Source organism: Pseudomonas sp. R4-34-07, assembly GCF_003852375.1.
Lineage (GTDB): Bacteria > Pseudomonadota > Gammaproteobacteria > Pseudomonadales > Pseudomonadaceae > Aquipseudomonas.
This window is the reverse complement of sequence record NZ_CP027760.1, coordinates 516,483-574,153: the sequence shown is the minus strand read 5'-3', so window position 1 is coordinate 574,153 and position 57,671 is coordinate 516,483. Positions and strand designations below refer to the sequence as shown.

Annotated in this window: 35 protein-coding genes and 2 pseudogenes (2 of these 37 cut by a window edge); 14 read left to right on the top strand and 23 right to left on the bottom strand. The window is 61.2% G+C overall.

Translation table 11 applies throughout. The annotated features are described in order from the left end of the window. Positions 1 to 933, top strand: the 3' portion of a protein-coding gene (locus tag C4J85_RS02400; protein WP_124408914.1) for a metal ABC transporter ATPase. The gene continues 33 nt to the left of window position 1, outside the view; 933 of the gene's 966 nt are visible here — the last part of the coding sequence; the start codon falls outside the window, past its left edge; its stop codon occupies positions 931 to 933. 24 nt (positions 934 to 957) lie between these two features. On the opposite strand, the gene hldE is transcribed toward C4J85_RS02400, so the two are convergent. After that, the gene (gene hldE / locus C4J85_RS02395) at positions 958 to 2,382 is read right to left on the bottom strand and encodes a bifunctional D-glycero-beta-D-manno-heptose-7-phosphate kinase/D-glycero-beta-D-manno-heptose 1-phosphate adenylyltransferase HldE (RefSeq protein ID WP_124369361.1); all 1,425 of its coding nucleotides are present in this window, start codon (positions 2,380 to 2,382) and stop codon (positions 958 to 960) included. 192 nt (positions 2,383 to 2,574) lie between these two features. Beyond that, the gene (gene msbA / locus C4J85_RS02390) at positions 2,575 to 4,380 is read right to left on the bottom strand and encodes a lipid A export permease/ATP-binding protein MsbA (RefSeq protein WP_124408913.1); all 1,806 of its coding nucleotides are present in this window, start codon (positions 4,378 to 4,380) and stop codon (positions 2,575 to 2,577) included. A 158-nt stretch (positions 4,381 to 4,538) separates the two neighbouring features. Between msbA and C4J85_RS02385 the strand changes: the two genes are divergently transcribed. Next, positions 4,539 to 6,404, top strand: a complete 1,866-nt coding sequence (locus tag C4J85_RS02385) for a bifunctional O-antigen ligase/aminoglycoside phosphotransferase family protein (protein WP_124408912.1) — start codon at positions 4,539 to 4,541, stop codon at positions 6,402 to 6,404. Between the two features lie 109 nt (positions 6,405 to 6,513). Here C4J85_RS02385 and C4J85_RS02380 read toward each other — a convergent pair whose 3' ends face one another. The 6 genes from C4J85_RS02380 to C4J85_RS02355 all read right to left on the bottom strand — a co-directional run bounded on the left by C4J85_RS02380 (position 6,514) and on the right by C4J85_RS02355 (position 13,146). Next, positions 6,514 to 7,395, bottom strand: coding sequence for a glycosyltransferase (locus C4J85_RS02380; RefSeq protein ID WP_124365593.1), 882 nt, complete (start codon positions 7,393 to 7,395; stop codon positions 6,514 to 6,516). Then, a complete protein-coding gene (locus tag C4J85_RS02375; RefSeq protein WP_124408911.1) occupies positions 7,392 to 8,540 on the bottom strand; it encodes a glycosyltransferase family 4 protein in 1,149 nt (382 codons plus the stop codon). The genes C4J85_RS02380 and C4J85_RS02375 overlap by 4 nt, the downstream gene beginning before the upstream one ends. Before the next feature lie 86 nt (positions 8,541 to 8,626). Then, a complete protein-coding gene (locus C4J85_RS02370; RefSeq protein WP_124408910.1) occupies positions 8,627 to 10,033 on the bottom strand; it encodes a PIG-L deacetylase family protein in 1,407 nt (468 codons plus the stop codon). Further along, positions 10,030 to 10,926 carry a GNAT family N-acetyltransferase gene (locus tag C4J85_RS02365; protein ID WP_124365590.1) on the bottom strand — a complete coding sequence of 299 codons (897 nt, stop codon included), beginning with the start codon at positions 10,924 to 10,926 and terminating at the stop codon, positions 10,030 to 10,032. Before C4J85_RS02365 ends, C4J85_RS02370 begins: the two co-directional genes overlap by 4 nt. Beyond that, positions 10,927 to 12,684 (bottom strand): carbamoyltransferase, encoded by a 1,758-nt coding sequence (locus C4J85_RS02360; protein WP_124365589.1) that lies wholly within the window; start codon positions 12,682 to 12,684, stop codon positions 10,927 to 10,929. Positions 12,685 to 12,816: 132 nt separating this feature from the next. Further along, a complete protein-coding gene (locus tag C4J85_RS02355) occupies positions 12,817 to 13,146 on the bottom strand; it encodes a YceK/YidQ family lipoprotein (RefSeq protein ID WP_372240628.1) in 330 nt (109 codons plus the stop codon). A gap of 213 nt (positions 13,147 to 13,359) precedes the next feature. Between C4J85_RS02355 and C4J85_RS02350 the strand changes: the two genes are divergently transcribed. Then, positions 13,360 to 15,456 (top strand): TonB-dependent receptor, encoded by a 2,097-nt coding sequence (locus C4J85_RS02350; RefSeq protein ID WP_124408908.1) that lies wholly within the window; start codon positions 13,360 to 13,362, stop codon positions 15,454 to 15,456. 638 nt (positions 15,457 to 16,094) lie between these two features. On the opposite strand, the gene C4J85_RS02340 is transcribed toward C4J85_RS02350, so the two are convergent. Genes C4J85_RS02340 through glnE form a run of 8 tightly spaced genes read right to left on the bottom strand, consistent with a single transcriptional unit; the run spans position 16,095 to position 26,047 of the window. Beyond that, positions 16,095 to 17,546, bottom strand: coding sequence for a lipopolysaccharide kinase InaA family protein (locus C4J85_RS02340; protein WP_124408907.1), 1,452 nt, complete (start codon positions 17,544 to 17,546; stop codon positions 16,095 to 16,097). After that, on the bottom strand, positions 17,546 to 18,298 hold the full coding sequence (locus C4J85_RS02335) for a lipopolysaccharide kinase InaA family protein (protein WP_124402862.1): 753 nt from the start codon (positions 18,296 to 18,298) through the stop codon (positions 17,546 to 17,548). The genes C4J85_RS02340 and C4J85_RS02335 overlap by 1 nt, the downstream gene beginning before the upstream one ends. Beyond that, positions 18,295 to 19,029 carry a lipopolysaccharide kinase InaA family protein gene (locus tag C4J85_RS02330; RefSeq protein WP_124408906.1) on the bottom strand — a complete coding sequence of 245 codons (735 nt, stop codon included), beginning with the start codon at positions 19,027 to 19,029 and terminating at the stop codon, positions 18,295 to 18,297. The genes C4J85_RS02335 and C4J85_RS02330 overlap by 4 nt, the downstream gene beginning before the upstream one ends. After that, complete coding sequence (gene rfaP, locus C4J85_RS02325; RefSeq protein WP_124365583.1) at positions 19,029 to 19,835, bottom strand: lipopolysaccharide core heptose(I) kinase RfaP; 807 nt, start codon at positions 19,833 to 19,835, stop codon at positions 19,029 to 19,031. Before rfaP ends, C4J85_RS02330 begins: the two co-directional genes overlap by 1 nt. Further along, positions 19,832 to 20,956, bottom strand: coding sequence for a glycosyltransferase family 4 protein (locus tag C4J85_RS02320; RefSeq protein ID WP_124365582.1), 1,125 nt, complete (start codon positions 20,954 to 20,956; stop codon positions 19,832 to 19,834). Before C4J85_RS02320 ends, rfaP begins: the two co-directional genes overlap by 4 nt. Next, positions 20,956 to 22,017 carry a lipopolysaccharide heptosyltransferase I gene (gene waaC, locus C4J85_RS02315; RefSeq protein WP_124408905.1) on the bottom strand — a complete coding sequence of 354 codons (1,062 nt, stop codon included), beginning with the start codon at positions 22,015 to 22,017 and terminating at the stop codon, positions 20,956 to 20,958. Before waaC ends, C4J85_RS02320 begins: the two co-directional genes overlap by 1 nt. Position 22,018: 1 nt before the next feature. Beyond that, positions 22,019 to 23,053, bottom strand: a complete 1,035-nt coding sequence (gene waaF, locus C4J85_RS02310; RefSeq protein WP_124408904.1) for a lipopolysaccharide heptosyltransferase II — start codon at positions 23,051 to 23,053, stop codon at positions 22,019 to 22,021. Between the two features lie 54 nt (positions 23,054 to 23,107). After that, positions 23,108 to 26,047 (bottom strand): bifunctional [glutamate--ammonia ligase]-adenylyl-L-tyrosine phosphorylase/[glutamate--ammonia-ligase] adenylyltransferase, encoded by a 2,940-nt coding sequence (gene glnE, locus C4J85_RS02305; protein WP_124408903.1) that lies wholly within the window; start codon positions 26,045 to 26,047, stop codon positions 23,108 to 23,110. 383 nt (positions 26,048 to 26,430) lie between these two features. Between glnE and aceE the strand changes: the two genes are divergently transcribed. The 4 genes from aceE to msrA all read left to right on the top strand — a co-directional run bounded on the left by aceE (position 26,431) and on the right by msrA (position 34,445). Next, the gene (gene aceE / locus C4J85_RS02300) at positions 26,431 to 29,076 is read left to right on the top strand and encodes a pyruvate dehydrogenase (acetyl-transferring), homodimeric type (RefSeq protein ID WP_124365578.1); all 2,646 of its coding nucleotides are present in this window, start codon (positions 26,431 to 26,433) and stop codon (positions 29,074 to 29,076) included. A gap of 11 nt (positions 29,077 to 29,087) precedes the next feature. After that, complete coding sequence (aceF, locus tag C4J85_RS02295) at positions 29,088 to 30,728, top strand: dihydrolipoyllysine-residue acetyltransferase (protein WP_124365577.1); 1,641 nt, start codon at positions 29,088 to 29,090, stop codon at positions 30,726 to 30,728. Between the two features lie 303 nt (positions 30,729 to 31,031). After that, positions 31,032 to 33,725, top strand: a complete 2,694-nt coding sequence (locus tag C4J85_RS02290; RefSeq protein ID WP_124408902.1) for a bifunctional diguanylate cyclase/phosphodiesterase — start codon at positions 31,032 to 31,034, stop codon at positions 33,723 to 33,725. 72 nt (positions 33,726 to 33,797) lie between these two features. After that, positions 33,798 to 34,445 carry a peptide-methionine (S)-S-oxide reductase MsrA gene (gene msrA, locus C4J85_RS02285; RefSeq protein WP_124365575.1) on the top strand — a complete coding sequence of 216 codons (648 nt, stop codon included), beginning with the start codon at positions 33,798 to 33,800 and terminating at the stop codon, positions 34,443 to 34,445. 136 nt (positions 34,446 to 34,581) lie between these two features. Here the strand turns inward: msrA and C4J85_RS02280 are convergent, their stop codons facing one another. The 5 genes and pseudogenes from C4J85_RS02280 to putP all read right to left on the bottom strand — a co-directional run bounded on the left by C4J85_RS02280 (position 34,582) and on the right by putP (position 42,386). Further along, positions 34,582 to 35,418: a 23S rRNA (adenine(2030)-N(6))-methyltransferase RlmJ gene (locus C4J85_RS02280; RefSeq protein WP_124408901.1), complete on the bottom strand. Its 837-nt coding sequence runs from the start codon at positions 35,416 to 35,418 to the stop codon at positions 34,582 to 34,584. A gap of 33 nt (positions 35,419 to 35,451) precedes the next feature. Further along, the gene (locus tag C4J85_RS02275) at positions 35,452 to 36,207 is read right to left on the bottom strand and encodes a DUF4123 domain-containing protein (RefSeq protein WP_124408900.1); all 756 of its coding nucleotides are present in this window, start codon (positions 36,205 to 36,207) and stop codon (positions 35,452 to 35,454) included. A gap of 107 nt (positions 36,208 to 36,314) precedes the next feature. Beyond that, complete coding sequence (locus C4J85_RS02270) at positions 36,315 to 36,743, bottom strand: hypothetical protein (RefSeq protein ID WP_124408899.1); 429 nt, start codon at positions 36,741 to 36,743, stop codon at positions 36,315 to 36,317. Positions 36,744 to 38,688: 1,945 nt separating this feature from the next. Next, positions 38,689 to 40,695 (bottom strand): annotated as a pseudogene (locus C4J85_RS02265) (type VI secretion system tip protein VgrG); the annotation flags it as partial. A 206-nt stretch (positions 40,696 to 40,901) separates the two neighbouring features. Then, entirely contained in the window at positions 40,902 to 42,386 is a 1,485-nt protein-coding gene (gene putP / locus C4J85_RS02260; protein WP_124365571.1) for a sodium/proline symporter PutP, read from the bottom strand. 461 nt (positions 42,387 to 42,847) lie between these two features. On the opposite strand from putP, the gene putA reads away from it, so the two are divergent. Together putA and C4J85_RS02250 are read left to right on the top strand one after the other, a co-directional pair. Next, positions 42,848 to 46,801 (top strand): trifunctional transcriptional regulator/proline dehydrogenase/L-glutamate gamma-semialdehyde dehydrogenase, encoded by a 3,954-nt coding sequence (putA, locus tag C4J85_RS02255; RefSeq protein WP_124406111.1) that lies wholly within the window; start codon positions 42,848 to 42,850, stop codon positions 46,799 to 46,801. 273 nt (positions 46,802 to 47,074) lie between these two features. Continuing rightward, positions 47,075 to 48,877: an acyl-CoA dehydrogenase gene (locus C4J85_RS02250; protein ID WP_124408898.1), complete on the top strand. Its 1,803-nt coding sequence runs from the start codon at positions 47,075 to 47,077 to the stop codon at positions 48,875 to 48,877. Here C4J85_RS02250 and C4J85_RS02245 read toward each other — a convergent pair. Together C4J85_RS02245 and C4J85_RS02240 are read right to left on the bottom strand one after the other, a co-directional pair. Next, positions 48,874 to 49,164, bottom strand: a complete 291-nt coding sequence (locus C4J85_RS02245) for a cell division protein ZapA (RefSeq protein WP_057724383.1) — start codon at positions 49,162 to 49,164, stop codon at positions 48,874 to 48,876. The two genes, C4J85_RS02250 and C4J85_RS02245, sit on opposite strands and share 4 nt — an antisense overlap. Then, entirely contained in the window at positions 49,161 to 49,391 is a 231-nt protein-coding gene (locus C4J85_RS02240) for a hypothetical protein (RefSeq protein ID WP_124408897.1), read from the bottom strand. Before C4J85_RS02240 ends, C4J85_RS02245 begins: the two co-directional genes overlap by 4 nt. Positions 49,392 to 49,614: 223 nt before the next feature. On the opposite strand from C4J85_RS02240, the pseudogene C4J85_RS27880 reads away from it, so the two are divergent. The 5 genes and pseudogenes from C4J85_RS27880 to selO form a co-directional block, all read left to right on the top strand. Beyond that, positions 49,615 to 50,439: pseudogene (locus tag C4J85_RS27880) on the top strand (MCP four helix bundle domain-containing protein); the annotation flags it as partial. Then, a complete protein-coding gene (locus C4J85_RS27875; protein WP_371850830.1) occupies positions 50,422 to 51,294 on the top strand; it encodes a methyl-accepting chemotaxis protein in 873 nt (290 codons plus the stop codon). The pseudogene C4J85_RS27880 and the gene C4J85_RS27875, both read left to right, overlap by 18 nt. Before the next feature lie 226 nt (positions 51,295 to 51,520). Further along, a complete protein-coding gene (locus tag C4J85_RS02230; protein WP_124369340.1) occupies positions 51,521 to 53,263 on the top strand; it encodes a potassium/proton antiporter in 1,743 nt (580 codons plus the stop codon). 50 nt (positions 53,264 to 53,313) lie between these two features. Further along, positions 53,314 to 56,691, top strand: a complete 3,378-nt coding sequence (gene mscK / locus C4J85_RS02225; protein ID WP_124408895.1) for a mechanosensitive channel MscK — start codon at positions 53,314 to 53,316, stop codon at positions 56,689 to 56,691. 49 nt (positions 56,692 to 56,740) lie between these two features. Next, a protein-coding gene (selO, locus tag C4J85_RS02220) for a protein adenylyltransferase SelO (RefSeq protein WP_124406107.1) crosses the window boundary here: on the top strand, positions 56,741 to 57,671 show its 5' portion. The gene runs 533 nt beyond the window's last position; 931 of the gene's 1,464 nt are visible here — the first part of the coding sequence; the start codon lies at positions 56,741 to 56,743; its stop codon lies beyond the right edge, outside the window.

Below are 57,671 nucleotides of genomic sequence, written 5' to 3'. Positions count from 1 at the left end.
AACTTCAAGACACTGCCGCTGCACGTAGAAGCCACACCCGAAGGCCTGAGCTACCAGAGCGTCGGCATGCCGCTCAACTTCGCCCAGACCCTGCAACGGCGCAAGCCGGTCGAGGTGCCGGACGCCGAACGCTTCACTCTGGAGCTGGCGAACCTCGGCGTCTCGGTGCGCCTGACGCTGCACTGGCAAAACAAGGATTACTGGGTACTGGTGCGCCAGCGGCGCCAGGATCGCGGCGATGTGGTGCTCAAGCTGATATCCGGCTACGTCCCGGCCCATGAACTGAACCTGCCGCTGCATACCGCCATCCAGGAAATTGCCGAAGAGTGCTTGCTGGAAACTCCGGAAGGCTGGCTCGGCGGGCGCTTCAACGACACGTGGCTGCCGGCGCCCTACTCCGCCGCGCTGCATTACCGTGAAGCCCTGCCGTTTCGCCTGAGCCCGCTGTCCGGCGCCGCGCGCCCGGTGCGCTGTGCGACCACCCAGTTGATCGAGCGCCCACGGGCCTATGTGCACCTGCCGACGGCGTCACTGCAGCTGATTTACGATCTGCGCCTGGAAGTGCCGAAGGAGGCCAAGTCACTGAGCCTGTTTCATGTGGATGAGCGCCTGGAAGGTGATCAACTGGTGGCGCGCCTGGATCGACAACGTCCGGATCTGTACTTGATGCCGCTCAAAGACGGCGAGCCGCTGGCCGAGCTGTACACCGTCAAGAAAGATCAGCTATACCCGGCGAGCACGCGTGGTTTGTATCTGGCCGAAAGCTTCGCCCAGCAGGACGGCTGGCTGGTGCGTGATGAGCGGATTCGCTGGAAGGACTGGCTGCGCCAGCAAGGCCTGGCAGAGCCGGAAAAAGAGTCGAAGCTCAAGCGCTTGACCGGCAAGGCGCAGCAGATGCTGCGCAAGATCGTGCCGAAGAAAACCAGCCGCTAGGCGCGAGCCCAGCGGCCACAGGCTTTATTCGTTATTGCGGATTTTCTCGACGATCGCGGTGGTCGAGCTGTTTTCCACCAGCCCCAGCACTTTGACCGTGCCGCCGTAGGCACTGACGATGTCCGCACCCACTACCTGGTCGACGGAATAGTCACCGCCCTTGACCAGCACGTCCGGCTTGACCTGCGCCAACAAGTTTTCCGGGGTGCCTTCAGAAAAACTGATCACCCAGTCCACCGCACCCAAACCCGCCAGTACCGCCATGCGCCGGTCGACGCTATTGATCGGGCGCCCAGGGCCTTTCAAGCGACTGACGGACGCGTCATCGTTGACCGCGACGATCAGGCGATCGCCCTGGGCGCTCGCTTGCTCAAGATAAGTCACATGGCCGGCGTGCAGGATGTCGAAGCAACCGTTGGTGAAGACAATGCTTTCGTTGTGGGCGCGAGCGTCGTCAATCGCCAACAGCAATTGCTCGAGCCCCAGCACCCCGCGTTCCGAGCCTTCGGAGCGCTGGATGGCGCGACGCAACTCGGGTGCGCTGATGGCAGCGGTGCCCAGCTTGCCAACCACGATGCCCGCTGCCAGGTTGGCCAGGGCCACGGCGTGGGGCAGCTCCTCACCGGCGGCGATGGACGCGGCCAGGGTGGAAATCACCGTGTCACCGGCGCCGGTGACGTCGAACACTTCTCGCGCACGCGCCGGCAGGTGCATCGCCGGATGGCCTGGACGCAGCAGGGTCATGCCGTGCTCGCCACGGGTCACCAGCAGGGCGCCGAGCTCAAGATCGGCCATCAGCGCCGCGCCCTTGCTCACCAGCTCGTGCTCATCGGCGCAACCACCGACGACGGCTTCGAACTCGCTGAGGTTTGGCGTGATCAGGCTGGCGCCGCGATAAATCGAGAAGTCCTTGCCCTTGGGATCGGCCAGCACCGGAATGTTGCGGGCCTTGGCGGCCTGGATCAGCACCTGGTGGTTCTTCAAGGCGCCTTTGCCGTAGTCGGACAACACCAGCACCTTGATGCCTTCGAGCAACTCCTCTACCTGGCTATTGAGGGCCAGGGCGTCGGTGGCGAAGGGTTCTTCAAAATCGATGCGCAGCAATTGCTGGTGACGGCTCATGACTCGCAGCTTGACGATGGTCGGCTGATGAGCGATGCGCTGGAACAACGCGCGCACGCCCGCCCCGCGCAGGCTATTGGCCAGGCTGTCGGCCGCTTCGTCGTCACCGGTCACACCCACCAGGGAGGCCGGGGCGCCAAGCGCGGCAATATTGAGGGCAACGTTGGCAGCGCCACCCGGACGGTCTTCGATTTGCTCGACCTTGACGACCGGTACCGGCGCCTCAGGGGAAATCCGTGAGGTACCACCATGCCAGTAACGGTCGAGCATGACATCGCCGACCACCAAGACAGGGGCTTGATTGAATCGCGGCATGGACAACTTCATGGAGCAACCCACATACAAAATGAACAGGGGCGCGATATTAGCACAGGGTTTGCGCTGGCTTGCGCCCAGCGCAGGGCAAATGTAGGAGGGGGCTTGCCCCCGATGACGGTGGGTCAGCTGGCATATGTGCAGGCTGACACTTCGCTATCGGGGGCAAGCCCCCTCCCACAGTAGATGTGTGCATATTTCAGATCAGGTGATATCGGCGGGTACCGGCGCATCCAGGCCCATGGCATGCAGACGGGCGTAATAGCCGTTCTGCGCCAACAATTCGCCGTGGGTGCCGCGTTCGACGATGCGACCGTCGTCCATTACCAGGATCAGGTCAGCCTTTTCAATGGTGGACAAGCGGTGTGCGATCACCAGCGTCGTGCGGCCCTGCATGACCTTGTCCAGCGCGGCCTGGATATGCCGCTCGGACTCGGTGTCGAGGGCCGAGGTGGCCTCGTCGAGAATCAACACAGGCGCATTCTTGAGCAGGGCGCGGGCGATCGCCAGGCGCTGGCGTTGGCCGCCGGACAACAGCACGCCGTTCTCGCCGACCTGGGTATCGAAGCCCTTGGGCAACTGGTCGATGAAGTCCCTGGCGTTGGCATCCGCCGCCGCCGCCTCGACGTCTTCGCGTGGCGCGCCGGCCAGGTCACCGTAGGCGATATTGTTGGTCACGGTGTCGCTGAACAGGGTCACGTGCTGGGTCACTTGGGCGATGTGCTTGCGCAGGTTGAGCAGCTTGTAGTCTTCGATCTCGATGCCATCGAGCAGGATTTCACCGCTCTCGTGGTGATAGAACCGCGGGATCAGGCTGGCCAGGGTCGACTTGCCACTGCCCGAGCGCCCCACCAGGGCGATCATCTGCCCAGGTTCGGCGGTAAAGCTGATGTCCTTGAGCACATGGCGCTCGGTGCCCGGGTAGGTGAAGTTCAGGTTGCGCACTTCCAGGCGGCCGCTGACTTTTTCACGCTCAAGGATGCCGTGATCGACCTCCACCTCTTCGTCCAGCTGTTCGAAAATGCTTTCGGCACCAGCCACGCCTTTCTGAATAGTCGAGCTGACTTCCGACAGTTGGCGGATCGGTTTGGGCAACAAACCGGCCAAGGTGATATAGGCCACCATGTCACCGGCCGACGCATCGCCTCGCAGGTACAGCACCAGGAACATCAGCACCGCCATCGCGGAGTAGATCACCAGTTGCAGCGCCGGCGTGTAGATCGCCCCGGTGCGGGTCATGCGCAATTGCTTGTTGGTGTTGCTCTGGCTGGCCTTGAAGAATCTTTTTTCCTCGTAGACCTCGCCGCCGAAGCTGCGCACCACGCGGTAGCCCTGGATGGTTTCCGAGGCGACGTGGGTGACGTCACCCATGGCCACCTGGATCTTCTTGCTCTGCTTGCGGAATTTCTTGCTGGCCGTGCTGACCATGACCGCAATCAACGGCAGGATGGCGATCATCACCAGCGTCAGGCGCCAGTTCATGAACAGCAGCGAGGCGAACAGGAATATCACTGTCATGCCTTCGCGGATCACCACCTTGATGGCATCGGTTGCCGCCCCCGTGACCATGGTCACGTTGAAGGTGATGCGGGAAATCAGGTGGCCGGAGTTATGGTTGTCGAAGTAACGGTTTGGCAGCGTCAGCAGGTTGTTGAACAACTGCACGCGCAAATCGTGGACCAGCCCCAGGGAGACCTTGGCCAACAGGTAGTTGCCCAGGAACGAACCCAGGCCTTGCCAGGCCGCGATCAGAATGATCAGCAGCGGCACCGCCTGCAGCAGCTGCAGGTCGCGCAGGAAAGGCACCGTCGGGAACAGCACGGCTTCGGGGTTGGACAGGCCGTCGACGAAGTATTTGAGGATGTAACCCAGCATCGGCTGGGTCGACGCGAAAATCAGAAATCCAAGGATACTCAACGCGAACAAGCCCATATAAGGCTTAACGTAACTGAGCAGGCGGAAGTATATTTTCAAGCTCGAAGGGCTTGCGCTCGGACTGGAGTCGGTCATATCACGCGGCGTTTTGAAAAAGGAGGCTGACTTTAGCACAGCTTCTCTGTTGTACTTGCACCCGGCGTAACCCGCAGCCCGGTTGGATCAGACGGGCGACATTACATAGCCACTACCTTAAGATGGTCGGCTTTCTCTTTCTGGAATGGCTTTATCGTATGCACTCAAAGCGCCTTATCTATGGCTCAAATCGCGTTTTCGACTTCCTGGTCCTGTGGATTTTGCCTGTTGGCTTGCTGTTGCTCTTGAGTGCGCTGTTCTTCGTCGGCAACCGTAACGTACTGCACCGGGTTTTCTACATCCTGTTCAGCGTGCCCACCTTGTTGCTGTTGTGCATGCGTCCCCGGGAACTCAAGGACCTGTTGCGCGAACCTATCGCCTTGGCGTTCCTGGCGTTCTGCGCCTGGGCCTTGACCAGCCTGCTCTGGAGCCCCGAGCACAGCACCGATACCGATTTTTTCAAACGCCCGTTGAACACCTTCATGCTGTTTGGCGGCTGCGCGCTGCTGCTGCATTACCGCAACGAGTTGCTCAAGCCGATTTTCTTCGGTGCCGCAGTGATTGCACTGGTGGTGTGCCTGGCCAACCTGATGGCGTTCGCCAAGGGCTACCAACCTGGCATGCGCATGATCGGCGGCCTTGGCGCCCTCGACAATCCGCTGCTCAGCTCTCACCTGTTCGGCTTTTTCACGGTGTATTGGCTGTACGTGTGCATGACGACCCAGCGCCTGAAAGTGTTGTGGTTCAGCGTGCCGGCCCTGGCGATCATGACTATGGCGGTGCTGGCAACCGGCTCACGTACCCCGTTGGTGGCGTTGATGCTGGCGATTGGGTGGATGGCTTTAATCAGCCGCAATCGTCGTTCGGTGCTGCTTATCGCCGGTACGGTGGTGGGAGCGGCTGTGCTGGTAGTGTTCTATCCCGAATGGATTATTTCGCGCGGCAGCTCGTTCCGCCTGGAGCTGTGGAGCATGTCGCTGCAGCTTATCGCCGAGCGTCCCTGGATCGGCCATAGCTATAATTCCGAGCTGTACCTGACATTGGCAGACGGCTACCAACTGCGCGAACCCCACAGCTTTGCCCTTGGCGTGCTCTATTACGTCGGCATCATCGGCTTCATCCCCTGGATATTCATGCTCGGCTGGGCCCTGTACAAGAGCCTGCAGCAACGCGCGCAACCGCTGTTTATCCTGGCATCGTCGCTGCTGGCCTACGGCATCGGTGCCGGCCTGACCGAAGGCGGTGGCATCCTGTCGCGCCCCAAGGAGCATTGGTTCCTGCTGTGGATCCCGCTGGCAATCATTGCCGGCCTGAGCGTCGCCCAGCGCCACCGCAGCCTGCTGCGCATGCCTGTGCAATCGATCAAGCCCCAGGCATTCGACCAGCTGTGCAGCAATGCCCATGTAATCGAAGCCGATGGCCTCGGGCCAAAAGTCCTGCGCCTGGAAGATGGCAGCTTCCTCAAGCTGTTCCGCCCACGCCGCTGGTACACCTCCGGTAGCTTCAACCCGTATTCCGAGCGCTTTGCCAGCAACAGCGAGCAATTGCGCACCCTGGGCATCCCCGCACCGCACATTCTCGGGCTCTACTCCCTGCCCGATGCCAGCAGCGCCGTGGCCTACACGCCCCTGCCCGGCCTGACCCTGCGCCAGGCCCTGCAAAGCCTGGACAGCAGCCTGCGCGAATCGCTGGTCGAGCGTTTTGGTCGGTTCATGGCGCAATTGCATGAGCGCGGCGTGTACTTCCGTTCGCTGCACCTGGGCAACGTGTTGCTGATGGACGACGGTGAGTTCGGCCTGATTGACGTCGCCGACCTGCGCATCTACCCGTCGCCCCTGCGCTACGCATTGCGCCAGCGTAATTTGCGCCACATGCAACGCTATCCGCAGGACCGCAACTGGCTGTTCGAAACGCACTTCGAGCAACTGGTGAAGGGCTACGCAACCGTTGCGAGCCCAACGGCCACTGCGAAAATTCGCGAGCAGGTACAGAGCCTGGCCCGTCCGGGAGACAAGCCCCTGTAGGAGCGAGCTTGCTCGCGAAGAACGCCAAGACGACGCGGGGCGCCAGGATGCCCGCGTCATCGTTAACGTTCTTCGCGAGCAAGCTCGCTCCTACAGGGGTCGCGCCGTTTCAGCTTTTCAGCGGTGCCAAGTAGAGCCGCACCAACCCGCGCAAGGTTTTGCGGCCCCAGAACTTCAGGGGAATCTGCTTGAGAATCTCGCGCGCCAACGGCCGGTCGCGCTGGGCGGTCTTTAAGAACATCGAGTTCAGGAAGTTGTAGCGCACCGCGTCATAGGCCGGGTGGTCGCTGAACTTGGCGTAGGTCTTGAGGATGTTCTGGATCATGTAGCGGTGGTTCTTGTAGGTGTTGCTGCCGTGCTGTCGATACTGCGCCATCACCACGTCAAGGGCGTCGATGGTGTAGCCCGCCGCCGTGATCTTCAATTGGATCAGCAGGTCCTCGAGGGGAATCTGCGGGTCGAAACCGCCGACCTCCTCGAGCACGTCCCGACGAATCAGCATGGTGGGCGCCGGTGGGAACGGCTTGCGGTCCATGAACATGTCGTCAAAATCGAGACTGCGAAACGGCACATCGCGACGTTGCTTCTTCTCCGGGTGCAGGTTGCCATCGCCATCGATCAGCTCGATGTTGCCGGCGCACATGCCCACCTTCGGCTTGCCCTCCATATACGCCACCTGAGTGGCGATACGGTCCGGCAGCATGATGTCATCCGAACCGAACGGTGCGATCAGGCTGCCCTTGGCGCGAGCGATCGCGCCGTTGAGGGTGGCGCTGAGGCCCTGGTTCTGTTGCACCTGGAAATCAAAACCGTGCTCGGCCTGCAAGCGCCGGATGCGTTCGACGCTGTCATCCTTGGAACCATCGTCGACCACCAACAACTCGATATGGGGGTAGGTCTGCCCCAACACGCTGAGGATGCTCTGCTCGATGTACCGGGCATGGTTATAGGAAGCAATGATCACCGAGACCAGGGGTTGCTGCTGATTCATGCTCTACCTACTTCACGCAAACCGGTTTCAATCAGGGTCAGGTACTTGTGCTTGAACTCGTCGAGGGTGTGGTTGGCTTCCAGATAGCGGAACACCTCTTCACCCTTGGCGCGCAGCTGCTCATCGCTCAGCGCCAGATAGGTATCCAGCGCCTCGGCCAATTGCTCGACATTGCCAGGGTCATGGGACAAGCCGCCCGCGCCCTGCACCAGGGGCAGCATCGCAGGGCCGTTGGACGCGATCACCGGCAAGTGGCCGCTCATGCCTTCCAGCAGCGCAAGGCCCAGGCCTTCGAACAGCGATGGCATGGTCCAGATGTCGAAGCCGCGCACGTACTTCATGCCGTCTTCGCGAAAGCCCAGCAAATGCGCACGGCCCGTCAAGCCCAGGCGCTCGATGTCGGCGCGCAGATCGGCTTCGGCACGCCCGGAACCAATGATGCCCACCTGCGCCTCAGGGTATTTGTCCTTGAGGGTGGCAAAGGCTTGCAGCAAATGGGTGTGGCCCTTGATCGGCACCAGGCGGCCGAGGGCGCCGATCATGCGCGCGTCCATCGGCAGGCCCAGGGCTTGGCGGGCGTCCTCGCGGGACAGTTGCAAAGCTTCTGCCTGGGGAATATCGATCGCGTTGGTCACATAGGTGGTGTTCTCGCGGGTGAACCCGCAGTTGAGGTCCACCAGGTAGTCCTTCACCGCCTCCGACACACCGACGAACCGCCAGGCCGGGCTGACCCAACGCCGGGTCTGGCGCCGGCGATAGCCACGGGCATACTCGCCGAAACCGTGGGAGATGCCGATGCACAACGGGATCTTCAGCCAACGGTTGAGCGACAGCATCATGTTCACCGATTTGAAGCGGTTACAGATGACCACGTCGAATTTCTGCCCGCGGCAATACTTGTAGATCTGCCACATGGCGCCAAAGCGGATGCCCTTGAGGGACTTCTCCGGCAACTCGAAATAGTGGGAGTGCTCGGCCACGCTCAAGGGCTGGCCTGGCTGCGGACGCCCACTGAGAAAACCGGAGGTCACCTCGAAACGCTCAACCGGCAGGGATTTGACGATCTGCTCACCCAGGTCGGCGAAATCATGGGTCTTGACGTTGTAGTCCGGCTGTAACTGCAAAACCTTGAAACGCGGCTTCATAACTCTCCATGCAGCGATCTGGCTACGGGCGCACGGCCCGGTAAAAAACAGCGACAGGCCCATGCCGGCCTGCCTTCGATAGGGTCTCAGTCCTGCTTAAGGACCCACAACAGCTCGTGACGACGCACGGCCTTGCGAAAGAATTCGTTCTCGCCATAAGGCGATGGACTACGGCCCGCCAGCACCTGCTGCAACCACTTGCGCACGCGACGCTTGAACGGCGCTCGCGGCTGCAGATCATGCATCATGCCTAGCGCCATGGCCTTGTCCTGCTGCTGGCGCAAGGTCAGGGTGAAACTGCACGGGACCAGCGCTACGGCGGCATCGAAATGCGGCGGCAGCGCCACCCCGGCCCCGGAATCGCCCATCGGCCAGCGGTCGTTATCATGCAGGTGATTGGCGTAGCCGAGCAATGTGTCGGGCTGCCACGCCAGGCCCTGCAACGCTTCAAGCACCGCCGCATGAGCGCAGATATGGTCGGCGTGCGGGTCGAGCAACGGCGTGGGCAACACGATCACCTGAGGCTGCGCCTTGAGCAGCAGTGCGCGCAGGTCGGCGATCAGGTTGTGCCAGGTCGGCGCGCCGTCCACATCCCCGGGCAAAGCAAAGCTATTGAATTGACGGAACAGTCGCGTATCGGCCAAGTCGGCTTCGCGCGAGGCCTGAGGCTGATCCGGCGCGGCCTGCATGGCCTGCAATTGCATGCAGAAATAACCCAGTTGCACGCACTGCGCCTCGGGCACACCGGCCCAACGCGGCACGGCAACGCTGTCCCAGGCGCGCAGGCGGCCTTTGAGCCGCGCCGCCTCAGCCTTGGGCAAACCCATGTGCTGGTAATGCTCGGCTTCGATTTCGCCGGCGGTCAGGGTCACGATCCAGCTTTGTGTCGCCTGGCTGTAAAGGCTGAACGCGGCCAGCTCGGCATCGTCGGCGTGGGGGGCGATCACCATTACGCGTTGCTGGCGGTAGTCGGGTTGGCGAAAACGCCATAGCGTCGGCTGGCCCTCGATCCGGCAAAAACGTCCGCGCAAGACGATATTGCCCGCCGCAAGTGCTTCAGTGGCGCCGGTCAGGTTGAGATAACGCCGCCCGGCGACACCCCGTTCGAAGACTTGCCGGTCCGGTGTTTCCAGGCCCAGCACGTCCAACGCCGGGTCGAGGAAGCGCCCTAGCCATGAGCTTTTCAACTCAACCCCAACGATCAGGGTTTCATCGGCCGCCAACGGCGCTTCCAGCAATAGCCGTCCTGCCTCCAGACGCAAACCGGGCTGTTCGCTGCCGGCCGGGAAGGCGTACTCATAAGGGTCTTTTGGCGAGTAGAACAGGTGGTCGGCAAACCAGGCTTCATGGGCCGCCCACAGCAGCACCGCGAGGATCGGCGGCAGCCACCAGGCCACCAGCACACCGGTCGCGATCAGCACCAGCAAGCCGATTAACAGCGCAATGCGCTTGTTGCGCCGATGGCGATTGAGCAACTGCTGTTTGCGGCTCATACGCTGAACACCGGCACCGGGTTGCACCAGCGCTCCTTGTATTCGCGGTCGGCGCGCCCGAAGGAAAAGCGCAGCGACTTGTCGGCCGCCCGCGCCTGCTCCCAGGCACTTTGGGTATTAAGGAAACTCAACACGCTGCCGGGGCTGAACGCGCGAGTTTCAGGGTCGACACCGCCGTTGACGTATTCGGCGCTGAACCATTCGCGGGACTGCACCTGATACACCAACTGCACAGCGATTGCGGCGTCGTTGAGAAACAGCACCGAGCCGAACAGAAACTCCTTGAGCAGCTCCAGCACCTCGGCCAAGCGCGCCGCGCCGGCCGCCGGGAAACCCCAGCGGCGCTGGAACAGGTCGCAATAAATCGCCGCCAGTTCCACGCTGGAAAACTCGTTGACCGCCCGCACCACGCCACCCGCTTCTTCCAGCAAACGCAACTCACGCCGCTGGTTGTAGCGAAACTTTTTCGAGAGTTCTTCAGGGGTGCGCGCCATGGCCAATTGCTCGGCCTGGGGCTTGAGGGTACTGATGCGCCCTTCGTTCAGCGCTGACAGGTAACGCCCACGGTGGCGCAACGGTACCTGCGCATCGGCGGCAATCGGCAGGATGAGCTCGGCATTGCCCAGGTCAAACAGGCCCTTCCTTCCGGTGCGCTTGAGTACGTCCTTGGACAGGGCCAGGTCGCGCCCCCAGGTGGCAATCGCCCCCTTGAGTTCGCCGTCCTGCTCCCAACCCAGGTAGCGCACCGGAAGCTGGGCCAGGCCGGCCAAGCGTTCGATGACCTGCGGATGGGTCGCCACACTGCCGCCGTAACGCTGCCAGGCCTGGGCGTAAACCTCGGCCTCGACAGGCGTCCAGCCACGTTCACGCCAGCCCCGCAAGCGGTTCAGCATTTAAACCACGGCGTCATAGGGGTCCACGCCATCCTTGACCACCAGGATGTCTTCCATGATCAGGTACTGCAGGTCGGAGCCGAAGAACATGTTCAGCGCGTCGGTCGGCGAGCAGATCATCGCTTCACCCCGGCGGTTGAGCGAAGTGTTCAGGGACACGCCGTTGCCGGTCAGGACTTCCAGCTCCTTCATCATGTCGTAGTAGCGCGGGTTGTATTCGCGCTTGAGCACCTGGGCACGGGAGGTACCGTCTTCATGCACCACCTCCGGCACGCGGGTTTTCCATTCTTCCGAGACTTCAAAGGTGAAGGTCATGAACGGCGCCGGATGATCGACCTTGATCATCTGCGGGGCCACGGTGTCGAGCATCGACGGGCAGAAAGGCCTCCAGCGCTCGCGGAACTTGATCTGGTGGTTGATACGGTCGGCCACGCCGGTGGCGCTGGGGCAACCGATGATCGAGCGACCGCCCAGGGCACGCGGGCCGAACTCCATGCGGCCCTGGAACCAGGCCACCGGGTTGCCATCGACCATGATTTTGGCGATACGCTTGGGCATGTTTTCGATCTTGCGCCAGTTCGGCTTGCTCGCGTGCTTGGCGCACGCCGCGATGACGTCTTCGTTGCTATAGGACGGGCCGAGATAGACGTGCTCCATCTTCTCCACCGGCACACCACGGGCGTGGGAGACATAGGCGGCCGCGCCCACGGCAGTGCCGGCATCGCCGGACGCCGGCTGCACAAACAGCTCTTTGACGTCATCGCGGGCAATGATTTTCTGGTTCAGCTTCACGTTCAGCGCACAGCCGCCGGCAAAGGCCAGCTTGCCGGTGTCCTTGAGGATGTCGCCCAGGTAATGGTCGATCATCTGCAAGGCCAGTTTCTCGAACAGTGCCTGCATGCTGGCCGCGTAGTGGATGTACGGCTCGTCGGCAATATCGCCTTCGCGCTTGGGCCCCAGCCACTCGATCAGTTTTGGCGAGAAGTAGAACCCCTTGCCCTTCTCTTTATAGCGACGCAGGCCGATCACGTTGGCGTAATCGGTGTTGATCACCAACTCGCCATTTTCAAAGGAGGCCAGGCGCGAGAAATCGTATTTGCTGGCATCGCCATAAGGCGCCATGCCCATGACCTTGAACTCACCGTCGAGCATCTCGAAACCGAGGAACTCGGTGATCGCGCCATAGAGGCCGCCCAGGGAGTCCGGATCGTAGAATTCCTTGATCTTGTGGATCTTGCCGTTTTCGCCGTAACCAAAGAACGTGGTGGCGTATTCACCTTTGCCATCGATGCCCAGGATCGCGGTTTTTTCCTGGAAGCCGGAGCAGTGGTAGGCACTGGAGGCGTGGGCCAGGTGGTGTTCAACCGGTTCGATCTTGATTTTCTTCGGATCAAAACCCAGTTGCTCCAGGCACCAGACGATCTTGTTGCGATAGCGCTTGTAGCGGCGGTTGCCCATCAGGATCGCGTCGAGGGCGCGGTCCGGGGCGTACCAGTAACGCTTGGCATAGTGCCAGCGCGCTTCGCCGAACAAGCTGATCGGAGCGAACGGAATAGCCACCACGTCAACGTCGGAAGGCTTGATGCCCGCTTGCTCCAGGCAGAACTTCGCCGACTCGTAGGGCATGCGGTTCTTTGCATGTTTGTCGCGTACGAAGCGCTCTTCTTCGGCGGCCGCGATCAGCTTGCCATCGATATACAGGGCTGCGGAAGGATCATGGCTAAGGGCGCCGGACAGGCCAAGAATCGTCAATGCCACTGGGGTCTAGCCTCTTTTAGTCTGCATGCAGGCGGGTCGCGCCTGAAAAAAGTGTGCCTCCCGCACGGGCGGGAAACAGCTAAAGGGCGGGATTATAGCTTAAAAGCACTAGGAAGCTGTTAGCGCCAAGGGCTAGCGAAGCTCAAGGTTACCGTCGGCGTTTTGCCGGTAGAGGGTATAGGGCAGGACGAACGTATCCAGCACTCCGGAGAGGGGCACATCGAGAATGGCCCACGGAATACCGTTCAGCGAGAGTCCGCCTGCGGAATTGGGCGGCCCGTGCAGGACACACAGGTCATACGCCACGCCGCTGTAGATGCGTGAAACAGACTGACAATAGGTTTTCTTGCCCCTGAGATCGCGAACAGTGACGTCATCACCTCGCAGCACAGTGGTCGCGGTACCGCAGCCGCCCAGCAGCAAAGATATTCCCAGCAGCACCGATAACCGCACGATAAGCATCCACATATTTGCTTCTTCTTTCTTATTGAGAGGACCGAAAATCTAGCACCCTAGAGCCCGCCGACTCAGGTTTCCATAGCCGCTGCATGGTGTAGGAAACCTCTCATTCGGCCCAACGGCAAGGAACTCGGCAATTCCCAGGCTGAATCGTTAAACTTGCGATATTTGCACCCGCGCACCTGAGTCGGGTGGCGCCACGGACCCGACCTGTTCATGAACTCATCTACCCCCGCTTGCCTGGCCCTGCTCCTGGGCCTGGTCAATACCGCCCAGGCCGACGATGCGCCGCTGATCCTCGACCCGAGCGTGGTCACCGGTTCGCGCAGCGCCAGCCCCACCTTTGACCTGCCCTACTCGGTCGACGGCATCAGCCGCGAACAGATCAGCGACGGCCAACTCGGCATCAACGCCTCCGAAGCCCTGTCCCGCGTGCCCGGCCTGGTGGTGCAGAACCGCCAGAACTACGCGCAGGACCTGCAAATCTCCTCCCGTGGCTTCGGCGCCCGTTCAGCCTTCGGCGTGCGCGGCATCAAGCTGCTGGCCGACGGGATTCCCGCCAGCACCCCGGACGGCCAGGGCCAGGCAGCGACCTTCAACCTCGACACCGCCGAACGCATCGAAGTCCTGCGCGGCCCCGCCGCGACGCTGTATGGCAGCAACGCCGGCGGGGTGATCCAGATGTTCTCCCGCGACGGCGAGGGCCCGCCGCGCATCGGTGCCGAAACCCTGGTCGGCAGCGACGGGCTGAACAAAAACCACCTCACCGCCGAAGGTGCGGCCAACGGCGCCGGCTTCGTGCTCGACGCCTCGCGCATGGACACCAACGGCTATCGCGACCACAGCAGCGCGCGCCGCGACCAGACGTTCGCCAAGCTCAATTTCCAGCCGGATGACGACAGCAAGCTGGCGTTGATCTACAGCAGCCTGGAACAGAATGGCACGCAAGATCCGCTGGGGCAGACCTGGGCGGCGTACAAGGCTGATCCACGCTCGGTGAGCGCCAATGCGCTAACCTACAACACGCGTAAAAGTATCGATCATCAGCAATTGGGCATGAATTACGAACGGTACTTTGGCGAAGCGACCTTGCAGGTCAACGCCTACACCGGGCGGCGCAGCGTGATTCAGTACCTGTCGATTCCCAAGTTTACGAGCACTGGAGCGCTTAACCCTGCCAATGAACGCGGCGGCGGCGTCGTGCAATTCGACCGCAAGTTCTACGGTGGCAGCGTGCGCTGGATGCAGCCCATCGAGCGCGCGCCGGGCGAGTTGATGATCATCACCGGCCTGGACTTCGACCAGAGCGAAGACAGCCGCCACGGCTATCAGAACTACAGCGGCAACACCCTGGGCGTGAAAGGCGAGTTACGCCGTGACGAAATCGACACCGCCCGCAGTCTCGACCCCTATATCCAGGCCAACTGGGCCCTCGACCGCTGGACCCTGCAAGCCGGCATCCGCCATAGCACCATGCAGATGGACGTCGACGATCAATTCCTGAGCAATGGCGACGCCAGCGGCAACAAGACCTACCAGAAGAACACCCCGTCGATGAGCGTGATGTACGCGTTCACGCCCGACCTGCACGGTTACATCAGCGCAGGCAAAGGCTTCGAAACCCCCACCCAGGCCGAACTGGCCTATGCACCGGGCAATGTCGAAGGCTTCAACTTTGGCTTGAAGCCGTCTGACAGCACGCAATACGAAATAGGCCTGAAGGCTCAACTGGCCAACACCCGCGTCAACGCCGCCGTGTTCCAGATCACCACTGAAGACGAACTGGTCGTGCAGCAATCCATCGGTGGCCGCACCAGCTACCAGAACGCTGGCCGAACCTTGCGTCGCGGCTTCGAACTGGGCGTGGAAAGCCAACTCAGCGAGCACTGGAGCACCATCCTCGCCTATACACGCCTGCAAGCGACCTACGACAGCGACTTTGCCAGCGGCGCGAATACCATCGACAAAGGCAACTACCTGCCCGGCGTGCCGCAAACCACGCTGTTCACCGAACTGAACTGGAAACCGCGCGACTGGGTCAGTACCGCCCTCGAAGGCATGTACCGCAGCAAAGTCTACGTCGAAGACACCAACCGCCAACACGCCGCACCGGGCTACAGCGTATTCAACTGGCGCGCGCGGTTCGAGCAAAAGGCAGAGCACTGGACCTTTCACCAGACCTTGCGCCTGGATAACTTGCTGGATCGTCAGTACGTGGGATCGGTGATCGTGGGGGACGGCAATGGTCGCTACTACGAAGCGGCGCCGGGGCGGTCGTGGTATGCGGGGGCGGGGGCGGAGTATCAGTTCTGACCGCAGCGCCTGGGCGGGCCCATCGGGGCATAGGTATCTACACAACTTTGTAGCCGCCACGGTAACCACGATGCGAAGCGAGCCGCTCTTGCTTGTGATTTTGCTTTTGATCTAAGCGCCCCGTTAAACCACGCTGGCCGCAATTCGACAGTGATTTGGGGGGTAAACCGGCAGGGATGCCGGTTTAGCCGCCCCGCGCCATGGATGGCGCGTGGCGGCGGCCCCCCAAATCACTGTCGGATTACGGGCACACCGAGCCTGGGCGAGGTGCCGAGTGGTGGGGCAAGAGCCCTTTGGTTACTTTGGGGCTCTTTTCCAAAGTGACCCGCCGTCAGGGCGGAACCCTAAGCCGCCGTTACCGCAGCAACGGATATGTACTCGCTCTGATCCAACATCATGGTCGGCTGTCAGGCCGCCATCGGGAGCAAGCCCCCTCCCACATTTAGGTCGCGGGGCATCAGTTAGAGAGGTTTCGGCTCCCGAGCAATCACAGGTTCAGGGCCGTGCCAAAGTTGTGTAGATACCTATGCCCATCGGGGGCAAGCCCCCTCCCACACTGACTGTGCTCACCTCTTCAAATGTGTAAATACAGTCAAATGTGGGAGGGGGCTTGCCCCCGATAGGGCCGAAGGCCCGCTTCAACCGGCGGCGCTGACCTCTTTAGGCAAACGCTGATCAATCACCTGATACAACGCACTGCCCTGCGGCCAATTACGCATGAACCGCGCACGATCCTTGGCATACGCCCCAGCGAAGCTGGCAGCGGAGTGGTGCTGGCACATGGCGTCGAGATCGATCATCGCCCAGCGGTCTTCACTCCAGAACAGGTTGTGGCCTTTGAAGTCTCCATGGCTGATGCGCTCGCGGATCAACTCGGCGAACAACCGGTCCAGCGCCAGCAGCTCATCTTGAGGCGCATCGCCGTTTTCAACATAGGGTGCAAAACGCTCGATAATGTCGGGTCCAGGCAGGTATTCAGTGACCAGATACGCACGGCTGCGCAACCAGAAAAAGCGCTTCTCCAACACCGCCAGCGGCTTGGGCGTGGCGATGCCAAGGAATGCCAGGCGATTGCCTTCGCGCCAGGAATGCCAGGCACGGCTGGGGCGCCAGAAGCGTTTGAGCCAGTGGGCGAAACCCTTGATGTTGTAGCGTTTGATCACCAGGGGCCGGCCGGCCACTTCGACCTTGGCCACGCTTGCCGCGCCGCCGGTCTTGTACAGATGGCCCTGGTCGAGCAGCGCATCGGCCTGCTCCAGCACGGGCAGCATGGCCGCCTCTTCTTCACGCCGAATCGCGCGCAGGCCGAAGGCCCCGCGCACCACGCTGAACAGCGTGCAGTCGCGACCGACCTTGTTCAGATAGTCTTTCAAGCGCCAGGCGCTGACTTTGCGCACCTGCTTTTCGAGCGCTTCCAGGGGCAAGGCATGTTCGCCGTTGGCCAGCAGGTAGTACACCAGCAATTCTTCGGTAAACGGCTCGAGGTTTTTCGGCAACTGGGCAAAGAACACCCCGAGGTTTTCCAGCACCCGATTGCGCGACAGCGGCTTGCCCGCCTCTTCGACACGAATGCCGGCACCATCGATCAAATACAGTTTGCCGTCTTGGCGCAGCAGGTTGTCCAGGTGCAGGTCTTCCTGCCACAGCCCTTGGGCATGCATCTGCGCAATCGCGCCCAGCGCTTCGGCGAGCACGGCGGTTTGTTCGTCGGCCAAGGGCGGCAAGCCTTCGACAGCGAGCCAGGCGTCGGCCAGGCTGTGGGCGCCTTCGAGAAACTCGAACAGCAGCCAGCCCCCCTCGCCTTCCTGCAAGCCGTCGGCGAGCAACAGCGGCGTGGTCAAGCCTTGCTCGGCCAACAGTCGCACACCGCTGAGCTCACGTTGAAAATGTCGCGCCGCCTTGCTGCCCACCAATAACTTGGCCAGCACCGGGCGACCGCGCCACACGGCGGCGCCGACGTAGCGCTGCCCCGGCAATACCCGCAACAGGCTGAGCAGTTGCAGTTGCCCCGGACCTGCCGCATCCGCCAGATCGAGGGTCAGCGGCAGGCGGGGTGTACGGCCGACACTTTTCAGCTCGGACAAACGCATCAGCGGTTCTCCTTGTGGCTGCGGCGCGCCGTCAGGCGCTGGTGCCAGGTAGACACCAATGCGCTGTCTTCGGGCTGCTCAAGGTAAGCCGCCAACAGCTGTCGCACCTGGGCGTCTGTCCACTGCGGTGCACGGCGCAGCAGCGGTTCCAGGTCCTTGACCCGGTCACGCCAGCCGAACAGCAGCGGGCGGGTTTTTTCCAGGTCGATCAGTTGCGCGGCATAGCTGTCGCCACGCGCCTGCAGGAAAATATGCTTGGGGTAAAAGCAGCCGTGCACCTGGCCCACGCTGTGCAAATGCCGCGCAAGCTTGCCGCAGGCCAGCAGGATCGCGTGCTGCTGGGCGTCGCTCAGTTGCGTCCATTGTTCCAGCAACGAGTCCAGGTCGTTCCAGCCGTCCAGCGCGCGGGTGAGCAGCATCGCACGGCGCTCGCCTGCAACCTTGCGCTCGCCAAAAAAGGCTGCCTGCAAGGCCGGGATACCCAGCTTTCGGTACAGGCTGATATTGCGAAACTCGCGGGCGAAACTCGGTTCGCCAAACGGCCGGTGCAAGGTGCGCGTCAGGTAGTTGCTCTGGCGCTTGAGGTAGTAACCCTGACCTTCAAGCTCCAGGCGATACACGCTGCTCCAGCCGTCGCCGCTGGTGTTCGGCTCGTCCACCGCGTCCAGTTGCCGGGCCCACAGCGCGTCGAAGCTAGCCAGGCCGTTGCGCTCAAGCAGAGCGCGGTCTTCGGCCGCCAGGAAGTCACTCATTCACGTCCCTCGAAAAACTTCACCACATGGCGAATTCGTTGTTTGTCCGACGTCTTCAGGTGCGTGCGTTGGCGGTATTGCATGTAGAAACGCAGGCGCTGGGTGGCCGACAGATGATACTTGGCGACCTTGTCCAGGCAGGCCAGGTCTTTGGTAATGCGGTACTTGAGCCAGAAGCCGCGCCAGAAATCGCCGTTGGGGCAGTCGATCAGGTACAGGGTGCGCTGGTCGTCGACCAGCAGGTTGCGCCACTTCAAGTCGTTATGAGTAAAGCGGTGATCGTGCATGGTGCGCGTGTATTCGGCGAGCTGGCGGCTGATCGCATCGACCCACGTGGGGTCTTTGAGGCGCGCATCGTTGCGCTCTGCCAACGCCGACAGGTCTTCGGTCTTGGGCAGTTCGCGGGTGATCATCGCGCCACGGTCGTAGGCCAATCCGCTACGTTGCAGGCCCCAGGCGATGACCTCGGCGGTGGGAATGCCCCACTTGGCAAAGCGCTTGAGGTTCTGCCACTCGGACTTCACCCGCGGCTTGCCCAGGTAGCGGCGCAGGCCTTTGCCAGCCCCGACATAGCGCTTGACGTAATAATTGACCCCGCCGCGCTCCACCCGAATCACTTCCGACAGTGGGTCGCGGGTCAGGCGCTCGCCTTGCAGGGCAAACACCGCTTCCAGGCTTCCGAAGTCGTCCGCGAGGGCGGCGTAGGCAGGTTCCAGATTCCAACCCGCCATCAGAGCGCATCCCCGTAGCGCTGCTTGCGCGCATAGAGCTTGGCGGCCATGCGCTCCAGTTCGCGTAACAACGCGGTTTGCTCGGCGAAGATCTGGCGCAGCGGCTGCTGAAAGTAATGCTTGAGAAAGCGCAGCTTGTCGCGCTGGGTCAGGCCGATTTCCAGGGCAGAGTAATACAGCCCGGCCAGGTCTTTGTTGCGCCAGCGCATGGGGATCGTCGCACGCACCTGGGCGCGGTGCAGGTCGATCACCGACAGCTTGAGGGTGTCGACCGCAATGGGCCGGTCGGTGTGCAGCAGGAAGTGGCAGAGGTAGCAATCGCGATGATTGACGCCGCCCCGGTGCATCGCCCCGACGGTGTTCGCCAACTCGACGGTCAAGGCGTGCTTGATCGCCGGCACCGGCGGTTGCTTGACCCAATCAAGGGTCAGGTCTTCCAGGCTGATGATCGGCGTCAGCTCTTGCGTGATGATGAACGAATGCTGGTCGGCCGGGTTGCTGCCTTTTTCGCCAAAGGCCACTGCCGTCATGGTCGGCACGCCCAGTTCCTGCAAGCGTTGGATCGCCAGCCACTCCTGCCCCGCCCCCAGCACCGGCAATTTGGCGGTGACCAGGTTCTTGAGGATTTCGCCCCAGCCGATGCCACGGTGGATCTTCACGAAATAGGGTTGGCCCTGCACCACCGTACGCAACGTACGGCGAGCGGCCAGCTCGCGGAACACCTGGCCTTGCAGCTTCTCGACCTCGGCGAACGCATCGCGTCCGGCCCAGAGGGTGTTGAACGGTTCGGCAAGAATCAACTTCATCGGTTTGGCTCCGCCAGAATCAGGTCCGCAGCGTACTGCGGCATGCTAAAAAGGTCGGCCGTCTCGGCGAAGGCCAGACCATTGCGACTCCAGGTCGCGCGCGCGTGTGGATCTTCGAGCATATCCACCAGGTACTGGTTGAGCTGGGCCTGTTCGAACGGCTCGTCCAACACCCGGCCGCTCTGGGCCTTGTCGATGTAGAACGCGTAGCCGCAGACCCGGCTCACCAGTACCGGGAGGCCGGCGACCACCGCTTCGACCAGCACCATGCCGGCCGCCTCGTTGTAGGCAGGGTGAATCAACAGGTCCGCCCCGAGCAGGAACCGCGGGATATCGTTGCGGCCTTTGAAGAACCGCACCTGGTCGCCCAGGCCCAGCGCGGCGCTCTGCAATTGGAAGACTTTGGGGTCGTCCTGGCCGATTACAAACAGGCGGGTGCGTTTCTTCAGCTTGGACGGCAATGCGGCGACGGCCTTGAGGCTGCGGTCGACGCCCTTGGTCTTGAAGCCCGAACCGATCTGTACCAGCAGCAAGTCATCCTCGGCCAGGCCGAACTCACGGCGAAACTCAGCGCGGATGTCGGCAGCGTTCGGCGGCGCGCGCCGGTCACGGGCGATACCCGGCGGCAGCAGGTGGAACCGCTCGGGCTGGGTGCCGTAATACTGGCTGAACAGTTGCTGTTGATGCTCGGACAGCACCATGATCTGGGTCCTGGCGTTCTTGTCGAACACCGCACGCTCGTATTCGGCAAAGTGCTTGTAGCGCCCGAACCAGCGGTACATCGGGTTGCGCAGCGTCTGGGCCTTGTCTTCGAACACGCCGTCGGCGGCGAAGTACAGGTCCAGCCCCGGCATCTTGTTGAAGCCCACCACGCGGTCCACCGGGCGCCTGGCCAGGTCGGCCTGGATCCAGGCGTAGAGCTTTTCGTTGCGGCGATGGTTGACCAGCGCCTTGACCGGCGCCACCAGCACTTCGAAGCCGGGCGGGATATCGCCTTCCCAGATCAGCGTATAGACACGAATCTGATGGCCACGCTGCTGGCACTCCAGGGCGATGCGCATGAAGTCGCGCTGCAGGCCACCGAAGGGAAAGTATTTGTACAGTACGAAAGCCAGTTGCATCAGTGCTGCTCCTCAGCCAGTAACAACGCGCTCAGTCGGCTTGCTACGCGCTCAGGATTCAGGCGCGTGAAGCACAGGGGCGACTCGCGCGTGATGTCGAACCGCCGCAGGTCATCGGCGGTGGGTTGGTAGGTGCAGTGCTTTTGCAGGCACGGCGCACACGGCCAGTCGCTGGCCAAGTGGACCTGGCCTTTGCCGTAGGCGCCGGTGAGGCCCGGGTTGGTCGGCCCGAACAGCGAAATGGTCGGCACATCCAGCGCCGCCGCCAAGTGGCCGAGGCCGGTATCCACCGCCACACAGGCGCGCGCACTGGCCAATACACGGGCCACGCCCGCCAGGTTCAGTTTTGGCAGCACTTCGGCGTTGGGCAAGCCCTGGGCCAGGCGCTCGGCGCGGGCTTTTTCGGCGGCGTTGCCCCACGGCAACTTCACGTCCACGCCCAGGCGGGCCATGCGTTCGGCCAGTTCGCGCCAGTAGGCTTCGGGCCAGTGCTTGGTGTCCCAGGTGGTGCCGTGCAGCAGCAGCACGAAGGGTTTCTTCGGCGGCAGTCCAAGCAGTTCCTCGACGCTCAAGCCGTAGTCGCCCAGGCCCTTGGGCAGGTCATAGCCCAGCGCCACGGCAAACAATTGGCGCAACCGCTCCACCGCATGTTGCCCACGGGCCACGGCCAGGCGTCGGGAATAAAAACGCGCCGCGAGGGGCTCGCGGGCCGAGGTTTTATCGAAGCCGGCGACCGGCGCCCGCACGTAGCGGGTCAGCCAGGCGCTTTTGAGCAGGCCCTGGGCATCGATCACCAGGTCGTACTTGGTCGACTGCACGGCCTGTTTGAAACGCCGCCATTCGCCGCTCTTGATGGTTTGCCAGAGGTTCTTGCGCCAGCGACGAATCGCCACCGGGATCACCTTGTCCACCGCGGGGTGCCAGGTCGGAATTTCGGCAAAGCCTTCTTCCACCACCCAATCGAAACGGATACCGGGGATCGCCCGCGCCGCGTCGGTGAGTGCCGGCAAGGCGTGGATCACGTCGCCCAGGGATGAGGTCTTGATTACCAGTACCCGCAACTCAGTGAACCTCGACCACGTCGCCCTGCAACCGCTGCAAGGCATCGGTTACCGGCCGCGGCAGCAATTGGCGCAGGCAGTTGTAGTGGCCGAAACGGCAGGTGCGCTCAAAACAGGGGCTGCAATCCAGGCCCAGGCGCACCACTTCGACCTGGTCGGCCAAGGGCGGAGTGAACCCAGGGGACGTAGAGCCGTACACCGCCACCAACGGGCGATTCAGCGCAGCGGCGACGTGCATCAGGCCGGAGTCGTTGGACACCACCGCGTCGGCGCACGACAGCAAGTCGATGGCCTCGGCCAGGGACGTCTCGCCACTGAGGTTCACCGCCTCTTCGCGCAGGCCCGGAATCAGGCGCTGGCGAATATCCTCACCCACCGCATGATCGTTTTTGGAGCCAAACAGCCACACTTGCCAGCCTTCGCGGATCTTGGTCTCGGCGACCTTGGCGTAGTGTTCCGACGGCCAGCGCTTGGACTCGCCGAACTCGGCGCCCGGGCACAAGGCCAATACCGGGCGGTCCAGCGCCAGGCCGAACTTGGCCAGCGCCGCATCGCGGGTCAGCGGGTCGATCTGCAAGCTGGGGCGCGGATACGGCGTGGGCAGCTCGGCGCCGGGTTCGTAGGCCAGGGCCATGAAACGCTCGATCATCAACGGGTAGCGCGCTTTGTCCAGGGTGCGTACATCGTTAAGCAGCACATAGCGAAACTCGCCGCGCCAGCCGGTACGCTTGGGAATGCCGGCAAAAAACGGCACCAGCGCCGACTTCAGCGAGTTGGGCAACAGGATCGCCTGGTCGTACTGGCCGCCCATGGCTTTGCCGATGCGCCGACGGGTCGCCAGTTCCAGCGCGCCATGGCCGAGCGGAAAGCTCAAGGCCTTGCGCACCTGAGGCATGCGCTCAAGGATCGGCCGGCTCCACTCAGGGGCGAGCACGTCGATCTGGCAGTCCGGATAGCGCAGCCGCAGGCACTGGAACAGTGTCTGTGCCATCACCATGTCACCGACCCAACTGGGCCCAACGATCAGAATATTCATGTAGTTTCCACAAACGATGCGGGGAGGCTTATGCCTCCCCGCCCTAATAGTGTTTCAGCTCAAACCGAGCGCCTGCCAGATTCGCATCACCTGGCGCCGCTCGTCTGCAAATTGGTCCCCGGCCACCGTGCCCGCCTCGTTCTGCAAGGCTTGGCGGTGCGCGGCGGAGCGGTACGCCTTATACACCTCGCGCAACAAATGGGCATCGGCGGCGGGCATCAGCCCGACCTGCTCCAGGCCTTCCAGAATGCGGATATTGTCGGTGTAGCGCAGCAACGATGGATGTTGCGCAGACCACGCCAAAGCGGCGTATTGCACCATAAATTCAATATCGACGATACCTCCGGCGTCCTGCTTGAGGTCGAACAGCGCCGTGGCTTCGAAGGCATTGGCGCCCATACCGGCCGCTGTGCTCCGGGTCCCCAGGTTGTCACGCATCTTGGCGCGCATCTCGCTGACCTCCTGGCGCAGCTTCGCCAAGTCCCGTTCACGCCCCAATACCTTGGCGCGGACCTGCTCGAAGGCCTGGCCCACATCCTGGCTGCCGACCAACACCCGCGCGCGTATCAGCGCCTGATGCTCCCAGGTCCAGGCTTCATTTTGTTGATAGCGGTCGAACGCGCCCAGTGAGCTCACCAACAACCCGGACGCACCTGAAGGCCGCAGGCGCATGTCCACCTCATACAGTTGGCCGGAGTTGGTCTGGGTGGTCAGCAAGTGAATGATGCGCTGGCCCAGGCGCGTGAAGAACTGCGCACCGTCGATCGGCTTGGCGCCGTCAGTCTCGGCCTGGGGGTCGCCGTCGTGGATAAACACCAGGTCCAGGTCCGAACCATGCCCCAATTCGATACCGCCGACTTTCCCATAACCGACAATGATGAAGCCAGGATCGCACAGGCTGCCGTCCAGCCGTTGCGGCGAGCCGTGGCGGGCAACGGTCTGGCGCCAGGCCAGCGCCAGCACCTGTTCGAGGATGGCTTCGGCCAGCCAGGTGAGGTAGTCGCTGACCTTCATCAATGGCAGGCTGCCGGCGATTTCCGACGCGGCCACCCGCAGGCGGTGCGCCAGCTTGAAATGGCGCAGGGCTTCCATCTGCTGCTCGAGGTCGTCTTCAGGGATACGCGTAAGGCGCTCGCGCAATTCGGCGGCCAGCTCCGGCGCCAACGGCGGCTTGAACAGTCGCCCTTCGTTGAGCAGTTCATCGAGCAACAGCGGGAAACGGGTGATCTGCTCGGCGATCCACGGGCTCGCAGCGCACAGCGTCAGCAGACGGCGCAGGGCGTCGGGGTTTTCAGTGAGCAGCACCAGGTAAGCGGAACGCCGGGCGACCGCCTCGACCAGCGGCAATACGCGCTCCAATACCAGGTCCGGGTTGGCGTGCTCGACAGCCTGGGCCAGCAGGCGCGGAATAAACGCGTCCAGCCGTTCGCGACCGAGGCGCTGCATGGCGCGCAGCTGCGGACTGCCGCGCAAGCCAGCCAGGGCCTTGAGGGCCTTGGGCGCATCGGTGAAGCCGCCTTCGCTCAACTGGCGGCAGGCGGCGTCGTCATCCTGGGATTCTTCCCACAGCGGCAACCATTCCCCGCCGACGACCAGCTCGCTTTCTTCGCCCTCTTCTTCATCAGGGTCGGCAATCACCTGGCGGAAGTGCCAATCCACCCGCCCACGCCAATACATCAGGCGTTCGTGGAACGCGGTCCAGTCGGCAAAACCGAGCATGAAGGCAATACGCGCCTGGTCTTCCGGGCTGTCCGGGAGCATCTGGGTCTGGCGGTCGGCGATCGCCTGGATCGCGTGTTCGGTGTAGCGCAAAAACTCGTAGCCATTGCGCAACTCACTGATCACGGCGGCCGGCAAGTAACCCTGGCCCTCCAGGGTGCCCAGCACATTCAATAGCGGACGTTGCTGCAGGCTGAGATCGCGGCCACCGTGGATCAGCTGGAACGCCTGGGCGATAAATTCCACCTCACGAATACCGCCCGAACCCAGCTTGATATTCTCGGCCATGCCTTTGCGCCTTACTTCCTGCTGGATCAGCTGCTTCATGGTGCGCAGCGCTTCGATGGCCGAGAAGTCCAGGTAACGGCGATAGACGAACGGGCGCAGCATGTCGAGCAACTGCGCGCCGGCCAGTTGGTCACCGGCGACGACGCGGGCCTTGATCATGGCGTAACGCTCCCAATCACGGCCCTGGTCCTGGTAGTACTGCTCCAGCGCATTGAAGCTCAGTACCAGCGCGCCGGCCGAACCGTAGGGGCGCAGGCGCATGTCGACGCGGAACACGAAACCGTCGACCGTCATCGGGTCGAGGGCCTTGATCAATTTCTGACCAAGTCGAATGAAAAACTCCTGGTTATCCAGGGAGCGCTTGACCCCCACCGTCTCGCCGCCTTCTGGGTAGGCGAAGATCAGGTCGATATCCGACGACAGGTTCAGCTCCACCGCCCCGAGCTTGCCCATGCCAAGGATGACCATGTGCTGCGCTTCGCCGCTGCGCCGCCCGGTTGGCGTGCCGAACTGCACACAATGGCGCTGGTACAGCCATTGGTAGGCCTGGTCGATGCAGGCGTCGGCCATGTCGGAGAGGTCGCGGCAGGTTTGCACCAGATCCGCCTGGCGGGTCAGGTCGCGCCAGATGATGCGCACCTGCTGGCGCGTACGCTGGCGCCGCAGCACACGGCCGAGTTCGTCTTCTGTTTCGGCCTGTTGCACGGCACCGGCAATCTGCCCGCACAGCTCACCCGGCGCAAACCCCCGGTCCAGCTCGCCCCAGGCCACCAACTCAAGCAACATCAAAGGGTCACGCACGCTCTGTTCAATGACAAAATCACTGGCGGCGCACACCCGCGCGAACTCGGCCCACCGTTGCGGCGTCCAGCCAGAAAGGCCATGATCGTCATCCAGCGCGGCCACCGCGTCACGAAATGACTGCTCGGCCCGGCTGGCGTAAGGCAAGAGAATGGCCGGCAGTTCGGCCAGCGTTGGGAGGCTCATGGTCTATCCTTGATCGGCGTGTAAATGGCGTGTAGTTGTGAACGCAGGAGCCATGCTCGATGAAGGACTGTCGAACAAAAGTTAGAAATAGCTGAAATTAAATTAATCTTGGCAGGCAACATCAAACTTTCACCTTTTCTTGTTCGCAATAGACCAACAATAACGATTATGCTCACCAGCCAGACCGAGCCATACGCTCAGTCTTGTGTAGTTTTACTACTCGTATATACATTCGAAAGGCTGAAATGGCCGACGATTTGTAGTAAAACTACAGGACGCCGAAGCAACCTTCGGCCATCCAAGAATTTATGTCGTCTGCCCACAAGGCCAGTCGCAAACTTCAGGCAACCGATTCTGGTAGCCTTTCCGCCCTGGAGCAAGCCATGCAAGACCTCGATCCCGTCGAAACCCAGGAATGGCTGGACGCCCTGGAATCGGTTCTCGACAAAGAAGGCGAAGACCGTGCTCACTACCTGATGACCCGTATGGGCGAACTCGCGACCCGCAGCGGCTCGCAATTGCCTTACGCCATCACCACGCCATACCGCAACACCATCCCCGTTACCCACGAAGCACGCATGCCTGGCGACCTGTTCATGGAACGCCGCATTCGCTCGCTGGTACGTTGGAACGCCATGGCGATGGTAATGCGCACGAACTTGAAGGATTCGGACCTGGGCGGTCACATCTCCAGCTTCGCCTCCAGCGCAACCCTGTATGACATCGGCTTCAACTACTTCTTCCAGGCCCCGACCGACGAACACGGCGGCGACCTGATCTACTTCCAGGGCCACACCTCGCCAGGCGTCTACGCCCGTGCGTTCATGGAAGGTCGCATCACCGAAGAGCAAATGAACAACTTCCGCCAGGAAGTCGACGGTCAGGGCCTGTCGTCCTACCCGCACCCTTGGCTGATGCCTGATTTCTGGCAGTTCCCGACGGTATCCATGGGCCTGGGCCCGATCCAGGCGATCTACCAGGCACGTTTCATGAAGTACCTGGAAGCCCGTGGCTTCATTCCCGAAGGCAAGCAGAAAGTCTGGTGCTTCCTGGGCGACGGCGAGTGCGACGAGCCGGAATCCCTGGGCGCCATCTCCCTGGCCGGCCGCGAGAAGCTGGACAACCTGATCTTCGTCATCAACTGCAACCTGCAACGCCTCGACGGCCCGGTTCGCGGTAACGGCAAGATCATCCAGGAACTCGAAGGCGTGTTCCGCGGTGCGCATTGGAACGTGACCAAAGTCATCTGGGGCCGTTTCTGGGACCCACTGCTGGCCAAGGACGTCGACGGTATCCTGCAACGCCGCATGGACGAAGTCATCGACGGCGAGTACCAGAACTACAAGGCCAAAGACGGCGCGTTCGTGCGTGAGCACTTCTTCAACACGCCTGAACTCAAGGCGATGGTTGCCGACCTGTCCGACGACGAGATCTGGAAACTCAACCGTGGCGGCCACGACCCGTACAAGGTCTACGCGGCGTACCACGAAGCGGTCAACCACAAAGAGCAACCGACCGTCATCCTGGCCAAGACCATCAAGGGTTATGGCACCGGTGCCGGCGAAGCGAAAAACACCGCGCACAACACCAAGAAAGTCGACGTTGACAGCCTGAAGCTGTTCCGCGACCGCTTCGACATCCCGGTCAAGGACGAAGAGCTGGAGAACCTGCCGTTCTTCAAGCCTGAGCCGAACAGCGCCGAAGCCCGCTACCTCAGCGAGCGTCGCACTGCACTGGGCGGTTTCGTGCCGCAACGCCGCGCCAAGAGCATGAGCATCCCGACGCCGCCACTCGATACCCTCAAGGCTATCCTGGACGGCTCGGGCGACCGCGAAATCTCCACCACCATGGCCTTCGTGCGGATCCTCGCGCAACTGGTCAAGGACAAGGAAATCGGCTCGCGTATCGTGCCGATTATCCCGGACGAGGCCCGTACCTTCGGTATGGAAGGCATGTTCCGTCAGTTGGGCATCTACTCCTCCGTCGGCCAGCTCTACGAGCCAGTCGATAAAGACCAGGTGATGTTCTACAAGGAAGACAAGAAGGGCCAGATCCTCGAAGAAGGCATCAACGAAGCGGGCGCCATGAGCTCCTTCATCGCTGCCGGTACTTCGTACTCCAGCCACAACCAGCCGATGCTGCCGTTCTACATCTTCTACTCGATGTTCGGCTTCCAGCGCATTGGCGACCTGGCTTGGGCCGCAGGCGACAGCCGTACCCGTGGCTTCCTGATCGGCGGTACCGCCGGGCGTACCACGCTCAACGGCGAAGGCCTGCAACACGAAGACGGTCACAGCCACATCCTGGCTGCCACCATTCCGAACTGCCGCACCTTTGATCCAACCTACGGCTATGAGCTGGCGGTGATCATCCAGGACGGCATGAAGAAGATGACCGAAGAGCAGCAGGACGTTTTCTACTACATCACCGTGATGAACGAGTCCTACCAGCAGCCCGCCATGCCGGCTGGCGTGGAAGAAGGCATCATCAAGGGCATGTACCTGCTCGAAGAAGACACCAAGGAAGCGGCGCACCACGTACAGCTGATGGGCTCCGGCACCATCCTGCGCGAAGTGCGTGAAGCGGCGAAGATCCTGCGTGACGAGTTCAACGTCGGCGCCGACGTGTGGAGCGTTACCAGCTTCAACGAACTGCGTCGCGACGGCCTGGCCGTGGAGCGCAGCAACCGCCTGCACCCGGGCCAGAAGCCTGCACTGAGCTACGTCGAAGAGTGCCTGGCCGGCCGTAAGGGTCCAGTCATCGCCTCTACCGACTACATGAAACTGTTTGCTGAACAAATTCGCCAGTGGGTCCCGTCCAAGGAATTCAAAGTCCTGGGCACCGACGGTTTCGGCCGCAGTGACAGCCGCAAGAAGCTGCGTCACTTCTTCGAAGTCGACCGTCACTTCGTGGTGTTGGCAGCCCTGGAAGCCTTGGCTGACCGTGGTGAGATCGAACCCAAGGTGGTGGCTGACGCCATCGTCAAGTTCGGGATCAACCCGGAAAAACGCAACCCACTGGACTGCTGAGGAGATTTTTTGTGAGCGAACTCATTCGCGTACCTGACATCGGCAGCGGTGAAGGTGAAGTAATCGAGCTGTTTGTGAAGGTTGGCGACACCGTCGAAGCCGACCAGAGCATCCTGACCCTGGAGTCGGACAAGGCGAGCATGGAAATTCCTGCTCCCAAGGCCGGCGTGGTCAAAAGCCTGAAAGTGAAGCTGGGCGACCGCCTGAAAGAAGGCGACGAACTGCTGGAGCTGGAAATCGAAGGTGCCGCTGATGCGGCCCCTGCGGCGGCTCCTGCTGCCGCTGCACCTGCGCCGGCTGCTGAAAAGCCTGCTGCTGCCGAGGCTGCTCCAGCCCCGGCCGCCGCACCTGCCGCCGCCACCGTCCAGGACATCCACGTTCCGGACATCGGCTCGTCGGGCAAGGCCAAGATCATCGAGCTGCTGGTCAAGGTCGGCGACACCGTCGAAGCCGACCAGTCGCTGATCACCCTGGAGTCCGACAAGGCCTCCATGGAGATCCCATCGCCGGCTGCCGGCGTGGTGGAAAGCATCGGGGTCAAGCTGGAAGACGAAGTCGGCACTGGCGATTTCATCCTCAAGCTGAAAGTACAAGGCGCTGCGCCTGCTGCTCCGGCACCGGCTGCTGCTCCAGCTGCGGCCAAGGCTGAAGCGGCTCCGGCCGCTGCTGCTCCTGCTCCGGCTGCAAAAGCCGAAGCTGCACCGGCTCCTGCCGCCGCACCTGCGCCAAGCGGAGCCAAGGTTCACGCCGGCCCTGCCGTGCGTCAGCTGGCCCGTGAATTCGGCGTGGAGCTGGGCGCCGTCGCGGCCAGCGGCCCTCACGGTCGTGTGCTGAAGGAAGACGTGCAGGCCTACGTCAAGGCCATGATGCAGAAAGCCAAGGAAGCGCCAGCTGCCGGCGGCGCTACCGGTGGTTCGGGCATTCCGCCGATCCGCACCGTCGATTTCAGCCGTTTCGGCGAAATCGAAGAAGTGCCGATGACCCGCCTGATGCAAATCGGCGCGGCAGGTCTGCACGCGAGCTGGCTGAACATCCCGCACGTGACTCAGTTCGACCAGGCCGATATCACCGACCTGGAAGCTTTCCGCGTTGCGCAGAAAGCCGTGGCCGAGAAGGCCGGCGTGAAACTGACCGTGTTGCCTCTGCTGCTCAAGGCCTGTGCGCATCTGCTCAAGGAACTGCCGGACTTCAACAGCTCGCTGGCGCCAAGCGGCAAGGCGATCATTCGCAAGAAGTACGTGCACATCGGCTTTGCGGTAGACACGCCTGACGGCCTGCTGGTACCGGTCATCAAAAACGTCGACCAGAAGAGCCTGCTGCAACTGGCTGCCGAGGCTGCTGCGTTGGCCGCCAAGGCCCGCGACAAGAAGCTCACCCCGGACGACATGCAGGGCGCGTGCTTCACCATCTCCAGCCTCGGGCACATTGGCGGTACTGGCTTCACGCCAATCGTCAACGCGCCGGAAGTGGCGATCCTGGGTGTGTCCAAGGCAACTATCCAGCCAGTCTGGGACGGTAAAGCGTTCCAGCCCAAGCTGATGCTGCCACTGTCGCTGTCCTACGATCACCGCGTGATCAACGGCGCCGCGGCGGCGCGCTTCACCCAGCGCCTGAGCCAACTGCTGAACGACATCCGCACCATCCTGCTGTAAGCCGCAGCGGCCTCCCCTCGGCGGGAGGCCTTTGCCGCATCGATTTCCGAGCGCCACGCTCGTACCTCAACCCCGCCACTTGGCGGGGCTTTTTTTGCCCGTTTGTTGTATACATAGGACAGGCTTGTACACCTTCCGTCACTTCGACTGCAGAAACCCCCTGGGCGGCCGATAACAGGGTTATAGCACTTAGCCTTCATCCTCTCTTGTCAGTGCGTGCCGCATGATGCAACCTTGCCGCAGGCAACAGTAAAGAGGGCGTGAGCCCGGCGCCGTGCGCATTTTTCCAAGCGAGTTTCCCCCATGAAAAGCCAACCCGATGTCGCCCGAACGGCGGCCGAGGTAGTGACGCAATTACCGGTGCCTTCGCGCCTCGGTATGCTGCGTTTCGAGCGGCTTAATGAGGCAAGCTGGGCGCTGCTCTACCTCGACCCCAATTGCGAGCGCCAATTCGGCCTGTCGGCGGTCGAGCTCTGTGCCCTGATCGGCACGCCGTACGCCAGCCTGATGGAACCCCAGGCACGCTATCAACTGCACGACGCGATCCAGCAGCAACTGAGCCTCAGCCCCCACTACCTGGTGCGCTACACCCTGCACACCAACGATGGCCCGCTGAGCCTGCTGGAAATGGGCGAGGCCTACAAACAACACAATCGCCACCTGCTGCGCGGCTACCTGATGGTGGTTGATGGCCTGTTCAGCGAAATTCCCGCCACGGTGCCGACCGCCGACCTGGAAAATCAGAACAGCCGCCTGCAAATCGCCCTGGAACTCAACCAGCGCGCGCAACAGGAACAGCTGCAGCACCTGGAGCGGGTACGCGCCCAGCAGGAGTTGATCCTGCTGCTGGCCCGCCAACGCTACACCACGCCCAATTCGCTGCAAGAAGCCGCCGAACTGATCACCCGCAGCGCCTGCGACATCTACCAGATCGATTGCGCCAGTATCTGGAACCTGGAAGGCCAGCGCCTGGTGCCGATTTCGGCCTATCACCGCGCCGATCAGCAATACCATGTGCCTGAAGCGATTGACGCCAGTTGCTTCCCCGATTACCTCGAAGCCCTGCACAGCAGCCGCGCGATCGATGCCACCAATGCCCTGCGCGACCCGCGCACCCGGGAAATGGCCGAAAGCCTGTTCGCCAAGGATATCCACGCCATGCTCGACGCGAGCATCCGGGTGGATGGCCAGGTCGTCGGCGTGCTGTGCCTGGAGCAAAGCGGCAGTTCGCGTGCCTGGCAGTCCGATGAAATCGCCTTTGCCGGCGAGCTGGCGGACCAGTTCGCCCAGGTCATCAACAACCACAACCGCCGCACCGCCACCAGCGCCCTGCACCTGTTCCAGCGTGCCGTGGAACAAAGTGCCAACGCCTTTCTGCTGGTCAATTGCGATGGCGTGGTGGAGTACGTCAACCCAAGTTTTACCGCGATCACCCAATACAGCGCCGAAGAGGTGCACGGCCACCGCCTGGCGCAGTTGCCGGCCCTGGAGAATCTCAGCGAGTTGCTGTTCGATGCGCCGTCGAGCCTGGCCAAGAGCAACAGTTGGCAAGGAGAATTCAAAAGCCGACGCAAAAACCTCGAACCCTACTGGGGCCAGCTGTCGATCTCCAAGGTGTATGGCGACAACCGCGAGTTGACCCACTACATCGGCATCTACGAAGACATCACCCAGACCAAGCTGGCGCAACAGCGCATCGAACGCCTGGCCTATACCGACAACCTGACCAACCTGGGCAACCGCCCGGCCTTCATCCGCAACCTCGACGAGCGCTTTGCCCGCGACAGCGACAGCCCGATCAGCCTGCTGCTGGTGGACATCGACAACTTCAAGCGCATCAACGACAGCCTCGGGCACCAGACCGGGGACAAGCTGCTGATCAGCCTGGCCCGTCGTCTACGCAACAGCCTGAGCAGCGGCGGCAGCCTGGCGCGCTTTGCCAGTAACGAGTTTGCGGTGCTGCTCGATGATGCCGACCTGGAGACCGGCCAGCAGGTCGCCAGCCAGTTGCTGGCCACCCTCGACAAGCCGATGTTCGTCGACAACCAATTGATCAGCGTGACCGGCTCCGTAGGCCTGGCCTGCGCACCGCTGCACGGCCGCGACCCGCAGACCCTGATGCGCAACGCCGGTTTGGCCCTGCACAAGGCCAAGGCCAACGGCAAACACCAGGTGCAGGTGTTTACCGAAGCCCTGAATGCCGAAGCGAGCTACAAACTGTTCGTGGAAAACAACCTGCGCCGCGCCCTGACCCAGAACGAGCTGGATGTGTTCTACCAGCCCAAGCTGTGCCTGCGCAGTGGCCGCCTGTTAGGTATGGAAGCGCTGTTGCGCTGGAACCATCCTGAAAAGGGCATGATCCGCCCCGACCAGTTCATCAGCGTGGCCGAAGAGACCGGCTTGATCATCCCCATCGGCAAATGGATCGCGCGCCAGGCGTGCCGCATGAGTCGGCAGTTGACAGCGGCGGGCCTGGGTAATCTGCAGGTAGCGATCAACCTGTCGCCCAAACAGTTTTCCGACCCGGACCTGGTGGCCTCGATCGCCACGATTCTCAAGGAAGAACAGCTGCCGGCCAATCTGCTGGAGCTGGAGCTGACCGAAGGCCTGCTGCTGGAAGCTACCGAAGACACGCGCCTGCAACTGGACCAACTGAAGAGCTTTGGCCTGACCCTGGCCATGGACGACTTCGGTACTGGTTATTCGTCGCTGAGCTACTTGAAAAAATTCCCCATCGACATCATTAAGATCGACCGGAGCTTTATCCACGAAATCCCGGATAACCAGGACGACATGGAAATCACCTCGGCGGTCATCGCCATGGCCCACAACCTCAAGCTCAAGGTGGTGGCCGAAGGCATCGAGACCGCCGCGCAATTGGCGTTCCTGCGCCGGCATCGGTGCGACGTGGGCCAGGGCTACCTGTTCGACCGGCCAATCCCCGGCGCAGAGCTGCTGGAGAAGCTTAAACGCTACCCACGCGGGCCAATCGCCTGACAGCGCTGTAACACTCGGGCACACTGGCTGTCTGACCATTTACTGCTAATCAACCTGACGAGAGGACTGATCATGGTCTTGCGCTCGGAAATTCTGGTGAACAAAAACGTGCTGCCTACTCAAGAACAAGCCCTGCCTGGCCGTGAAACCCCGATGAACCTGCCGCAAACGCACTTCGTCAACGGCAACCCGCTGCTGGGCCCGTTTACCGACGACGTCGGTTTTGCGATCTTCGGCCTCGGCTGCTTCTGGGGCGCGGAACGCAAATTCTGGGAGCGCGATGGCGTGGTCAGCACCGTGGTCGGCTACGCCGGCGGCTTCACGCCGAACCCGACCTACGAAGAAGTCTGCTCAGGCCTGACCGGCCACAGCGAAGTCGTGCTAGTGGTGTATGACCAGGCCAAAGTGAAATACGAAGACTTGTTGAAGATGTTCTGGGAACTGCACAACCCGACCCAGGGCATGCGCCAGGGCAACGATATCGGCAGCCAATACCGCTCGGTGATCTATGCCACCACGCCGGAGCAACTGGCGGCGGCCAAAGCCAGTGCCCAGGCTTATCAGCAAGAGCTGACCAAGGCCGGCCTGGGCGAGATCACCACCGAAATCGACGAAGCACCGACGGTTTACTTCGCCGAGGCGTATCACCAGCAGTACCTGGCGAAGAATCCCCAGGGTTATTGCGGCATCGGCGGCACCGGCGTGACCTGCCCGATATAAAGGGGCAACACAGCTCAAAATGTGGGAGGGGCTTGCCCCCGATTGCGGGGTATCAGTGACAGATGTACTGACTGACACTCCGATATCGGGGGCAAGCCCCCTCCCACACTGGTTTTGTGTCTGGCTTGAGATAAAGCTATTCAGCGATGAGCCAATCCATCTGCCAGCCGCCCTGGGTCTGGCCCAGTTGCCTGGACAGCCACGGCAGCAATTCACGCAGCTCCTCTTCCAGGCCCCACGGCGGGTTGGCAATTGCCAGGCCTGAGCCGGTCAGGGTGTTGGGCGTGTCCAGCGGATGCACCAGCAGCTCTACGCGCAACAGTTTCGGCGCACCGGTGCCGGCCAGGTCCTGGTAGAAGCGGCGCAACATGCGCGGGTCTTTCACCGGATACCAGATCGCCGCGACCGTCTGGCGCATGCGGCTGACGGCTTCCTTGAGAGACGCCGCGCAACGCTGCATTTCATCGAGCTTTTCAAACGGTGGATCGATCAGCATCAGCGCGCGTTTTTCCGGCACCGGCAACAGGGCGCGCGGCACGTGCCAGCCTTCGCCAAGGTGCACCTTGACCCGACGATCACCCTTCATGTTGTCCTTGAGTAACAGGCCGTCTTCCGGGTGCTTTTCGTTGAGCAGTACGCGGTCCTGAGGGCGCGTCAGGCGCCGCGCCAGCTCCGGCGAACCTGGGTAGTAGCGCAACTGGCCATCCGGGTTCATCTCGTGGAGCACGCGCATGTAATCGGCGGTGAGCGGCGGCAGGTCGTTTGCGCCCCACAGGCGGGCGATGCCCTCCAGGTATTCACCGGTGCGGTTGGCCTGGTCACCCTGCAGGTCGTACAGGCCGATGCCGGCGTGGGTATCGAGGTAGGCGAACGGCTGCTCCTTGCGCGACATCAGGGCGATGAGGCGGGTCAAGGTCAGGTGTTTGAAGACATCGGCGTGGTTGCCGGCGTGAAAGGCGTGACGATAATTCATGGTTGCTCCTGCGCAGGGGGCGAAGTTTACCTTCTACCGGCGCAAAGGTGCAGGGCCGCATGGCGGGCGGTGCTCCAGGGCCAGGTAGTCGACCAGCGCTGCATGGCTGATATCTTCCCCACGCGCGAAGTAGGTGACCTTGTGCTGCAAGGTCGCAGGCGTAAAGGCCGTGTATAGATCCGGACGTTGTTCTTCAAGCCATTGCAGCAGGTTGTCGATCAGGGTTTGCGGCGACTGCTCTGCCAGTTGCTCCAGCAGCGCCGCAGGCACGCGCCACCATTGGCTGGCTTTGGCGGCAGTGACCGGGCCAGCTGCAACCGTCAGTGGCTGGCCATTGATCAGATACCGCTGGAACACCGGCAGCACCTTCCCTGCCTCATCACCCAACTGTTGCACAATCGGAAGAAACTGAACCCCGTCCCAGAAGCGCAAAAATACTGCCTGCCCATCGGGAAAAAACACCTTAGTCAAACTTTGCAGGTGCGCGACCACTGCTTCCAGCGGGCTGGAAGACACCGCCAGCCAACCCCAATCCGTTGATTCGGTGGTTGCTACCCAGTCGAGGAATGGGTTGTCCGCTTCGATGATGGCAACGTAAGGCATTACCTCAGTCCATTCGGCGTAGGCGGTGCCTGCCCATATGGGTTGTGGCGGCATGCCGGTGGCTATGCTTCGCCAGACATCGACTGGCTTTGCGTCGCTGGCGTTATTGAGAATGACGAAGGCATTTTCAATCGTCTGAAGGGGGCAATGGGTTAACCAGGTTTTTGGTAACAACTGATTCTGCATTAGATACATCCCGATCGAAGTAAGATGCAAGCAATAACTTGTTCTTCAAAAGAATTGCCGCGGCAAACAAAGTACCAACAATTACGTCTTAGAATCTCTCGCCCACTCTAAAACCAATCAACCTCCTCCCACCCGACAATATCGCCTATCACAAGTAAAATAAAAATACACAGGAAGGAGACCACTGAACATAAGCCTAGGCCTCTCAAAATAACTTTGAGCATCTTCGGAAGTTCAGCGTAGTCCTCAGCACTCAGTCGTCCGCGTTTTATGGATTGTGCGGGAAAGGCGAAAGCACCGATCACATCTCTTATTGCCCAGGATCCACTGACAGGGTCCCAACCAATACTTTCGCCCGAACTTACAATCCGCCAACTACGCTTTAAGCTGTTCCGTATTTTTTCAATCTTGAAACAAGAAAGATACAACGCCCGCACACCAGCAATCAAAAACGATAAAAAACATGAAAACATTAAATACTGGTGAATATTTCTTGCGTCTTCAAAAGATAAAATTGAGACAACAAAACTAAACATGCCATCACCATTCACAAGTTAACGTACTACCTCATAAATTTTCTCGCTGAATTTTTCGCCCCTATTGCCAGACAATGCACTTACGCTCGCCGTAGCGGCCCCAACAACTACAAAGCCGCAAATAAGCCCTCCGACACCTAAGGTGCCAACCCCAATAGCAGCACAAACAAACCCTGCGCTTGCGATACCTAAAGCGCCCCCTACGGCGCCGTCAACGACCTCCCCTGTAAACTTCCCGCCTTCCGGGAATTTAACTTTTTCACACTCCGTAGCCGTTCCAACGCGACACGTTTCCTTCACCTTCAACGCTGAAGCCGATGCCCCTAACCCGATCCCTACGAAATCACCAACCTTCATGTATTGGCTCGCCCGTGCAACACCCTGTATGTGCGTCGCGTACCCGGGAATTCCTCCTGAAACGCCCACTTTGCTCCAATGATGAACAAGATTGCGACTGGAGATCCCCATTACACTTTTCAGTTTCGGATGATCTACTGATAACCGTACTTAAAAAATATCTAATCAAGCCAACCCATATATTTACCTATACCCCATAAACCAAGAGCGTACCCTCCCATCCCCATCAAAAAAAACCCCCACAGCCTTAACTCCCACATTAACCGGCGAGGGACTCTATCCAACTCATCACGAGTTACAGCGCCATCCTTAATATGCAATCTCTGAAAGACAAACATTCCTGCGACAGTATTCACAAAAAATGTTCTGCTGAAAAAATCCGAATCGATAAAAAGTTTACGGCAAGAGACTAATTTTGAAGCACTCAAACACTGTAATATTTCATCGACTTTACTATATGAAAAATACACCTGCCCTACTAAAACTAGAACAACCCATACAGCTGCAAAAACTAGACAATACGAATATAAAATCCTGGCCTCCTCCATACTTATTTTATCCCCTCATATACAATCTCACCCAACTTTGCTCCCAGGGCAGCACCAGCACTTCCGCCTACTGCTGTTGCGCCTCCCACAACCACCACGCCGCAAACCAAACCGCCAACGCCAAACGTTCCTGCACCTATTGCAATACATACAGGAGCGGCCCCAAGCGCCCCCACATACGCACCCGCTCCGCTGCCTCCAACCGAGGCTAAAAAGCTCCCAGCCTCCGTAAGTTTCACTTTCTTACACTCCGCAGAACTTCCAACTCGACAGGTTTCCTTCACCTTCAATGCCGACACTGCCCCCCCGACCCCAATACCCACAAAACCACCAATTTTCATGTACTGACTGGCCCGCGCGACTCCCTGAATATGCGTCGCATACCCGGGAATCCCTCCTGACACACCCGCTTTGCTCCAATGATGAACCAAGCTACGGCTGGAGATCCCTAATGCGCTTTTGAGCTTTGGGTGATCAGTAATGCCAACACCTTTTCGCACAAGAGGCCCGAGACTATTATCCAGTTGAGTTAACAGCGTCTGACGCTTAGCGAAAAATTCCGCGCCTTGCAAATTACCCTGAGCCTGGAAGGTTTTGACATGCAGCTTTTCAAGATCTCCAAGGACAGAGCTGGTCCGCTTTAAATGACTTGCCACCATGCTTGACCCAACCCCTACCGCCATCGAACTATCTGCCAAAAACGCACCAATCACTTCATGGTTCTCAACCATAAACGCCGCCTCGTCATCACTCATAGGCTTCAGCGCAGCATTCACTTCCTGTGCCGCCTCCATCAGCAGCGCTTCTTCACGAGTGCACTGGCTGTTGAGCGGGTCGCTGAGTACGAGCATTTGCCCCGGCCTGGCGTATTGCGTGAGTTGTGGATTAAGGCTGCGAAAACGTTCCAGGACGATTGCACTGGGCGATTCGAACAAGGACTTCTCCAACACATCCCTGGACATTGCACGCTGCACGATATGGAACCCCGGCTCGACGCCTGAGGTTTTACCCGAAGCGGGAGCGACACCCGAAGCCTTTTTGGCGTGTTGAGCGAGGTCACACTGCCCATTCTTGCAGCGCTCGCACTCCTCACAAAATGGCGCGCTGCGTTTCAGGCTGGCCGCCTGCACGCGGCTGAGCGGTGCGGGAATCACCGCCAGTAATTTTTCCTTCACGCCTGGTAGCAATGGCGCCGCCGCCGAAGCCGCCACGCCGCCAAGCTGGATTGGCACACTGCTGAAAATCCCGCCCGCCGACAGCGTGATCGACTGCCCTCCCGCCTGAATCGTAACGCTGGCCCCCGCATCGATGACGATGCTCTGCCCGGCGCCAATCTGAATGGTCCTGCCAGCCCGCATCTGCTGCGAGCCGCCGACCATCAGATGATCATCCTGCTTGAGCTCGGTCAGGCGGTTGCCATGGGTAATGCGCTGCTCTTCGCCGTGCAACTCATGGTGCGACTCCCCGCCGACCTTCACCCGACGCCTGTTATCAACCTGCACCTGCTGGTCGTGCAATACATGCTGGGTCCAATCACGCTGGGCACGCAGGTAGATTTCTTCGGCGCCCTTGCGGTCTTCGATGCGCAGCTCGTTGTAGCCGCCACCGCCGGGCGTGCTCTGGCTGCGAAAGATGCTGCGGGTCTTGTCCGCCGGCAGATCGAGGGGCACCGATGTCACGGCATTGGGCAGGCAGCCCATCACCAGCGGCATATCCGGGTCGCCATTGATGAAGCCCACCAGCACTTCCATGCCGACCCTGGGAATCAGCACCGTGCCATAACGGTCATGGGCCCAACCACTGGCGACTCGCAGCCAGCAGCTGGACTGATCTGTCCGCTCGCCAGCGCGGTCCCAGGCCATTTGCACCTTCACCCGGCCGTATTCATCGCAGTGAATTTCACTGTCGACGGGCCCGGTAACCACCGCGCTCTGATAGCCGGACACACTTGGGCGGGGTAGTTCAGGCAAAGGGGGACGAAACATGACATCCCATGGGGCGGCAATGAATGTGTTGCGATAGCCCTGACGAAAATCCCCGCCGGCGAGGTCTGTGACAGCCTCCTCCAACACCTGGGGTTGCATACCCTCATGGGTGATTTGCGTCACCAACCACAACCCATTCCAGTCCTCACGCGGATGCCCGCTCAGTTTGAGGAAGCGGCCGCTGACCAACCCAGGCTCATCACCCGAGCCATGCGCCAGCCGATAGTCACTGCGATGGCGCTCCAGCCCACGCTGTGCGAGGTATTTACCATGGGGACGCTCGCTGAAATGGCCGGGGAAGAATTGCTGCTCAAGAGTGGGAAGTTGCTCGCCGGTAGCTGCACTTTCCAGCTCAAGGCGCGGTTTACGAAAATCGTAATCGCGCAGGTTCACCGATGTGGTGCGCGTTTCCAGTTGCACGGCAAACCGCTTGATCGCCGGGCCCTGCGCGACCATTCCGGAACCGGGCATATACGGGGTTGGCTGCTGCGCCTGGGCGAACACGGTCTGGTCATCGCCAAACACCAGCAGGTGCTGTGAGGCCGAATGTTGGAAGTGATAGTGAATGCCCTGCTCGGCACACAGGCGCTGAACGAATGCCAGGTCGGTTTCACCAAACTGCACGCAATACTCGCGTTCGGGGTAAGTACCGCTCAGGCGAAACTCGAATTGATCGCTCTGGATGCCCTGCCCCGTCAACACCAGCGCCACAATCTGCGGCACCGTCTTGTGCTGGAAGATACGTTGGTGGCCGCTGTGTTTCAGATAGGCCAAGTGCGGCACAAGGCTGAGCTGATAGCGCGTGAGGCGCCGCCCGGAATCACCCTGTGCTACCCGGTAAACCAGGCCATGCACACCATGGCCCTGATCATCGAAACCGAGATACGCCGGGCGATGCAGCAAGCTCTCAAGGTCCAGGTCAGGCTGCTCGCAGACTAACTCAAGGTCAAAACTATAGGGTTGGCTGAGCGCTTCCTTACCCTTGAAGCTGTAGACCCTGAGGTCACTGGCAACCCCATCCAGGGTCAGGGTAAACGCGGTCTGATTGGCAGGAGCGAACATCCGGTGTTTCTCTGCGAAAAAATAGGCGACCGATTCTGCACCACTGTTGCCACCTGCTGAGCAGGCCCGAGGAAAATCAGTAAAACCCTACACGCGAACGTCGGAATCCTCCTCGGAGCGTCGTAAATCACAGGCAAAAAAAGACCCGCCATCCGTAGGACGCGGGCCTTTTTGTTAACTCATCGAGCGTCCAGCGCCCGGCTGTATTACTTATTGAGGTTGTAATCTTTTTCCGCAGCATCAAAGCGCTCGACCATACCGGCAGTCGGTGCACCCATCTTGCTCACGAAGTAGATCGCCAGGCTGGCGAAGATGAAGCCTGGGATGATTTCGTACAGGCCCAGCACTTCGAAGTGTTTCCACACGATAACGGTGATCGCGCCGACCAGGATGCCGGCCAGTGCGCCGTTGCGGGTCATGTTTTTCCAGATCACCGAGATCAGCACCACAGGCCCGAAGGCGGCGCCGAAACCGGCCCAGGCGTAGCTGACCAGGCCCAGTACGCGGTTTTCCGGGTTGGCGGCCATGGCGATGGCGATCAAGGCCACCACCAGCACCATGATCCGACCGACCCACACCAGCTCAAGCTGGGACGCGCCCTTGCGCAGGAATGCCTTGTAGAAATCTTCGGTCAGGGCGCTGGAGCACACCAGCAATTGGCAGCTCAGGGTACTCATGACAGCCGCCAGGATGGCCGACAGCAATACACCGGCAATCCATGGGTTGAACAGGATCTTGGCCAGTTCGATAAACACGCGCTCAGGGTTTTCGGTCACGGGACCGGCCACCTCAGGATGCGCCGAGAAGTAAGCGATGCCGAAGAAGCCCACCGCCACGGTGCCGCCCAGGCACAGGATCATCCAGGTCATGGAGATGCGACGCGCGTTGGCAATCGACTTTACCGAATCCGCCGCCATGAACCGCGCGAGGATGTGCGGCTGGCCGAAATAACCCAGCCCCCAGCCCATCAGCGAGATAACGCCGATGAAGGTGGTGTTTTTCAGCATGTCGAAGCTGGTCGGGTCCTTGGCTTCAATGGCCAGGAAGGTGGTGTCCACGCCGCCGGTCGCCAGCAGTACGATGATCGGCGTCAGGATCAACGCGAAGATCATCAGTGTGGCTTGCACGGTATCGGTCCAGCTGACCGCCAGGAAACCGCCAACAAAGGTGTAGGCAATGGTCGCTGCGGCACCGGCCCACAGGGCAGTTTCGTAGGACATGCCGAAGGTGCTTTCGAACAGGCGGGCACCGGCCACGATGCCGGAGGCGCAGTAAATGGTGAAGAACACCAGGATTACCACAGCGGAGATGATCCGCAGCAGCCCGCTTTTATCTTCGAAGCGGCTGGAGAAGTAATCCGGCAGGGTCAGGGCGTCGCCGTTGTGTTCGGTCTGCACGCGCAGGCGGCCGGCCACGAACAGCCAGTTGAGGTAGGCACCGACGATCAGGCCGATAGCAATCCAGCTTTCCGACAAGCCCGACATGTAGATCGCGCCCGGCAGGCCCATCAACAACCAGCCGCTCATATCGGAAGCGCCGGCGGACAAAGCGGTCACCACGCTACCGAGGCTGCGACCGCCCAGGATGTAATCGGAAAGGTTATTGGTGGAGCGATAGGCCATCAAGCCGATCAGTACCATTGCTGCGATGTAGATCACGAACGTGATCAGGGTGGGATTACTAACGCTCATAGAAGTGACGCCCTGGCTTTGTTTTTATGTAGCGACGGTCTGTCAGCCCGCTACCGGTGGTTAACCGGTAAACGATGCTGCCTGCCGCGCATTTATGACTGGCGTTTCCCCAGGAAAGCCGCCAGCCGATGAACCGACCTGTGGAAGTGGTTGCACCTTGGTGCGCGAATGCTATTCAACAAAGCAAATAAGGTGCAACCAGTTTCTCGCGAATAAGTTGCACCTACGCGGATGTCAGGACAAACACCGGTTTTTTGCTCCTTTTCGGAGCAAGAACAATCCATCTCAGAAGCAAATGCACCAACAAGAAGTCAATTCGAGAGAAGGCCGGAATTTTTCCGATCAACCGTCGGAAATTTCCTGAATAAAAAGGGTTGCACCCGGTTGCACCTCTTCATGGGCGAGGCTAATCTTGCCGCCAGCAGATGCCACTCGGTAGTGGCACCCATGAGGATAAGAAAATGGCTACGACCACCCTTGGGGTCAAACTCGACGACCCGACCCGCGAGCGCCTGAAGGCCGCCGCGTCCTCCATTGATCGCACGCCGCACTGGCTGATCAAACAGGCAATTTTCAATTACCTGGAGAAACTCGAGGGTGGTGCAACCCTTTCCGAGCTCAACGGCTCGGGCAGCAAGGATGCCGACGACGCTGGCGAAGTCCAGCATGACCACGCCCACCAGTGCTTCCTTGAGTTCGCCGAGAGCATCCTGCCGCAATCGGTACTGCGCGCCTCGATCACCGCCGCTTACCGTCGCCCCGAGCCGGAAGTGGTGCCGATGCTGATCGAGCAGGCGCGCCTGCCGGTAGAGATGGCCGAAGCCACCAACAAGCTGGCCGCCACGATTGCGGAAAAATTGCGCAACCAGAAAAGCGCTGGCGGCCGTGCCGGTATCGTTCAGGGCCTGCTGCAGGAATTTTCCCTGTCGTCCCAGGAAGGCGTGGCGCTGATGTGCCTGGCCGAAGCGCTGCTGCGCATCCCCGACAAAGGCACGCGCGATGCGCTGATTCGCGACAAGATCAGCACCGGCAACTGGCACCCCCACCTGGGCAACAGCCCGTCGCTGTTCGTCAATGCTGCTACCTGGGGCCTGCTGTTGACCGGCAAACTGGTCGCGACCCATAACGAAGCAGGCTTGACCTCGTCCCTGAGCCGCATCATCGGCAAAAGCGGCGAGCCGATGATCCGCAAGGGCGTCGACATGGCCATGCGCCTGATGGGTGAACAGTTCGTCACCGGCGAGACCATCGCCGAAGCCCTGGCCAACGCGAGCAAGTTCGAAGCCAAGGGCTTCCGCTATTCCTACGACATGCTCGGGGAAGCCGCCCTCACCGAACACGACGCCCAGAAGTACCTGGCTTCGTACGAACAAGCCATTCACTCCATCGGCAAAGCGTCCCACGGCCGTGGGATCTATGAAGGCCCAGGCATCTCCATCAAGCTCTCCGCCCTGCACCCGCGTTACAGCCGCGCGCAGTACGAGCGGGTGATGGACGAACTGTACCCGCGCCTGTTGTCGCTGACCCTGTTGGCCAAGCAATACGACATCGGCCTGAACATCGATGCCGAAGAAGCCGACCGCCTCGAGTTGTCCCTGGACCTGCTCGAGCGCCTGTGCTTCGAGCCGCAACTGACTGGCTGGAACGGTATCGGTTTCGTGATCCAGGCCTACCAGAAGCGTTGCCCTTACGTGATCGACTACGTGATCGACCTGGCACGCCGCAGCCGCCACCGCCTGATGATCCGTCTGGTCAAAGGCGCGTACTGGGACAGCGAAATCAAGCGCGCCCAGGTTGAAGGCCTGGAAGGCTACCCCGTGTACACCCGCAAGGTGTACACCGACGTTTCCTACATTGCCTGCGCACGCAAACTGCTGTCGGTGCCGGAAGCCATCTACCCGCAGTTCGCCACGCACAACGCCCATACGCTGTCGGCCATCTATCACATTGCCGGTCAGAACTATTACCCCGGCCAGTACGAGTTCCAATGCCTGCACGGCATGGGTGAACCGCTGTACGAACAAGTGGTGGGCAAAGTTTCCGAAGGCAAGCTGAACCGTCCGTGCCGCGTGTACGCACCGGTCGGCACTCACGAAACACTGCTGGCGTACCTGGTGCGCCGCTTGCTGGAAAACGGTGCGAACACCTCGTTCGTCAACCGCATCGCCGACCACTCCATCTCGATTCAGGAGCTGGTAGCCGATCCAGTGGCGAACATCGAGCAGATGGCGACAGCGGAAGGCGGCTTCGGCCTGCCGCACCCGCGTATCCCGCTGCCGCGTGACCTGTACGGCAGCGACCGCGCCAACTCGGCCGGTATCGACCTGGCCAACGAGCATCGCCTGGCATCGTTGTCCTGCGCCCTGCTGGCCACTGCTCACAACAACTGGACAGCCGCGCCGATGCTCGGTTGCGCCGCCAGCGAGCAACCGGCTGCAGCGGTGCTGAACCCGTCCGACGTGCGCGATGTGGTCGGTCACGTTCAGGAGGCCACCGTCGAAGACGTCGACAATGCCATCCAGTGCGCCATCAGCGCCGCGCCGATCTGGCAGGCCACCCCGCCCGCCGAACGCGCCGCAATTCTGGAACGCGCCGCCGACCTGATGGAAGGCGAGATCCAGCCATTGATGGGCCTGCTGGCCCGTGAAGCCGGCAAGACCTTCGCCAATGCCATCGCTGAAGTGCGCGAAGCCGTGGACTTCCTGCGCTACTACGCGGTGCAGGCGCGTAATGATTTCACCAACGACGCCCACCGCCCGTTGGGTCCGGTGGTGTGCATCAGCCCCTGGAACTTCCCGCTGGCGATCTTCAGCGGCCAGGTCGCGGCGGCATTGGCTGCCGGTAACCCGGTGCTGGCCAAACCGGCCGAACAAACCCCGCTGGTCGCAGCCCAGGCCGTGCGCATCCTGCTCGAAGCCGGTATTCCGCAAGGCGTGCTGCAATTGCTGCCAGGCCAGGGCGAGAGCGTCGGTGCCCGCCTGGTCGGTGATGATCGTGTCAAAGGCGTGATGTTCACTGGCTCCACCGAGGTTGCGCGCTTGCTGCAACGCAATGTCGCCGGTCGCCTGGATGCCCAGGGCCGTCCGATTCCGCTGATCGCCGAAACCGGTGGCCAGAACGCCATGATCGTGGATTCCTCGGCGCTCACCGAACAAGTGGTGATTGACGTGGTGTCGTCGGCCTTCGACAGCGCCGGCCAACGTTGCTCGGCCCTGCGCGTGTTGTGCCTGCAGGAAGATTCGGCAGACCGCGTCATTGAAATGCTCAAGGGCGCCATGGCGGAATGCCGCCTGGGTAACCCGGAACGCCTGTCGGTGGATATCGGCCCGGTGATCGACGCCGAAGCCAAGGCTGGTATCGAGAAACACATCCAGGCCATGCGCGACAAAGGCCGCAACGTTTATCAGGTGGCGATCGCCGATGGCGAAGAGATCAAGCGTGGCACCTTCGTGATGCCCACCCTGATCGAACTGGAAAGCTTCGACGAGCTGCAACGCGAAATCTTCGGCCCGGTGCTGCACGTGGTGCGCTACAAGCGCAAAGAGATCGACCAGCTCATCGGCCAGATCAATGCCTCCGGCTACGGCCTGACCCTGGGTGTGCACACCCGCATCGACGAGACCATCGCCAAGGTGATCGACAACGTCAATGCCGGTAACGTCTACGTCAACCGAAACATCGTGGGTGCCGTGGTGGGCGTGCAGCCGTTCGGCGGCGAAGGCCTGTCGGGTACCGGCCCGAAAGCCGGTGGCCCGCTGTACCTGTACCGCCTGCTGTCGACTCGTCCTACCGATGCGATCGAGCAATCCTTCGTACGTGGCGACGCATTGACTGCACCGGACCTGCGCCTGCGCGACGCCATGAGCCAACCGCTGACCGCGTTGAAAACCTGGGCCGACAGCCACAACTTCAGCGAACTGAGCGCCCTGTGCAGCCAATTCGCCGCCCAGTCGCAAAGCGGTATCACCCGCCAACTGGCCGGCCCGACCGGCGAGCGCAACAGCTATGCGATCCTGCCGCGTGAACACGTGCTGTGCCTGGCGGAAGTGGAAGGTGACCTGCTGACCCAACTCGCTGCGGTATTGGCGGTAGGCGGTTCGGCGGTATGGCCGGAAACCGAACTAACCAAGGCCGTGTTCCCACGCCTGCCGAAAGATATTCAGGCGAAGATCAAGCGCGTGGCCGACTGGACCAAGGACGACGTGGTGTTCGACGCTGTCCTGCATCACGGTGATTCCGACCAACTGCGTGCGGTGTGCCAGCAAGTGGCGCAGCGCGGTGGGGCGATTGTTGGGGTGCATGGTTTATCCCAGGGTGAGACGTCCATTGCCCTGGAGCGGTTGGTGATCGAGCGGGCGTTGAGCGTTAACACCGCTGCTGCCGGCGGTAATGCGAGCCTGATGACCATCGGTTAAACGCGGGCTGATCGTTCCCACGCTCCGCGTGGGAACGCAGCTCAAGGACGCTCTGCGTCCAGAAGCGTGACGCGGAGCGTCAAGAGAGGCGTTTCCACGCAGAGCGTGGGAACGATCTTAAACACACTGCTATCGGGGGCAAGCCCCCTCCCACATTTGGCCTCAGTTCAATTCCCTGCCTGCGTTTTGCTCCTCCATCACCCAGATCAATCTTGCTATCCAGCTTCTATTCGCACACTTAGACTCGGGCCATTCCTCCAAAGGTAAGCCGCCATGTCCGAGACGCTGCTCAGTTCCCGCAATCTGGCTTTCGAGCTGTATGAAGTCCTCGATGCCGAAGGCCTGACCCAGCGCGAGCGGTTTGCCGAGCACAACCGCGAAACCTTCGACGCCGCCATCAGCACAGCGCGCAACATTGCCGAAAAGTACTTCGCGCCTCACAACCGCAAGAACGATGAAAACGAACCGCGCTACGAAGACGGTAAGGCGATTCTGATTCCGGAAGTGAAACCGGCGGTGGATGCCTTCTTGGAAGCCGGTTTCCTCAATGCCGCCCGCAGCTTCGAAGCCGGCGGCATGCAGTTGCCGACTCTGCTGTCCCAGGCCTGCTTCGCTCACTTCCAATCCGCCAACGCGGCCTCTACGTCTTACCCGTTCCTGACCATGGGCGCCGCCAACCTGATCGAAAGCTTCGGCACCGAGGAGCAGAAACAGCGCTTCCTGCAACCGATGATCGAAGGCCGCTTCTTCGGCACCATGGCCTTGACCGAGCCACATGCTGGCTCATCCCTGTCGGATATTCGTACCCGTGCGGAGCCTGCGGCTGACGGCAGCTATCGCCTGAAGGGCAACAAGATCTTCATCTCTGGTGGCGACCATCCGCTGTCGGAAAACATCGTGCATATGGTGCTGGCCAAGCTGCCCGATGCACCGGCCGGGGTGAAGGGCATTTCGCTGTTTATCGTGCCCAAATTCCTGGTCAACGCTGACGGCAGCCTGGGCGAGCGCAACGACGTACTGCTGGCCGGGCTGTTTCACAAGATGGGTTGGCGCGGCACCACGTCCACAGCACTCAATTTTGGCGATAACGGCAACTGTGTCGGCTATCTGGTGGGCAAACCGCACCAGGGCCTGAGTTGCATGTTCCAGATGATGAACGAGGCACGGATCGGCGTCGGCATGGGCGCGGTGATGCTCGGTTACGCGGGCTATCTCTACTCGCTGGAGTACGCCCGCGAGCGTCCGCAAGGCCGCCTGCCGGACAGCAAAGACCCAAGCACCGCGCCGGTGTCGATCATCCAGCACGCCGATATCAAGCGTATGCTGCTCACGCAAAAAGCCTACGTGGAAGGCGCCTTCGACCTGGGCCTGTACGCCGCACGCCTGTTCGACGACACCACCACCCTGCCAAGCGAAACCGAACGCAAACAAGCCCACGAGTTGCTGGACCTGCTGACCCCCATCGTCAAATCCTGGCCGTCGGAGTTCTGCCTCAAGGCCAACGAACTGGCGATCCAGATTCTCGGCGGCCATGGCTATACCCGCGAGTACCCGGTCGAGCAGTACTACCGCGATAACCGCCTGAATCCGATCCACGAAGGCACCCATGGCATCCAGTCCCTGGACCTGCTTGGGCGTAAGTTGGCGCAGAACGGCGGGGCCGGGCTCAAGCAATTGATTCGACTGATCGCCGAGACAGGTGCTCGGGCGCAGCCATACCCAACGCTCAACGCGCTGAGGGAACCGCTGGAGCAATTGGTCAATCGCCTGCAAACGGTCACCCTCGGCCTGCTCAGCGATCTCGCCCAGGGCAAGATCAACAGCAGCCTGGCGAACTCGGCGCTGTACCTGAAAGTGTTCGGGCACACGGTGATTGGCTGGCGCTGGCTGGAACAGGCGATTCGCGCCGAAGAAGGTCTGGCCAAGGGCAATGCGGCCGATGTGGCCTTCTATAAAGGCAAGCTCCAGGCCGCCCGGTACTTCCTGACCTGGGAAGTACCAAGCTGCCATCATGAACTGGCGATCCTGGAGGCACGCGACGATACGTGCCTGGGGATGCAGGATGCGTGGTTCTAAGGCTGGATCGCCTTGGAAATCACCTCGACCGTGGCGCTGACTTGCTCTTGGTAACGGTCGAGTTCCTGTTGGTGAGCCTGCTGCATTTCGATCTGCTCGGCGCACAGGTTCAGCGCGGCCAATACCAATAATTTGTCACCAATGAGGGTCGGGTACTTTTTCTTGGTCGTGGCCAGGGAAGCCTTGAGCATGGTCACGGCGTGCATCAGGGTCTGGTCTTCCCCGGCCGGCGCCTTGATCGAGTAATCCTCACCGAGAATCGAAACGACCTTTATCCCTTCATTCATGCGCTGACAGGCCCTGCGCTCACACGCTCTACCAGTGCCTGGATGCGGGCAGCGGTGGCGCCATGCTTTTCTTCCTGTTCCATCAGGTTCAGTTGCAGGCTGTCGTTTTCGTCCTTGGCCTGGGCCAGCTGCGCCTTGAGGGATTCGTTGCTGCTCAGCAGGTCCTGGTTCTGCTGTACCAGGTCGTTGACCAGTTGTTCCAGTTGGCTGAGGGATGTTTCTAACATTTTGATTTCTCGGGCTTTTTAAAAGGGCGGTGACGATAAAGAAAATTCACCTCGGATGCCAGGGTTATCCCCGGCGCGCAGCCCGATGTTCAAGGGCCGGGCCGCGCTTTCGAGCCTTAGTGACTGCAATTACCCAATCTGGTTCCTGAATCCGTGCAACCCCCGGTCAGCTGCGACAAAAGCGCGCGCCCCCTTAAGACTTTAGTCGCAGGGCCGATACGCGATGCACACCCCGTCTCATGGCCGCATGGATCGCGCTTCTCCCCAGGATTCCAGCATGTCTCTTCGTAATATGAATATCGCCCCGAGGGCTTTCCTCGGCTTCGCGTTTATCGGCGCGTTGATGTTGTTTCTCGGCGTGTTCGCCCTCAACCAGATGAGCAAGATCCGTGCTGCCACCGAAGACATCACCCTGTCCAGCGTGCCAAGCATCCGCGCCCTCGACGAATTCACCCAGCTGACCTTGCGCCTGCGCGTGTTGTCGTACCGCTTGCTCACCAACCGCGAGCCGGAGGTACAGCAAAAAACCCTGGAAGCCTTCGACGTGCGCAACCAGCAGATCCGCACCGCCCAGGGCGTGTATGAAAAGCTGATCGAGAGCCGCGAAGAACGTACGACCTACGATGAATACGTGCGATTGCTGGCCCAGTACCATCAGATCGAAGAGCGCATGAAAAGCCTGTCCCGGGCCAACCAGGTCGACGAATTGCGTGTCCTGCTCAACACCGAACTGCTGAACAACTCCGAGCAGGTCAATGCGGTGCTCGGCCGCCTGCTGGAAATCAATAACAGCATGGCCCTGGACACCAACCAGCAAGCCAAAGACCAGTACGACCTGGCGTTCAACATGGTCGTGGGCCTGCTGGTGATCGCCACCGCGCTGACCCTGTTGTTCGCCTGGCTGTTGACTCGCAGCATCACCGTACCGATTTCCCAAGCGCTGGAAGCGGCCGAAGAAGTGGCCGAAGGCAACCTCACGCGCCCGATCAAAGTCGACGGCAACGATGAGGCCGGCCGCCTGCTCGCCGCCATGGCGAAGATGCAGGACAAACTGCGCGACACCCTGCAACGCATCGCCGGCTCCGCCACGCAACTGGCGTCGGCCGCCGAAGAGCTCAACGCCGTCACCGACGAAAGCGCGCGTGGCCTGACCCAGCAGAACAATGAGATCGAACAGGCCGCCACCGCCGTGAACGAGATGACCAGCGCTGTCGAGGAAGTCGCCCGTAATGCCGTGAGCACCTCCGAAGCCTCGCGTAACGCCACCACCTCGGCCGGTGATGGCCGTGACCTGGTGCAGGAAACCGTCAGCGCCATCGAACGCATGAGCGGCGACGTGCAAGCCACCGCGACCTTGATCGGTGAGTTGGCCAATGAATCCCGCGATATCGGCAAAGTGCTGGACGTGATCCGTGGCCTGGCCGACCAGACCAACCTGCTGGCCCTCAACGCGGCCATCGAAGCGGCGCGGGCCGGTGAGGCCGGGCGTGGTTTTGCGGTAGTGGCGGACGAGGTACGCGCGTTGGCCCATCGCACCCAGCAGTCCACCAGCGAGATTGAGCGCATGATCGGCAGCATCCAGGCCGGCACCGAGCATGCGGTGGATTCGATGCGCAACAGCACTGAGCGCGCCGAATCCACGCTGAACATCGCCAAGGGCGCAGGAATGTCGCTGGATACCATCAACACGGCAATTGTCGAGATCAACGAGCGCAACCTGGTGATCGCCAGTGCAGCGGAAGAACAGGCGCAGGTCGCACGGGAAGTCGACCGTAACCTGGTGAATATCCGCGATCTGTCGGTGCAATCGGCGACAGGCGCCAGCCAGACCAGCGCGGCGAGCAGCGAGTTGTCGCGCCTGGCAGTGGACCTCAACGGCATGGTGGGCCGCTTCCGGCTCTGACTGACTGCACTGGCTTTGATCGTTCCCACGCTCCGCGTGGGAATGCCTCAGGTGACGCTTTGCGTCACGACGTCAAGAGCGGACGCGCAGCGTCCAATGAGGCGTTCCCACGCAGAGCGTGGGAACGATCTTTTGACAGCGCAGCAATTCAACAGGTTAGAATCCCTGGCACGCAGACTGCATGGTCAGTTTGCGCCCTGTCTTTCCCTGCTCTGGAGTACTGCCTTTGAATGCGACGACCATCAACAGCCTGTTCTTGATCGGCGCGTTGCTGGTGAGTGCGAGCATTCTGGTGAGTTCTCTGTCGTCGCGCCTGGGCATCCCGATCCTGGTGATCATCCTGGCCGTGGGCATGATCGCCGGCGTCGATGGCGGCGGCATCATCTTCGATAACTACCCGACCGCCTACCTGGTGGGCAACCTGGCGCTGGCCGTGATCCTGCTCGACGGCGGTTTGCGCACGCGGGTGGCGAGTTTCCGCGTGGCACTCTGGCCTGCGTTGTCCCTGGCCACGGTGGGCGTGTTGATCACCACCGGCCTCACTGGCATGGCCGCGGCCTGGCTGTTCGACCTCAACATCGTGCAGGGCTTGCTGATCGGCGCCATCGTCGGCTCCACCGACGCCGCAGCCGTGTTCTCGCTGCTGGGCGGCAAGGGCCTGAACGAACGGGTGACCGCCAGCCTGGAAATCGAATCCGGCAGCAACGACCCGATGGCGGTGTTCCTCACCGTGACCTTGATCGACATGCTCGCCAGCGGCCAGACCGGCCTGCATTGGAGCCTGCTGACCCACCTGGTCCGCGAGTTCGGTATCGGCGGCCTGGTCGGCCTGGGCGGCGGCTGGCTGATGCTGCAGATGGTCAACCGCATCAACCTGGCCACCGGCCTGTACCCGATCCTGGTGATCGCCGGCGGCCTGTTCGTCTTTGCGCTGACCAACGCCTTGCACGGCAGCGGCTTTCTCGCCGTGTACCTGTGCGGCCTGGTGATCGGCAACCGTCCGGTGCGCAGCCGTCATGGCATCCTGCATATGCTCGACGGCATGGCCTGGCTGGCGCAGATCGGCATGTTCCTGGTGCTGGGCCTGCTGGTCACGCCCCATGACTTGCTGCCGATCGCCCTGCCGGCGCTGGGCCTGGCACTGTGGATGATCCTGTTTGCACGGCCGCTGTCGGTGATGGTCGGCCTGTTGCCCTTCAAGGCGTTCCACGGCCGGGAAAAAGCCTTTATCGCCTGGGTCGGCCTGCGCGGCGCGGTGCCGATCATCCTCGCGGTGTTCCCGCTGATGGCCGGCCTGCCCCATGCCCAGCTGTACTTCAACCTGGCGTTCTTTATCGTACTGGTGTCGCTGCTGGTGCAGGGCACCAGCCTGCCGTGGGTGGCCAAGTTGCTGAAAGTCACCGTACCGCCAGACCCGGCACCAATTTCCCGCGCGGCCCTGGAAGTGCACGTCACCAGCGAGTGGGAGCTGTTCGTCTACCGCCTGGGCGCAGAGAAATGGTGCATCGGCGCCGCCCTGCGCGAGTTGAAAATGCCCGAGGGCACGCGGATCGCGGCGCTGTTCCGTGGCCAGCAATTGCTCCACCCGTCGGGTAGTACGGTACTGGAAGTCGATGATTTGCTCTGCGTCATCGGCCATGAACATAACCTGCCGGCCCTGGGCAAACTGTTCAGCCAGGCCCCGCAACGCGGCCTCGACCTGCGCTTCTTCGGCGACTTCGTACTCGAAGGCGACGCCCAGCTCGGCGCGGTGTCGGCCTTGTACGGGCTCAAGCTCGAGGGTATCGACCCGGACATGCCGTTGAGCCGCTTCATCACCCAGAAAGTCGGCGGCGCGCCGGTGGTGGGCGACCAGGTGGAGTGGAACAACACCATCTGGACCGTCGCAGTCATGGACGGGAACAAGATTGGCAAAGTCGGCGTCAGATTCCCCGAAGGAAGTCGCCCGGGCCCCGGTCTCTTCCTCTAAACTGCGGGGCCACAACGCCCCCGATTCTTCATCTAGCTCGACCGGTCTCTATGCCAATCCTGCGCACTTTTCTCGCCACTGCCCTGCTGGGCCTGACTCTTTGTGTTGGCACCGTTCACGCGGCCGACCCACCCAGCGCCGACGCCGTCCAGCAAACCCTGGACAAACTGCCCGACCGCAAGCTGCCCGACGCCGACATGAAGGCGTTGCAGAGCATCCTGCAACAGACCCTGACGTTCCTGGCTAACAAGCAAGAGTACGAGCAGCGCCTGGCAGACCTCAAGCGCCAGCTGGAAGATGCCCCGCGCCAGACGACGGACAACCAGCGCGAGCTGACTCGGCTCAAGGCCACCAAAATCATCCCGGTGGCCCAACGCTACGCCAGCCTGCCCGTGCCGCAGCTTGAACAATTGCTGGTGCAACGCACCACCCAGCAAGGTGATCTGCAAAAAGAACTGGCCGACGCCAATAGCCTGACCATCGCCGCCCAAACCCGCCCCGAGCGCGCCCAAACCGAAATCAGCAGCAGCCAGACGCGCATCCAGCAGATCAATGCGACCCTCAAGACCGGCAAAGACAACGGCAAAGCCCTCAGCGCCGACCAGCGCAACCAGCTCAACGCCGAACTCGCCGCCCTGAATGCGCTGATCCCCCTGCGCCGCCAGGAGCTGGCCGGCAACAGCCAGCTGCAAGACCTGGGCAACAGCCAGCACGACCTGATCCAGGAAAAAACCGCGCGCCTGGAGCAGGAAATCCAGGACCTGCAAACCCTGATCAACCAGAAACGCCTGGCCCAGTCCCAGCAGACGGTGACCCAACAGTCCATCGAAGCGCAGAAAGCCGGCGGCAGCAGCCTGCTGGCCACGGAAAGCGCGGCCAACCTGAAGCTCTCCGACTACTTGCTCAAGAGCACCGACCGCCTCAACGACCTGACCCAGAAAAACCTGCAGACCAAGCAGCAACTGGACACCGTCACCCAAAGCGATTCGGCGCTGGACGAGCAGATCAACGTGCTCAAGGGCAGCCTGCTGCTGTCCAAGATCCTCTACAAGCAGAAACAGGCGCTGCCACGCCTGACCGTCGACCGCGACCTGGCCGACGACATCGCCAACATTCGCCTGTACCAGTTCGAGGTCAACCAGCAGCGCGAGCTGATCAGCTCGCCCAGCGCGTATGTGGATAACCTGCTGGTCAACCAGCCGCCGGACGACGTCACCCCGCAATTGCGTCGCACCCTGCTGGAACTGGCAATTACCCGCAGCGATCTGCTGGAGCGCCTGAGCCGTGAATTGAGCGCGCTGCTCAACGAATCCATCACCCTGCAACTGAACCAGAAACAACTGCTGAGCACCGCGACCACCCTGCGCGCCACGCTCGATGAGCAGATGTTCTGGATCCCGAGCAACAAGCCGCTGGACACCGAGTGGCTGGAAACCGTACCGGCGCACCTGAGCAAGCAAGTCACCACCCTGCCCTGGGCCTCCAGCGTCAGCGAACTGTATGACGGCCTGACTCAGCGCCCGTGGCTGTTCCTGCCGCTGCTGCTGTTGATCGGCGCGCTGCTGTGGCGGCGCAAGGCGTTGTATCAGCGCCTCAACAAAGTTCACCTGGACATCGGTCACTTCAAGCGCGACAGCCAGTGGCACACGCCCCAGGCGATCCTGATCAATATTCTGCTGGCGATGCCGGTGTCCCTGGGCCTGGCGCTGTGCGGCTATGCGTTGCAGATCGACGCCCGTGGGCAAAACGCCAACCTGGGTTCGGCGCTGCTGCAGATTGCCCAAGCCTGGCTGGTGTTCTACACCGCTTACCGCATCCTGGCGCCCGGCGGCGTGGCCGAGCTGCACTTTCGCTGGGAAAAACCCCAGGTCGAATTCCTGCAAGGCTGGGTACGCAAGCTCGGGCTGGTGGTACTGGCCCTGGTGGCCGTGGTGGCCATCGCCGAGCACCAACCGGCGGCGCTCGCCGAAGACGTGCTGGGCATCGCCGTGGTCCTCACCTGCTACGCGCTGATGGCGTGGTTGCTCAGTCGCCTGCTGCTGAACAGCCCCACCCATGAAAAAGCCTCGCTGTTTCGCAAGACGATCGGGCTGGTCTTCACCGCCCTGCCCGTCGCATTGTTTATTGCCGTGTGCTTTGGCTACTACTACACCGCACTGAAACTCAGCGACCGTTTGATCAACACCCTGTACCTGCTGATGTTCTGGCTGGTAATCGAAGCCACCTTCGTGCGCTGGCTGAGCGTTGCCGCCCGACGCCTGGCCTATGCGCGCGCCCTGGCCAAGCGCCAGGCCGCCAAGGAAGCAGGTGAAGGCGAAGCGGTGGTGGAAGAGCCCACCCTGGACATCGAAAAGGTCAACGAACAATCCTTGCGCCTGATCCGCCTGGCCTTGCTCGGGGGCTTTATCGCAGCCCTGTACTGGGTCTGGTCGGACCTGATCTCGGTATTTTCCTACCTCGATAACGTCACGCTGTACGAATACACCAGCGGCACCGGCTCGAATATCAGCATGGTGCCAATCAGCATCGGCGACATGCTCGGCGCGCTGATCATCATCGGTATCACCTTCGCCCTGGCGCGCAACCTGCCCGGTCTACTCGAAGTATTGGTGCTGTCCAAACTGGAGCTCGCACAAGGCAGCGCCTATGCCACCACAACATTGCTGTCCTATGTGATTGCCGGCGTAGGTTTTGTCTCCACCTTGTCCACCCTGGGCGTGAGCTGGGACAAGTTGCAATGGTTGGTGGCCGCGCTGTCGGTAGGCCTGGGCTTCGGCATGCAGGAAATCTTCGCCAACTTCATCTCCGGCATCATGATCCTGTTCGAACGCCCCGTGCGCATCGGCGATACCATCACCATCGGCAACCTGTCGGGCACGGTGAGCAAGATCCGCATTCGCGCCACCACCATCACCGATTTCGACAACAAGGACATCATTGTCCCGAACAAGACCTTCATTACCGGGCAACTGATCAACTGGTCGCTGACCGACACCATCACTCGCGTCACCTTGAAACTGGGCGTGGACTACGGCTCCGACCTGGATCTGGTGAAGGAATTGTTACTCAAGGCCGCCAAGGAAAACCCACGGGTACTCAAAGAGCCCGAGCCCCACGTGTATTTCCTCAACTTCGGCGAAAGCACCCTCGACCACGAGCTGCGCATGCATGTGCGCGACCTGGGCGACCGCAACCCTGTGCTGGACGAGGTCAACCGCTTTATCAACCGTGAGTTCAAGAAACAGCACATCAACATCTCGTTCAGGCAGATGGAGGTGTACCTGAAAAACATGCAAGGCCACGAATACAAACTGGTTCCGGTGGAAGACGAGCACAAGACCATCGTCGCGCCCGAGCAGGACACCCCCGAGCCGCCCGCCGGAAAGATCGCAGACGCGCCTGAACCACCGCCGAGCAAACTCGACTAACGAATTACCCCCCAGCAAAACGTTGGGGGCATCCTGCTGGAGATGGCCGGTGAAAGCCCTCGACGAACTGACCTTCGACAACCGCTTCGCACGCCTGGGCGACGCGTTCTCAACCCACGTGCTGCCCGAGCCCCTCGACGAGCCGCGCCTGGTGGTGGCGAGCAACGCCGCCATGGCCCTGCTCGACCTTGACCCGGCCGTGGCCGAAACGCCCGTATTTGCCGAACTGTTTGGCGGGCACAAGCTATGGGCCGAAGCGGAACCGCGGGCGATGGTCTATTCCGGGCACCAGTTCGGCGGCTACACCCCGCAACTGGGCGATGGCCGAGGGTTGCTGCTGGGCGAGGTGTATAACCAGGCCGGCGAGCATTGGGACCTGCACCTCAAGGGCGCCGGCATGACGCCCTACTCGCGCATGGGCGACGGGCGTGCGGTATTGCGCTCCTCGATCCGTGAGTTCCTTGCCTCCGAAGCGCTCCATGCTTTGGGCATTCCCAGCAGCCGCGCCTTGTGCGTGATCGGCTCCAGCACGCCGGTGTGGCGTGAGAAGCAGGAACGCGGGGCGATGGTGTTGCGCCTGGCATCCAGCCATATCCGCTTCGGGCATTTCGAATATTTCTATTACACCAAGCAGCCCGAACAGCAGGCCGAGCTGGCTGAACACGTCTTGAACCTGCATTACCCCGAGTGCCGGGAACAGCCTGAGCCGTATCTTGCGATGTTCCGTGAAATCGTCGAGCGCAATGCCGAGATGATCGCCAAATGGCAGGCCTATGGCTTCTGCCATGGCGTGATGAACACCGACAACATGTCGATCCTGGGCATCACCTTCGACTTCGGGCCGTTTGCGTTTCTGGACGATTTCGATGCGCACTTCATCTGCAACCACTCGGATCACGAAGGGCGTTACTCGTTCAGCAACCAGGTGCCGATCGGGCAGTGGAACCTCAGCGCTCTGGCCCAGGCACTGACGCCGTTCA

Bases quoted from the DNA above. Each gene is read 5' to 3' on its own strand.
- C4J85_RS02380 (WP_124365593.1), bottom strand. From the start codon at position 7,395: ATGAATCAGCAGCAACCCCTGGTCTCGGTGATCATTGCTTCCTATAAC.
- C4J85_RS27875 (WP_371850830.1), top strand. From the start codon at position 50,422: ATGGCGAAGATGCAGGACAAACTGCGCGACACCCTGCAACGCATCGCC.
- waaF (WP_124408904.1), bottom strand. From the start codon at position 23,053: ATGAATATTCTGATCGTTGGGCCCAGTTGGGTCGGTGACATGGTGATG.
- C4J85_RS02335 (WP_124402862.1), bottom strand. From the start codon at position 18,298: ATGAGTGACTTCCTGGCGGCCGAAGACCGCGCTCTGCTTGAGCGCAAC.
- C4J85_RS02270 (WP_124408899.1), bottom strand. From the start codon at position 36,743: ATGTTTAGTTTTGTTGTCTCAATTTTATCTTTTGAAGACGCAAGAAAT.
- C4J85_RS02385 (WP_124408912.1), top strand. From the start codon at position 4,539: ATGCACTCAAAGCGCCTTATCTATGGCTCAAATCGCGTTTTCGACTTC.
- msrA (WP_124365575.1), top strand. From the start codon at position 33,798: ATGGTCTTGCGCTCGGAAATTCTGGTGAACAAAAACGTGCTGCCTACT.
- C4J85_RS02330 (WP_124408906.1), bottom strand. From the start codon at position 19,029: ATGGCGGGTTGGAATCTGGAACCTGCCTACGCCGCCCTCGCGGACGAC.
- C4J85_RS02375 (WP_124408911.1), bottom strand. From the start codon at position 8,540: ATGAAGCCGCGTTTCAAGGTTTTGCAGTTACAGCCGGACTACAACGTC.
- C4J85_RS02320 (WP_124365582.1), bottom strand. From the start codon at position 20,956: ATGCAACTGGCTTTCGTACTGTACAAATACTTTCCCTTCGGTGGCCTG.
- msbA (WP_124408913.1), bottom strand. From the start codon at position 4,380: ATGACCGACTCCAGTCCGAGCGCAAGCCCTTCGAGCTTGAAAATATAC.
- putP (WP_124365571.1), bottom strand. From the start codon at position 42,386: ATGAGCGTTAGTAATCCCACCCTGATCACGTTCGTGATCTACATCGCA.
- putA (WP_124406111.1), top strand. From the start codon at position 42,848: ATGGCTACGACCACCCTTGGGGTCAAACTCGACGACCCGACCCGCGAG.
- C4J85_RS02355 (WP_372240628.1), bottom strand. From the start codon at position 13,146: ATGCTTATCGTGCGGTTATCGGTGCTGCTGGGAATATCTTTGCTGCTG.
- C4J85_RS02240 (WP_124408897.1), bottom strand. From the start codon at position 49,391: ATGTTAGAAACATCCCTCAGCCAACTGGAACAACTGGTCAACGACCTG.
- aceE (WP_124365578.1), top strand. From the start codon at position 26,431: ATGCAAGACCTCGATCCCGTCGAAACCCAGGAATGGCTGGACGCCCTG.
- C4J85_RS02290 (WP_124408902.1), top strand. From the start codon at position 31,032: ATGAAAAGCCAACCCGATGTCGCCCGAACGGCGGCCGAGGTAGTGACG.
- C4J85_RS02250 (WP_124408898.1), top strand. From the start codon at position 47,075: ATGTCCGAGACGCTGCTCAGTTCCCGCAATCTGGCTTTCGAGCTGTAT.
- C4J85_RS02280 (WP_124408901.1), bottom strand. From the start codon at position 35,418: ATGAATTATCGTCACGCCTTTCACGCCGGCAACCACGCCGATGTCTTC.
- rfaP (WP_124365583.1), bottom strand. From the start codon at position 19,835: ATGAAGTTGATTCTTGCCGAACCGTTCAACACCCTCTGGGCCGGACGC.
- mscK (WP_124408895.1), top strand. From the start codon at position 53,314: ATGCCAATCCTGCGCACTTTTCTCGCCACTGCCCTGCTGGGCCTGACT.
- C4J85_RS02275 (WP_124408900.1), bottom strand. From the start codon at position 36,207: ATGCAGAATCAGTTGTTACCAAAAACCTGGTTAACCCATTGCCCCCTT.
- glnE (WP_124408903.1), bottom strand. From the start codon at position 26,047: ATGAGCCTCCCAACGCTGGCCGAACTGCCGGCCATTCTCTTGCCTTAC.
- C4J85_RS02365 (WP_124365590.1), bottom strand. From the start codon at position 10,926: ATGCTGAACCGCTTGCGGGGCTGGCGTGAACGTGGCTGGACGCCTGTC.
- hldE (WP_124369361.1), bottom strand. From the start codon at position 2,382: ATGAAGTTGTCCATGCCGCGATTCAATCAAGCCCCTGTCTTGGTGGTC.
- C4J85_RS02340 (WP_124408907.1), bottom strand. From the start codon at position 17,546: ATGCGTTTGTCCGAGCTGAAAAGTGTCGGCCGTACACCCCGCCTGCCG.
- C4J85_RS02370 (WP_124408910.1), bottom strand. From the start codon at position 10,033: ATGAGCCGCAAACAGCAGTTGCTCAATCGCCATCGGCGCAACAAGCGC.
- C4J85_RS02245 (WP_057724383.1), bottom strand. From the start codon at position 49,164: ATGAATGAAGGGATAAAGGTCGTTTCGATTCTCGGTGAGGATTACTCG.
- C4J85_RS02350 (WP_124408908.1), top strand. From the start codon at position 13,360: ATGAACTCATCTACCCCCGCTTGCCTGGCCCTGCTCCTGGGCCTGGTC.